Source organism: Candidatus Yanofskybacteria bacterium (assembly GCA_016181175.1).
GTDB lineage: Bacteria > Patescibacteriota > Minisyncoccia > 2-02-FULL-40-12 > IGHO2-01-FULL-4-A > 2-01-FULL-44-17.
Genome location: JACOZV010000001.1, coordinates 115343 through 173013, shown reverse-complemented (window position 1 = coordinate 173013; position 57671 = coordinate 115343). Strand labels below are relative to the sequence as shown.

Below are 57671 nucleotides of genomic sequence, written 5' to 3'. Positions count from 1 at the left end.
TCGGGGGATCAATTTTTCTTTTTTCAAAAAACTGATAAAATAAAATTATGAATGTGAAAAATTGCGCCATTTATACTCGCGTCTCAACCGATAACCAAGCGGAAAAAGAATTTTCGTCTTGCGAGGCACAGGAACAAAAGATACGCTCTTATGTTTCGAGCCAAGATAATTGGAAAGTTTTCAAAGTATATAACGATGGTGGATTTTCAGGGGCATGTGGTTTTGGTCTACAAAATTGATCGGCTCACTCGTTCGCCGAAAGATTTTTACCAACTGATTGAATTTTTTGAGCAAGCAAAAATTGATTTTATTTCTATAACAGAAAGATTTGATACTTCAACTCCAGCCGGAAGATTATTGAGAAATATCATGCTAACTTTTTCTCAATTTGAGCGAGAGCTAACAAGTGAGAGAACGAAGGATAAAATGTTAGAGCGAGCGAGAAAAGGTTTGTGCAATGGCGGATATACTCCTTATGGATATTCGCGACAAGAGAAAAAGTTAGTTATAAATCCAAAAGAATCGGAGGAAATAAAATCAATTTTTGAAACTTACATTGAAACTGGCTCATTGGCTGAAACTTACCGAATTTTGAAAAATAGGAATGTAAAAAGTAAGTTCGGCAAAAATTTCTCAAAAACAATTATCGCCTATCTTTTACGAAATCCGGTTTATACTGGAAAGATAAAGCACAATAACCAACTTTATGATGGCATCCATAAACCGATAATTTCAGAAGAAATTTTTGCCCTTGCTCAAAAGATTCATAAGGAAAAATTGAAAAATTTTAGAGTGTACAAGAATTTTCTGTTCGGCGGATTGATAAAGTGTGAGGAGTGCGGCTCAAATATGAGTTCCAGTTTTAGTAACAAGCATACAAACGGAGAATTTGACCGTCGCTATTACTATTATCGCTGTACTTCCACCACAAAATTTGACTGGAACACTTGCTCAGTGCGACAAGTATCCGCCGAACGATTAGAAAATTATTGTCTGGAAAATTTAGAGAGGATTTTAGTGGACAAAAGTTATCTCGAAAACCTTGTTTTTCGACTAAATCACAATATTGAAGCCGGATACCGAGATGGACACGAACTAACCGATTCATGCTCTAAATTTTCCACCGAAACCATTTCGGACACTCTAAAATTTTTTCTTGCCGATCTCAAAACCACAAAAGGAATTGAAAGAAATCTTTTAGCAAAAAGGTTTCTTTCAAACATTTCTTATTCCCCCGAAAGCATTAAAATCCGCTTCAATTTGGCGAATACCGGCGGCGAAGCCGCCGCCCAAGCGAGACCAGCCCCGCCGAAGGCGGGGCTGGTTGAGCGAACCCTCTCATCTTCAAATTCAGAGTTCGTTTCGTCAGAAGCTGCTGCGGGACAGGGATTCGAACCCCAATTTTTTGGTTCAGAGCCAAACGTCCTACCTTTAGACGATCCCGCAAAATAAATTAAATTATACAACAAAAATGGCGTTTTTACAACGCCCCAATTACCACCGAACCATCGCCTCCTGCGAGCTACGGGACAAGTCGGCGAGCTACGGGGCAAGCAGTTACCAGTTACTAGTTACTAAATCTTGAGATGTTTCCTGATCGCAATGTAACTTGAGGCCACGCCGAGAAGCACGCCAAGCGCGGTGACCATCAACACGACTTGCGGAACTCCAACAAGAAAATAGCCGAAAATGTTTACAGTAGGCGCAAAAGCGGTAATCTTATCGGAAACAAAATAAACAGACGGATAAAAAATCGATAACGCGATTACCGACGCGAATAGTCCATATAGACCACCCTCGGCCAGGTATGGCCCGCGAATATGCCAATTGGAAGCACCGACAAGGCGCATTATTTCTATCTCCTGTTTCTGGTTAAAAATAGTGAGACGTACAGTATTAAATGTCACCAATATTGCAATAAAGGCTAGCACCAGAGTTATTACAAGACCCCAACCCTTGATCCCGCCGGAAATGTTTTCAACTCTCTCAATTACACCCTTATTTTCATAAAAATTAATCTTATCAATTACGCTGCGAAGGCTGTTATTTTCTAAAAATTGCGCAATTGAAGCATACTGCGACGAATCTCTGGTCTTAATATTCAGAGATGCGGCCAAAGGATTGGAGTCCAGCTGTTCCAAAGATTCCTGGATCAGGTCATCCTCTATGTGGCGCGCCTTGAAATCACTGAGTGCTTGATCACGTGAGGTATAGATTACATTGACTACTTCAGGCAATACCGAAAGATCTGACTTAATCTTGAGCATCTGTTCTTCCGTAGCATCAGTCTTAAAATAAGCACTTATGTCAATCTTTTCCTGCAAAGAAGACACGACTTGCGAAGTCAGAAACTGCAACGACAAAAGGCCTAAAAATAAAATCAAAGCCAACGCCATAATACCGGTGGCGGCAAAACTCAAATAACTATTCCTGCGAAAGTTAGTCCATCCCGATTCAATAATTTTTTTGAGGTTTACTCCCATTTAAATAACATAACGACCATTATGCGACTGGTCGCGCACTATCTTTCCCTTATCCATACTCACTACCCTGCGCCCGATGGTATTTACTATATTGGTATCGTGCGAAGCCAAAACCACCGTTGTTCCAAGCTCGTTTATCTTTAATAACAATTTTACCACGTCATAACTGTTTACCAAATCAAGATTACCGGTCGGCTCATCGGCCAGCAGTATTTTGGGTCTGTGTATCATTGACCGGGCAATGGCTAGCCGTTGTTTCTCGCCGCCGGACAGTTGCTCAGGAAAACTCTCAAGTTTGTCTCCCAGTCCGACAATTCCCAGAATTTGGGGCGCGTCTTTTTCTATTTCTTCTGGCGCCGTTCCCGATACCTCCATAGCAAAGGCAACATTTTCATAAGCGGTTTTCTTGGATAATAACTTAAAATCCTGATAAACTGTGCCTATCTTGCGCCTTAAGTAAGGAACGTCGCCATCTTTTATTTCAGCCAAGTCAACGCCCTCAACAAAAACCTTGCCAGACGTCGGCCGCTCTTCCTTGGTCAGCATCTTGAGCAATGTTGACTTTCCCGCACCCGACAGCCCCACCAAACACACAAACTCACCCGGCTTAATCTCCAGGTCAATATCATTCAATACGACATTGTGCGGTTCATAAACTTTTTTTACTTTGTGGAATTTTATCATACTTGAGCAACTTCGGCTTCAATAAATTCTTCCAGCTCCCCTTCCAACACTTTATCCGGCTGGCTGGACTCAATTCCGGTACGATGGTCTTTGACTTGTTTATAGGGGTTTAGGACATATGATCTTATCTGACTTCCCCATTCTATTTCTTTGCCTTGAGTCTCGGCTCTAATTTTTGAAAGCTCACTGACTTGCGCTTCTTCCATCAGTTTGACCAACCGCGACTTAAGAATCTGCATTGCTTTCTCTTTGTTCTGGGCCTGTGAACGTTCTGACTGCACAGCTACGGCGATATTGCTCGGGATGTGCGTAATGCGTACCGCGGTTTCCAATTTATTGACGTTCTGACCGCCGGGACCGGATGAACGAAAAGTATCCACGCGCAAATCTTTTGGATCAATCTCAACTTTTGTATCCTCAATTTCCGGTAAAATGTCCGCCAAAACAAATGACGTGTGCCTCAAACCCTTTGCGGAAAAAGGCGATATGCGCACCAAACGATGCACGCCAGACTCGCCCTTTAAAAATCCGAAAGCGTATCGCCCGCTAATTTCAGCCACTGCACTTTTAATACCTCCCTGCTCGCCCAATGTTTGGTCTAACAGTTTAAATTCAAGATTATTTTTCTCGGCATATTTTTGATACATACGCAACAACATTGATGCCCAATCCTGCGCGTCCACCCCTCCGGCCCCGGAATAAATATATAGCAAGGCGCTACCGCTATCGTATTTGTCTGAGAGGAAAGCCCTAACGTACTGCCCGTCAAATCCTTTTTTGAGTTTTCTTATTTCGTTTTCTTTGGTACCAAGTTCTTCTTCATTGGTTCTCAAATACTCTTCAAGTTTTTTATCAAAATTATCCCAAAAAGCTATCTCCTCTTTGAAAGCATTCAGTTCCTTTGACAATCGGCCGGCACGCTCATGATCTTTCCAAAAATCCGGCGACTGCATCTGAAATTCAATATCGCTAATTTTTAGCCTTGCTCCGTCTAAGTCAAAGCCGCCCCCGAATAGCGGGGAGTTTGTTTTGCATGTCCAGAAGTAATTCTTGGGAATTATGCATGGTTTAATTGTATCAAAAATTACTCGCGATTAAAACAGAGCCGGAGGTGAGACTCGAACTCACGGCCTGAGCTTTACGAAAGCCCTGCTCTGCCTCTGAGCTACTCCGGCCTTATAAAATATGGGTTTATATTAACCTATTTTTTGCGATTTTGAAAGAACGGCAGAAAAAATAAAAACCGTGAATTTAACACGGTTACTAATCTTCAAGTCGGAACAAGCCGGCCGCGCCCATACCGCCGCCAATACACATTGCCTCAAGACCGTATTCCACACCGCGCCGCCTCATTTCATAGATGAGCGTAGCGGCAATCCTGGCTCCGGAACATCCCAACGGATGACCCAACGCAATTGCTCCACCATTTACATTGAGAATATCGCGACTAAGAGGTAAATCTCGCAACACCGCGAGAGCCTGCACGGCAAACGCTTCATTGAGTTCGATGAGGCCAACATCATTAAGTTTAAGCCAACTTCTCTGCAATAAATATCTAATTGCATAAACAGGACCAATGCCAAAAAATTCTGGCCTTACCCCAGTAACAACATAGTCAACCAAACAGGCCATTGGTTTTATGCCTAACCTTTTTGCAAATCTGCGCGACATAATAACAACCGCCGCCGCTCCATCACTCATTTGTGAAGCATTTCCAGCTGTCACCGTAGAGTCAGAATCTTTGTCCTTTTCTATCGGCTCAAGTTTGGCCAGTTTCTCCAAAGAAGTATTTCGCCTAGGTCCCTCGTCATTTTCAAATAAAATTTCTTTAATTCCCTTGCTCCCAATAATTACTTCTTCAGATGTAATTTTTACGGGCTCAATTCCCAATCTAATCTTCACGGGAAGAATTTCTTCCACAAATTTTCTAGCATCTTGGGCTTGAACGGCTTTCTGATGGCTCTCTAGGGCAAACTGATCCTGTTCCTGACGCGAAATGCTATATTTTTTTCTTAAAACTTCTGCACCGCCAATGGTTGTAATATACGCCCCGGGATCAATTTTAAGAAGCGTGGGGTTGGGTGGAACTTTTTCAAGAATCTGCATGGGCACCATGCTCATGCTCTCTACGCCTCCGGCTATGATTACTTCGGCTTTGTTAGCATTAATCCTATCGGCGGCAAGCGAAATGGCCTGAAGCCCGGATGAACAAAAACGGTTTATGGTCTGGGCCGGAACAGTAACCGGCAAATCAGCCAAAAGCGAGATAATTCTGGCAACGTTCATTCCTTGCACGTCTTGAGGCATGGCACAACCAAATATGACATCGTCAACCCAATGCGGGTCCAGTTGCGGCACTCTTTGCAAAAGATTCTTTATTACTGCGGCACCAAGATCGTCAGGCCTAGTTTGGCTTAATGCTCCGCCAATCCTGCCCACGGGTGTACGGCAGGCCGCCACAATAACCGCATCAGTATCTGATTTTTGAAACATAAGTCCTCCACTTTTTACCTATTTAAAAGATCCTTTTTTACTAACTCCGAAAAAATATTACCACAAATCACAAAACAAAGTCAACCAAATTTTTTATGTGCGTTACGGTTGGAGCGAGTGAGGAGGATCGAACTCCCGTCCCTAGCTTGGGAAGCTAGTGTACTACCACTGTACTACACTCGCCTTCAATTACTCACCAAATACTTCCACCACTCTTTTAAATTAGTTAAAAAAAATAAATCTGAAATAGAACCTGCTTGAGCGTCATTACTTTGCATATTTGTCTTTGGATTTTGATATACAAAAACAACTTTTTCATCGGGTTTTTTGTAATTAAGCTTTAGCCGCGCTTGCCGTTCCAAATAGGCATCGCTTTTCAGATAATCGCCTAATTTTTTTAATTCTAAACCGACTTTTTCAGCTTCATCAATTTTTTTGTTGATATTACTAAGCTCTCTGTTAACGGCAACAAGCGACGGTTCAAATTTGATAATTGAAAACAAAAAAAATACAATTATTAATAAAATCACTCCGGAAAACCATCTGGATTGAAGAATATACCTAAACATTTATTTCTTCGTCTAAGATTACTCGCTCATCTTTCCTCCTAATCCTATTTATCAGCTCAACTGTTTCGTCAGGCTTAGCAATTTTATCAAAAATAATTTCGTTATTAGCGGCTGTACGTATCTTGATATTGCCGTAATCATAAAGGGACGCTGAAAGCCCTTCCTTAGAATAAGAAGTTTCCAAAATATCTTGAAACAAAAGTTCGGTTACAGTTTTGGAGAAAAACCCACGCTGTTCATTTTCAACTATTCTCTGGTTGGTTATTATCAGGGCATCTGTCTTCCAAAGAAAATACCTATACAAAATTACCAAGACAACAATTAAAAATACGACGATGAGCAATAACCACCAATAACCAAAAAAATCAAAATTAAGTGCATATCTGATTAATATCATTCCGGCTATCAGAAATGGCCAAGTAAAAAATACCGGCAGCAGAAACATAATATGCTTGCGCGCAACCTTGATTAACTCTTCGTTTTGGCGTAAAATTATACTCATATGTTTTCTAAAAAAACCATAAAATATATCTCTATTGTAGTTGCTTTCCTCACAATCATTTCAATGGTCGCATTTTTACTAGTCCCGCTACTATAAATTATAGCTTGGCGGTTAAAAAATAGAAACCGGCGAACGCCGGTTTCTATTTTTTAAGCATTTCCAAAAATACTTTTTGCGGTATCTCTACTCTGCCCCTTTCTTTCATTTTGGCCTTGCCGCGCTTCTGTTTTTCCAACAATTTCTTTTTGCGGGTTACATCACCACCGTAAAGATAGCCCGTAACGTCCTTGCGCATCGCCCGAATATCTTCGCGGGCAATAATTTTACCGCCAATAGCGGCCTGCAACGTTACTGCAAATAGTTGCGGCGGTATTGTTGTCTTCAGTTTCTCAACTATTCTTTTGCCTTCACGATGTGCCTGCTCTCGCGGCACAATTTTAGAAAACGGCTCAACCATATCCCCTGCCACCAAAATATCCAGCCGTACCAAATCTGATATATCATATCCGGCCGGTTCGTAACTCATAGAGGCATAACCGGAACTGACGCTTTTTAATCGATCATAAAAATCGGTAATTATTTCCGCCAACGGCACGCGATATTTTAATACCACTATCTCTTTGGATAAATAATCGGTAGCCTCATATTGACTGCGCGTCTCCGCAGTCAGTTTCATCAACTGTCCCATATAAATTACGGGGCTTAATATTTCCAAACCAACCATCGGTTCTTCAATTTTTTTAATAATACCCTGATCTGGCAAGGCGCTGGCTGATCGGACCATCACAGTTTCTTCTCTACCGGTTGTAACTCTGTACTCAACGGATGGGGTGGAAATAATAAGTTTGAGTCCGAATTCACGCTTAAGCCGTTCACTGATTATCTCTATGTGCAGCATGCCCAAAAACCCCAGTCTGAAACCTCGCCCCAAAGCCGGCGACGACTCCAATTCGTATATTAAGGAGGCATCCGTAAGCTTCAATTTGCCAAGCGCGTCCTTGAGAACATCATAATCCTCGCTATTTTCGGGGAAAAAACTGGCAAATACCACCGGCCTCGGTTCTTGATAACCATGTAGTGGCTCAATTAACCCGCCGTCGTCAAATTTAAAAATTGTATCTCCGACTCTGACCTGACCGGGATTTTTAAGGCCCGTTGCAATATAGCCAACATCTCCAGACAATAACTGATTCTCTTTTTTCAGTTGCGGCATAAAATATCCGACCTCAACAACGTCAGAAACGACCTTTGACGCGAATAGTTTAATTTTCTCTCCATTTTTTATTGAACCGCCAAAAACCCTAACGTAAGCGATTACGCCTTTATACGTGTCAAAAGCAGAATCAAAAATCAAGGCACGCAACAAGTCGTGATTCTGCGGTTTGTCACCGGTGGTTGGGGATGGAACTTTTTCAATTATTTTTTGCAAAACCGCTGACACTCCCTCGCCGGTTTTGGCGGAAATTTTTAAAATTTCCATGCTGTTTTCTGGCAGTAAGTTCTTGATTTCTTCTTCAACCTCAACAACACGCGCGTTGGGCAAATCAATTTTATTAATGACCGGGATTATGGTCAAACCCTGCTTTTGAGCCAAGTGCAAATTGGCAAGTGTCTGCGCCTGCACACCCTTGGTAGCGTCAATCAACAAAATCGCCCCCTCAACAGCGGCAAGCGAACGGGAAACTTCATAGGAAAAATCTACGTGGCCAGGAGTATCTATGAGATTTAATACGTAACTCGTATTAAGTAGTACATAATTCATGCGAACAGGTTGGAGTTTAATTGTTATCCCGCGTTCGCGTTCCAATTCCATTTGGTCAAGGTATTGTTCCTGCATCTTGCGCCTCTCCACTGTTCCGGTTAACTCCAAAAACCTATCAGCTAGAGTCGACTTCCCGTGGTCTATGTGCGCAATAATACAAAAATTTCTGATATTTTGCATATAAATAAGCTAACACGGACTCCAAAAACAAAAAAGCCGCCTAGCGCGACTGTGTTGTTTTATGTTTTCATGACTCACTACCTAAAATTGATGTTGATTTCGCGATCAATTGACAAGTCGGAATTCAAAACCAAATTATCTCCGATGGTTTGCAGTCCGGCACTTTGGTTTAATACATTTTCCCCTTCTGGCAATTTAAAACTGAAACTAATCTGATCCTGTCCAGTACCAGATTGTTTTTGCCATAAAAGATTGTATTTCCCGTCGGCAACCATAAACGGTGTTGAATATTTAAGGACAACGGATTTAGTTTGTTGTGGTTTTGTAATCAGCCAAAAACCGAATACTGTCTTGCCAGACTCTTCAAAGGCGTCTACCCCAGCAAAGGGTCTGGTTGTGCCATCCTCAACACGCGCAAGATCTTGGTCTCTCTTGAATCCAATGTTGTCATAGTTAATAAGAGACTTGAAATCGGTTATTGAATGGCCCTGTATGCTCTCTAAACTAGATCCTTTGGGAACATAAACCTTTATATACGCTGGATTGTCGCGATTATAAAATCCGTATTTGGATCCCCCGCCATTGTGGGCACGATTTATTTTGAGCGTATGCTCTAATGCGCCGTCAACACCAATTTCAGTTTTCAAATTCATTGAGTTTTCTGTCACGAAATCAGTTTTAGAACCCTTAACATTGGCAAAAACGACTTGCAAGTAATCACCGCCGACGTGTTTGATTTCTCCACTTAATTCGTTTTTAAGGGCCATGTTTTCTAGGTCTGAATTTTGAAAATACGCCAAAACGTGCTTTTGTTTCACGGCTTCGGAAATTATGTTAAAAATCGCCAGCCACTGATCCTTATCCTGTTGAGCAAGACGTTCAAAAAACTTGGGTTGCAAATCGGTAAGTATTTGCTTGGGCGCGGAACGGTCCGCAACATATTCAACTTCATTTTGTATTTCAGTCAGAAAGTTGTCAGCACCAAGCGTTAACCCGTATTCCGACATTTCAATCGGGCCGACGATTTCAAAAATTTTGGCAATTACGTCCGGGGTAATCGTAAGCACGCCGTCAACCTCCGTCCCACCGTCAAGTTTATAAAATTCCATCACTTTGCGCGCTGAAGTCGGAAAGTCAGCGAACCAAGCGGCATCTCGCATTCCCCAACTGGGCGTAATGTGCTGAAGCGGAATGGGCGGAATTATATTTTCCTTTAAATTGGCATCGGCTCTATAAATGTCTTCAACAAAAATTTTCTTAAGTGTTCCGTTCTCAAAAGTTATCAAACCATAAGTACCTGGAAATCCACCGGTTGGTCTTAATTCGCTGTTATTTTGCAGTAAAATTAAATAAGTTTTAGGGCTATCACTGCCAACCAGCTTAAGCAAAAAATCGGAATAATCAGCGGCTTCACCGATATACCTTTGGAACTCCGGAATTTTGTTCTTGAAACTAATGAAAAGTTCCTGCTTGTCGGACGGAATCGTGGCGGCATCAATATCGGCAAGCAAACGATCTGCCCTATTTATATTTTTATCGGCAAAGTTGAGGATGTCTTTGAACTCTGTAAGCAACTTGGAAATTGATACGCTACTTTTCTGACTACCACTTAGTCCTCGTCCTGAGCTACCAACAGAAGGATCTAAAAAAGCCAACAGATTTGTTTTATAAAGAGTTCCAAATGCCAGCGATAAATTTTCTCCTGCCTTAGAAAGACTCTGGCCGGCCTCAACCAAATTATTGGCTGTTTTTATTTTATTCAGGCCCGGCAATTCACCAAAAACAGATAGAAACGAAGCCCCCAATTGGTTGAGCGTCCCCGATGCCCTGTTAAGATCGTCGTATGCTAAAGCAAAACTGTCAGCGGCCCCAATAAAACTTAAATCTTCCAGTTTGCGTTTGGCTTCTTCCAGATTAGCCATGGCGTTGTTGCCGTTTTGAATAATATTATTACGAGCCCAGATACCGCGATGCCTTACCAAACCCAATATTAAAAGTCCCGGTAATGCGATACTTGCAACAAAAACCATGGCTTTGCGGTTGAATCTGAACCAAGATGACCACTTTGCCCCACCCTTGAAAAAGGCTTTTTTGGATTTTGCGGCTGAAAGCCGCTTGCCCTTTTCAAGGGCGGGGTTGTGCGATAACAGTTCACGGTTTTTTTGGAGATTTTCAAGCCATATTTCTATCTCACGAGAAGCGGGTGAATGCTGATGGACATCGGCAGCATGAATAGTTTGAGTTTGCTCGTCAGACCCCATTTCTGGCACGATGCTCTTCGCTTCAGAACCAACAGCAAACACTGACTCAACAGCAACGGAATTCCAAAAATTCTTGAGGTTTTCATTGTTTGATACGATATTAGTTGGCTCTATATCATCAACACCTTGATGCCCAACAAATTTCACTCGTGATCCTGACGAAATCTGCTGATGAATCCTGCCTCCAACACTTGCCAATTCGGCATTCACATCAATAGATTCCGACATGGTCCTCTCTAGTTCTTTTAATATGGCACCCTTACTGAATGTTGTTAACTCATATTTTTTAGGAAAATCAGGACGTTGTGGCAATTTCATCATCAATTCTTCCCAATAATTTTCCTCAGGCAAGGTTCCTGTTTTCTCAATGACTGTTTTGGTTTTTTTACTTTCTAAATTTTGCGTCTTTTGGGCTTGTAAGTTGAGTTCTCGCTTGATTTGAGAAAAAATAAAACCTGCCGATTTTATTGTCGGCCGTATATCAAACATGGCCAAAAGAATGTTTTTCTTTGGCATCTACTTTTATTATACAACTAATCCAGATTTACCAGCTGTGGATTGTGTGTCCGTCTAACTAAAAACCGCGAATACGCGGTGCTTTTGGTCTGTCTGTTATACGATCCTCCTCTTGTGAACATCGGCAAACAATGGACCTAGAATCTTGAAAATCCAAACAACTAAAAAAGCGGTGAAAATCTTACTTAATAAGTTCATGCCAGACCATTGGAAAGTTAAAAGAAAAACGCCGGCAAATAAAATTACTCCCCCAAAAATAACAAGAACAATACCAGATCCCGGAACGTCTGGATGTCGGCCGGTTAAACTATTCTCATAATACCAACACCACAACCAAGCATAGCCCAGCACTAACAATAAATATTGATTCGCAAAATATCCGATCAAAAATCCGATTAACAACAGGGCGACGTAAGGAATCATAATCAACATACTAGCTCCGATTTTAAAAAAACATCAGTTCAATCGTATGGCTTGCCTTTAATAATGTCAACGATCTTGGCTTTAAAGACATCTTTATCAAACTTCAACGCGTGCTCGCGGATTACTTTTGAATTCCAGTCGGTTTGATAATATTGGCCTATCGCTTGGGCAAGAGAAATCTCGGTTTGGTCATTAAAAAATATGCCGGTTTGATTTTCTATAATAGTTTCCAAAGCGCCGCCGCCTCTATAGGCAATCACTGGGCGGCCAGAAGCCATTGCTTCAAGCGGCACGATACCAAAATCTTCTTCCTGTGGAAATATCAACGCCTGCGCGCGAGCATAGAGCTCCGGTATTTTATAATCCGAAACTAAACCCAGGAACTCAACATTGGGTTTGACTCGGCCCGAATTCACCGAACGGACTATTTTTTCAAGATGTTTGCGTTCAGGCCCGTCACCGACAATCTTGAGTGGTTTGTCGATAGCGTTAAACACCTTCACGGCAAGGTCAAAACGTTTATACGGTACGAGTCGGCCCACCATCAAAAAATAATCGTCAACCTCACTGCTTATGTGATATTTGTGCGCGTCAACCGGCGGATAAATAACTTCCGCATCATGATTATAATATTTTTTAATCCTAGATTTTACAAAACCCGATGTCGCTATGAACCGATCAACACGTAACGCCGCTTCTTTGTCCCAAAGACGAAGATAGGTTATAAAAAACGGCACAAGTTTTTTAATTGGCCAGAAATAGCGAAATTCTTCAATGTAACGATGACTACCGTCCCACAGAAATCTAGTCGGAGTAAGGCAATAATTAATATGGCGGGTATGCGGTTTTGTAATTATGCCTTTTATAAATGAGGCCGACACCGACAAAACTACATCATAGTAAGACAAATCAAACTGCTCCACCGCAAGCGGCATTAGAAGCGGGAAAATGCGGTGATGTCCACGAACAAGAGGCAATTTTTGTAAAAAAGAGGTATGAATTTCACGTTCCTTGAATACTCCTCCGGTCATCCGCTCATCATAAATTAAAGTGTAAATAGGCGCCTCCGGAAAAATCTCGCAGAGCACCTCTAACACTCTTTCCGCTCCTCCATATTGATTCAGATAATCGTGAACAAGCGCAATTTTCATGTTTGAAAGCCTATCACGGCCGAAAATAAAAAACAAAGATCCTTAAATAAAAAACGGGAATCTTATGATAATTTAATACGGATAAATATTTTACTTTCAATATTATACGATCGTGTTGGAATGAAAGTAAATAAAAAAATAAGGTGAGGTAGAAATATGCCCGATAAATAGTCTGTAACAATCCTTGCATTTTAATACGATCGTGATAATAAGAAAGGATGAATAAATCTAAAAACAAAGGTACCAAAACACTAAAGAACGTCAGGGCATTCGGGGTGGTCAAAACAATTTTGGCGGTATTGCAGGAAACTGTCGGAATTACAATAAAGTCATTCTTTCCCCATCCCTACTCGCATATCTTCTGTAATCACAAAAATAAACAAGATTTTTATTTGGCAATTCACCGCTTAAATAAACGGGGGTTAATTAAAAAAATTGACGGTACTTTTCGATTAACACGCAGGGGCGAGAAAGAAGCATTCTTTGCTCACTTGGACGCGCAAGCGTTACTCTATAAACCTAAAAAACTAAAATGGGATGGTTACTGGCGGATGATTATATTTGATGTGCCAGAGAAAAAAAGAAAATACCGCGATTACCTCCGACAAATGTTAAAAACTCTTGGCTTCAAGGAATTGCAAAAAAGCACTTGGGTTACGCCCTACCCCATTCCCGATTTTCTTAAAGAATTATTATGGGAAGAGCGCATCAAGCGCTTCACGAGATTTATTAATATAAAAGAAATTGATTATGACCAAGATCTTAAAAAATCATTCGGCCTAGTAAAAAACTAAAAAAACAAAACCGGCTCATTGGCCGGTTATTGAACAAGGGATATTTGGGGTTTTATTTGTCCTGTAAGAATTTTCATATCAATATCATCTACGAATTCTAGTTCGAACCATGTATCGGGATCAATTATAGAAAACCTCCCATCTGAGTAATATATTGCTCGGACTGGATATTCTGGAGGATTTCCACCCAATTCGTGAATTTGCAAAATATTTTTTTGCATTAATTTTGCAAGTTCTATCCAGCCCTCATCGTCAATTGCACGACAAGTTCCCAATTCGCTGTAGCTTGGTGCCGTCTGTTGCACAAATCTTTTTGCTCGAGGTTTAGTATAATAATTCCATGGCTCTTTGACAAATATTTGAGACAACTTTTGCAAATCAAGTTGTAATATCTCAAAAAGGCGATCCATTCTCATAAAAAGAGCTTTATCTAAACCAAAGCCATCTTTTTCCCCAGGAACTATAACTTTGAAACAAGGTGAACGACCGCCAGGTTTTGTAAAGTTTCTTACAAAAAGAGTAACGCCCGGGAGTCGATTATATAATTCCATGAATTGATTTTCTTCTTTATTTGTTACCTTGCCTACTCCTCTAATCCACATGTCTGCCTCCAACTCCAATTGTGAAAAAACGAAAATTCCCCTTTGAAATGCAACTCGATAAAATGAGTGTATGAAGAGGAAAAAAACATTTCGGCATTTGGATCGATCTGACCGAGATCGGCTAGAGATTCTTTTGCGGGAAGGCTATAGCCAGGTCGAGATCGCCCAGGTCTTAAAAGTAAACAGAAGTACCATCTCTAGAGAGATCAGGAAGCGAAAAAGAAAAAACGGTATCTATGATTCAGATACCGCCCAGCATAAGGCCAGAGTCAAAAGAGGTAATAGTAAGTATCAGGGCATGAAAGTGGAGGATAATCCTGAGTTGAAGCAATATGTCATTAAAAATCTACAGAAGCACCGTTCCCCAGACGAAATTGCTGGTAGAATGAAACTAGAACGACAACCCTTCTATGCCAGCAAGAAAGCCATCTATCACTGGCTATACAGTTCTTGTGGTGACGGCCACTGCAAGTATCTTTGTACCAAGAGACAGCGTATGGAAAAAAGAGTCACAATTCCCAATAAAATCAGTATTTTTAAGCGGCCGAAGTATAAATGGATGCAACATGCCGAAGGCGATCTGTTTGTATCACCTAGGAGTGCAGAGACTCCGGCCTCAGTGGCCATGGTCTGCCTGCCCAAGAGCCAGTACTTAGTGGCTGAAAAAATCATAAATCGAAAACCAACAACAATGATTGAGGCCGTTAGCAAAATCGATAAGCAAGTAAAGATGCACACACTAACCCTAGATCGGAGAATCGAAAACCGCTATCATGAGCGGTTTGCGATTGCTGCCTACTTCTGTGATTCGCACAGTCCCTGGCAGAAGCCACATGTCGAGAACAATATCGGCTTACTGCGAAGATGGTTCATTCCCAAGAAGACCAATCTGTCTAAATTAGAAAATGCAGAGTTACAAAAATATATTTCAATTTTAAATCACAAGTATCGAAAATCTCTAGGCTACCACAGTGCCTATGAGGTGGCCAAGGAGTCTGGTATATTAAAAGAAAGTAACCCTTAAGAGTTGCAGTTCACTGGTGAATTTAAGAGAACTTTGCTATAATATATTAGCACAGCTAGTTTTACATGTCAAGCCGCCGATTTATCGCGGAGAATTTTTAGAACAGTGAGAATTAGGATTTTGATATCCTGCCACAAAGACCAGTTTTCAATATAAAACGTGTCCAGCGCCACCTCTTCTTCAAACGGCAAATCGGAACTGCCGGATATCTGGGCAAGTCCAGTTATACCGGCCTTGATGGCCAATACGCGCCTGTGATGCTTTTCGTATTGGGAAATCTCATCCGGCTGGTGAGGTCTGGGGCCAACTAGAGAAATCTTGCCCCCCAACACATTCCAAAGCTGCGGAAACTCATCCAAACGAAAGTGACGTAAAAACCTCCCAACCCCAGTTATGCGAGGATCATCTTTAATTTTGAAAAGCGGACTATCGGTACGCTCGTTGAGCGGTGCTAAATATATCTTGTACTTTTCGGCGTCTTTAATCATAGAGCGAAACTTGTGTAGTTTGAAATGCTTATTCCTGCTCACCCTATCAAGATGGACAAAGACGGAACCCTCTGTCTCCCATTTGATTGCTAAAGCGATTAATGTAAAAAGTGGCAACAAAATTATGAGACCCAAAAGGGAACCAAAAATATCAATAATTCTTTTTGTAACCTTATTCCAACCTTCCAAAGCGGTTCGACGCAACTCTACCAACGGCACACCCGCCAATGCGTCAAAAGCAAAATTCGCCGTCATTGTCTGATAAATATTTGGTACAAACCTAAAAGTCAGATGATTTTCGTGGCAAAATTCAACAATCTCTATTACTTTATCTGCTGGATAGTTGGGATTGGCTAATAAAACTTCGTCAATACCGGGATTGCCTATTGCTGACTTGACCTCAACCACTTCTGGATTACTCAGGTGTTTGACCACACGATAACCCAAGGCAGGATTATCCATGATATGGTGGACAATTTTTTGAGAAGTTTTATCTTCGCCGATTATCATTACTTTGTGAATGCCGAAATCATGCCGGGAAACAAGGTATCTTTGGATGTAGCGCATCAGCAACCGTCCAAGCGAAACGAAAACAATTGCAAAGAACCAAGCGCCCAAAACCAAAAACCTGGAATCAAACAATTCCTGCCTCAAAAAAATATATATAATGATCGCCATTATGCCAGCCGAAGAAGCAATCGCAACCTTAGAAAATTCTTCAAGAGTCTTCCTGGTACTTATAAGCTGGTAAAGACCGGAGATAGCATAAAAAACTATAAACACAGACGACATAACAAATATTAAAATAAGATACCTATCAAACGGCAAATTTAATTCAAAAAACACCGGCCTAAATGACGACAGTATGCGGGTACGCAAAAAATAAGTGACAACACCAGCCGCCATAAGCATTATAAAATCAAGCGGCAGAAGTAATACACTAAATATTAATTCCGATTTTTTCATCCCGTACGAAGTAGCTGCTGCGCAGTTATTAACATGAATTACAGGCGCAGAACTATTGTTGTTATACATTCAAACCCCGTTCGTTTAACCCGTTAGGGCTACTTCGTACGGGATTCATTGCACTCAAACTACTCCGAAATTAGTCTTTATTCAAGCCACCTAAAATCCGCCTCATTGGCGGATTTTAGGTGGCTTGGCAAATCTATAAGCCGAATTCTGTATTTGTGTGATTATTTATCTGGGCCGATTATTACTAACCGGCTCTAGCGTACGAACTTTTCGAATTCTTCGACAAGCTCAGGACAAGCCGTCACCCATCAAAGAAAACGCTGTACTTGCACCAGGCAGGGTTTGGCACGCACCCGTGTCACCACGAGGCGATCCCGTTCGGGAACTTTTCACCCGTAGTCCCAGCGTAAGCCGCCGGGAGCTCGGAATAGTTTCTGTGCCACTTTCCCTAGATTTTATTTCGCCGCTCTTCTCTTAAGAGGAAGAATGGCGAAACTTATATCTGGTGGCCATTAACCACTGCCCTTGGCTTCACCGCGCTACACACTGTGCGGCTTCGGCGAAGTAGTGTTCGGACTTTCCTCCATGAAGTCCTCAACCGACGCCTAAAGGGCGAAGGCGAGCTACTCCACAGCAATCACCCGATTTACCAAACCAATTTAATTATATCATAAAGCAACGAAAACACAAATTTAAAAGGGGCTAGGCCCCCATAATTTGTTTATGTAAAAATTCAATATTTTCTGGCTCACTTTTCAAGAATCGCCGGATTGCAGACAGTCGCATCCGCAAATCATCACCCATAACACAGCCAGCAACAACATTTTTCAATCTTTCCCCTATTTCAGGCAACATTTGTGAAAAAAGCAATCTGGTTAAATATGACCTACAATCATTAACCCCGCTATTTTTTGCCAAAACGGCCAAAACACTTTCCAAAACATATATACTAATAATGGAATCACATAGCTGGCTTAAAATAAACTGATGAGACTCCAGTTCTTCGGGCTTATGAAATGTTTGCGCAACTGTCCCGCTGGCCAATAGTGTAGCTTTTTTAGCACTATTTAGTTGCAATAATAATTTGCCAATCAAATCGCTCGGCCCAACCGATTGGCTTGGCGCGATAGCCTCGCCTAGAACCTGACTGATAGCGGCAGGCAAAGAAAGTTCACCGGCGCGTTTCAAAAAAACAGAAATAGCGAATAGTCTATTTATTTCATTCGTTCCCTCAAAAATTCTATTAATTCTAGCATCCCTGTAGCGTCTTGCCACGGGCAATTCCTCACAAAAACCGGAACCACCGTGAATTTGCACGTTTTCGTCGGTAATGTAATCCAAAGCCTCACTACAAAAAACTTTTACCAACGAACACTCAATCGCGTATTCACCGATCGCCTTTAAAACCGCGTTCGAATCTTCGGCATTTATCTGACTGCATGCTTCCTCCAAAAGTCCGGCAAGTCTGTACATGACAGATTCCATGGCAAATATTTTTGCGGACATTTCGGCAAGTTTTTGTCTGATCAAACCAAATTCTATGATGGGTCTGCCAAACTGTTTACGCTCTTTTGCATACTTAGTTGCTTCTTCAAGGCATAGTCTTCCCGAACCCAAACAAGCAACACCTAAAATGAATCTGCCGAGATTTAAAACGTTCATGGCAATCTTAAAACCCTTGCCCGATTCACCAAGCAAATTGGAATCGGGAACAAACACATCATTCAAAATAAGCGTAGTTGTGGACGAACCGCAGATACCCATTTTGTGCTCTTCTCTGCCAATAACTACACCGCTGAAGTTCTTCTCAACAATAAAGGCAGTTAATTTACCATCAAGTTTTACGAAAACAGTGAATATGTCTGCAAAACCGCCATTGGTTACAAAAATTTTCTCGCCGTTTAACATGTAACCGCCATTTATTTTAACCGCAGTAGACCTGGCGGCATTTGCGTCAGAACCAGATCCGCCTTCGGTAAGCGAATATGCCCCGATCCATTCGCCGCTTGCAAGTTTCGGCAAATATTTTTCTTTTTGCTCGCGAGTACCGAAAAGCACGATGGGCCATGTGCCGATGCCTTTGTGGGCAAGCACGGAAACTGCCATTGAACCGAGCGGGGCAATCTCCTCGGTAACAATCATGGAAGATATTTTATCCAAACCGCCGCCGCCGAATTCTTCCGGAATCTCAACGCCCAGAAGACCAGTTTCAGCAAGTTCAATCATGACCTTGCGAGTTAAAACAAAGTCCTTAGATTCCAATGCCGCATAAACTTCTTTTTTTCCGATAGTATCGGCCACAAACTCTTGAACTGTTTGACGGATTAATTTTTGTTCTACGCTCAAGTCGTCAATACTGAAAATATCAGGCAATTTATCAACCGGTAATATGAACTCGCCACCTCGCATCATGTTTTTCTCCCGTTTTAAAAGAGCAACTATGCAAGTAGGGTTTATCACAAAACCCCGCCCTTGAAAAGGGCGGGGTAAATTAAGTTACAAAAGTTTATTTAGTTCTTTATCCAGTACCGCATTCACTAAACGGTCAGCACCACTGTTGTCTTCCCGTGGGATATGCTTAAAGGTTACGCTAGCAAAATCCATTTTCATATTCCATATCTCTATGAAATGCTGCTGGATATTACGGTCCATGATTTTATAATGGCCGCTAAGCTGACGCTCGACAAGTTCACTGTCAACGTGTACCTTGATTTCTGCTTCACTGGCAGTTTGCTTGCCAATTAAAAGTTTTATTTTCTTCAAAGCAAAAATTACCGCCTGATATTCGGCATCGTTATTTGTGGTTTTACCGATATATTCGCCGTATTCTTTCTTCAATGATCCGTCTGCTGATTCAATGACCACGCCGATAGCTGCAGGCCCCGGGTTGCCACGCGACCCACCGTCGGTATGAATTAAGTATTTACTCATGATTATCTAAATATTCTATAACTTTTTCGGCAATTTTAACAATTTCTTTTTTGGAACTACTCTGTGTGGCACCTACATTTTTATGACCGCCCCCACAGTATCTCAACATGAGATTACCGACATCGACCTTGCCCAACGATTTGACCCACGGATTCTTGCCCACTCCGAGATGATAACTGTTACCCGTCTTTTCAAGAATAACGGAATACTTTATATTCGGATATGCCAAGTAAATCATAAAGTGATTGTAGTCAGAGTCTGCATTGGTGGCATCTAAAAATGCTGCGCGCTTATAAAGTTTTGATGATTTTTTTGAATTTTGTAGGGCCTTATTCTGCCCGGATATAAGTTGGCTAATTTTTGTTTTGATGGACTTTTCACTGACAATTTCTTCCAACGACTTTTCGGCAAGTTTTTTCAATAAGCTTGGCCTATTTTTCAAATTATTATCATTGCTTAAAAACAAACTAAACTGCATGGCTGGCTTACTGTAATCTAGAGCATCACGAGCTGATTTATAGCCGGCGGAATCTATGATATCAGCCCATTTGGCTAATTCTTTAATGTAACTCGGAGCGTTAAAACTAAAATATTTTTTCAGATGAAAAAGTATCATACCGCAACAAGATTTACATTTGGGATCACGATAATGGGTCACGCTGTTTCTATACTTCTTTTTCCAACTTGATAAAGATGGGCTATCAAAAGATGTGCCATGGTGATCAAACCACCAGCTTGCGGCGCTATGATAACGAAAATCAAGCAGGATAAATGGTTTTTTGAATCTATAATTTACCCACCCTTTATAAATCTCGGGTGCGTAATCAATCGGATTGAAAGAAATGATATTATCTCCGCGGCTACGTAAAAAATTAAGCATCACCGCACCGGATGCCATGCCGTCTAGATCGTTATGGAAATATAAGTGGTAGTTCATTATTTTAGTAATATACCAGAACTTCAAGCCCAGGCAATTTATTGCCGGCAAGAAACTCAAGCATGGCTCCGCCGCCGGTAGAGACAAATGAATAACGGCCGAGTAAGTCAATTTTATCAACTGCCGCAATGGTATCACCGCCGCCGATTATAGACTTGGATGCCGATGCTGTTGCTTCGGCAATCTTGCGGGTACCACCGGCAAAAGCGTCAATCTCTGATAGTCCCATCGGTCCGTTCCAAATAACAATCTTGGCCGCTTTTATAATTTCAGTATAATGTTTGGCGGTCTCTGGCCCAATATCAAGAATCAGGTGACCGGGATCAATGTTTTTAACTTGCTGTATTTCTCCTCCGGATTGGCCGCTTTTATCATCAGAAATCAATAAATCTTCCGGCAATATTATCTTCTCACTTTCTATGTTAAGTAAAAAATCGTCATCAACCACTGATGCACCGACGTCTATCCCCCGAACTTTAAAAAAATTGTTTGCTAGTGCTCCGCCAATTAAAATTTTCTCTGCTTTATCTAGAAAATTTTTGATAACAGGTAATTTAGTTGAAATTTTTGCTCCGCCAAATACCAAAATTTTACCCTCCACCGGAGATTCCATGGCTTGTTTAAAGTTTTCTGTTTCTTTTTTTATTAAAAATCCCGCGTATGACGGCAAGCATTTTGTTATAGCAACAACTGATGCGTGATTGCGATGCGTCACTGCGAAAGCATCGTTGATAAAATAATCAAAACCTTTCGACAAGCTGACGGCAAGCCCTTCATCGTTTTTAATCTCACGTGGATCTTGGCGGATATTATCCAAAAGCAAAGTCTGGCCTGCCGCAAAAAGCACATCAATATTTGGCAACTCTGAATGGGGCACAAGCGTAAGGGTGTACCCCAAAATCTCACCCAATCCCTCAACAATCGGACCGAAACTCGCATTCGAAGTGTCGTGACCCAAATGGCCGATCAACAAAACTTTGGCTCCGTAATTTATCAAATAATCCAGGCTTTCTTTTGAAGATTTGATTCTAAAATCTTCAACAATCTTACCGTTTAAAATTGGCACATCAAAATCAACCCTCAATAGGACCCTCTTGCCGTTTAATTCTTGTTTTTTTAAGTCTGACAGATACTTCATAACAAGTTAGAAACTTTTTCCAAAATTTCGGCAAATTCCTCTTTGCGTAAACTCGCACCGCCGATGACGGCACCAGAGATCTCTTGATGTTTCAAAAAATCAACTATGTTTTTATCGTTAATGCTTCCACCATACAAAAATCCGGGCATTTGACCTGTCCGAAAATCATATCCAGAAATTAGGTAATTAGAAATTAGGCCAATTGCTTTGAGAATATTATCGGGTGTATCTGATTCAGCACCGGGAGTCGTACTAATTGCCCAAACCGGTTCGTAAGCAATCAAAATTTTTGTAACTTGCTCTGCCGTTAGTCCTGCCAAACCTGCCGACAACTGTTGTTCTAAAACAGCCGCTAAATCGTCGCCACAATTTTTTTCACCCACCAAAAGTACGGGAGTAATGTCTGCCGCAAGCGCTGCTTTTGCTTTTCTATTTATTATCTCGTCTGACTCGCCAATCTTGTATCGCCTGTCTGAATGGCCAACCAGTGCGTGAGAAATATTAAATTCTTTCAACATATCTATGGACACTTCGCCTGTATAAGGGCCGGATTTTTCCCAAAAAATATCCTGCACTCCCAATCCAATTGCCAACTGTCGGTTGTCGGCTATTAATTTTTTAGACAACTCCTCAAGATATACAGACGGTGGACAAATAATAAGCTGTATATTTTGATATTTCGAAATTTCACCTAAACAAAAATCAAAAATCTCCATGGCTTCATCCAGTGTGGTAGGATTAGCTTTCCAATTCGCGATTATTATTTTATTTTGCATTTTTATAAAATATATAAACTAAAAACTAATAATTATTCAATGAGTGGCATGCTTGCGTTTAAGATGGCGATAAATATACCAAAAAACAAAAACTGCCGAGATTAGCATGGCAACCCGTTCTAAGACATCAAAATACGGTTTAATTAAAGAAAGGTTTTCTCCTGTTTTTTTACCCAAAAATAACAGGAAAAGATTATACGGCAGCATACCCAGGAAACTGTAAACGGCGAACTTTTTGAAATTCAATCTTGATACGCCAGCCGGAATAGCTACAATTGAGCGAGCAAACGGCAAGAAACGCCCGTAAAAAACTAATTTCGCGCCGTGTTTGGCAACTAACCTATCAAGGTGATCTAAGTCGTGCTTATAAATCAGAAAATATCTGCCATACTTTTCTAAAAATGGTCGGCCGCCTCTGGCAAAAATCATATAAAGAACTAACTCGCCGATCAGGGCGCCGATACTGACAATTATAAAAATTACCCAGAGTGAAAAAACGCCACGTCCGCTTAGGAAACCATACAGAGGCAACAAAACTTCCGTCGGAATTAAAGATATGCTAACTCTATCCAAAATTGACAATAAAAAAGCTCCACCGTAACCACACCGCTCCATGAGCTCCAGCGACCAGACACCAATTGTGCCAAAAAATAAATTCATCCCGTTAGAAGTAACCCGCCCAAGGTCCTTCGGACCGCGCGTAGCGCGCGGGCGCGACCTCTAACGGGATTTATTAAATTTCGGTTTCGCGAAGTAATCTGGCAGTTTCGTCAGGATCAACAATATTCACTTCTACACCGCTACCCAATTCAAAAGCTCCGATCGTAGATATCTTGGGTATAATCTCGACATGCCACGTATAAAATTCATGGACATCCGTAACTGTATTTTCAAGCGGTGCGGTGTGAATAAAAAAATTATAATCCGGATCCTTGAGGGCTACCTGTATTTTTTTGAATATTAATTGCATTACCTCGCCAAGATAGATAAATTGTTCTTCTGGCATTTTCTCAAAGTGGGCATGGCTTTCTCTGGGAAATATCCTAACCTCGTATGGAGTTTTGGAAACAAATGGACAAAAAGCAATAAAATACTTATTTTCATAAATGATTCTTTTTTTCTCGCTCTTCTCCCATTCAATCATCACATCGTATATCCTTTTTTTATTCTCGCTGTAAAATTTTTCCGAACCGTTGATACTCCTTCTGACATCTGGCGGCAAAACCGGAATAGACATAATCTGAGAATGCGGGTGTACCATGCTGGCCCCGGCGCGGAGACCGTGATTATGGAAAATTAAAATATATTTGCTTGAACCATGATCCAACATGGATAAATACCTATCCCTATAAATTTTAAATGTTTCAGCTAATTCTTCTTTGGAAAAATCATCCAGAAATTTGTCGTGTTCTTTGAATATAACGACTTCGTGTCTGCCTGTAGCTTCTTGGGTTCTGAACGGACCGGCGGACTTCAGCGGACTAGCTACTCCCTCTAAAACTGCCGAATATTTATTTTTTACTACTTTAACAAACCAGTCGGTTTGTTCTTTGTTATTATATGTCGCCACGACAGTATTATCGTATTTTTCGGGATCTTCAAAAGGACACTTGTTTTTAGACAGTGTTTTTACTCTATATGTTAGTTTTGTCAGTTCCGGCCTCCGGGTGCGGCCGGTCGCAAACAAAACCCACTCGCCAGAAACCAGGTCTTCCCTAAATTCGTTAAGCATATTTGTTGGTTAATAAATTCCACCTAATACGCAATACTTCAAATAGCATTTTAATCATACCCGAAAATTTAACTTTGCTTTCCGCGTCGTTTACCCACCGTATCGGAGCTTCTTTTATTTTAAAACTAAGTTTTCGGGCAATCGCCAAAATCTCAACATCAAACGCCCACCGAAAAATAGTCTGTTTGGCAAAAACCGAGTCAGTGGCATTACGAGAAAATGCTTTAAATCCTGCCTGCGAATCCTTGACCCCAAGGGGTACAAGAGTGTGTACGATCAGCCGAAAAACTCCTCCTAAAAAATCTCTTGTCCATGACTGTTTAACCGCTATATTTGCCCCCGTAATTCTCCTGGAACCGATTACAATATCGTAACCCATGGTAAAAAATGGTAAAAATCCTTCAACTTGTTCAATGGATGTTGAATTATCGGCATCCATAAACAACCTATAATCTCCTTGGGCCTCCAACATACCTTTCTGCACCGCCCAGCCCTTACCGTGATTTTCTTCATTATCAATTATTTTGAGACTTGTAATTTGCGATTTTAGGTTTGAGACAACACCAACAGTGTTGTCCTTTGAACCGTCACTTACCACAATTATTTCGTACTCATAAGATTGCCGCGCCAAATACTCATAGACGCCTAAAAGCGTTCTCTCAATTCTTTTTTCCTCGTTATAGGCTGGAATAATAACAGAAAGAAACATGAATAAATTATAGCAAAAAATATCGCTTCGCCACAAATCTATGGTCTTGCGATGACCATAGATTTGTGGGCAGAATTTATAAAAAAGAAAAACCGCTTAGCTAGCGGCAAATGGAAAAATGTTTTATTTTGTTTGTAATTTTAAGTGGAATTAGAATGCACAATTTTTAATAATAACTTTTTAGGAATAATTTTCCTAAATCTAAACAAAATCTCCATAACTAAATATACGACTATGAGATTAGACGCAAAATGAACCAAAACGGAAGGTAAAAAATAAACAAATCGGTCATACAAAACTCCCAATACTATTTGCAGAGTTTCAAACATTGAACCTCCTATGAGTTATAAAGGGGCTTTTATCTTAAAGTACTACTTATTTAATTTGTTGTCAATACCATCGGCCCATCCTTAGTTATAGCAACCGTGTGTTCAAAGTGGGCGGCAGGAGAGCTATCGACGGTGTTGTAGGAGAAGCCGTCTTTGCCTTTGATAAGTTTCCAACTACCCGCAACTACCATCGGCTCAATAGCTATCACCATTCCTGACTCTAGTTTGGGTCCAGCGTCAGCAGGACCGTAATTCGGCACTTGTGGCTCCTCGTGAAGTTCACGTCCGATACCATGACCGACAAGATCGCGAACAACATTAAAACCGTTTTTCTCAACTACAGTTTTGACGGCATGGCCGATTTTGCCAACACGATTACCAATTTTTGCCTGTTTGATTCCGGCGTTAAGCGCTTCCCTTGTTACCTCAATTAACTTATGGAGTTTTGGGTTAGACTTTGCCCACTCCATATAACTAAGTTTGCCCAATACCGGTATTGTCAATGCGGCATCTGAATTAAAATCGTTATAAACTACGCCCATATCCAAACTGATAATTTCACCCTCTTTTAATTCGCGCTCTGACGGGACACAATGCACAACCTCATCATTAACCGACGTGCATACTGCGGCCGGATAACCTCCATAATCCAAAAATGCGGGTTTAACTTTGTAAAACAAAACGAGCTCGCGCGCGAGCTTATCAAGATCTTTGGTGGTAATCCCCGGCTTCACTGCTTCTGATAATTTTTTCAAAATCTTGGCCAGGATTCTGCCACCTTCACGCATTATTTGAATTTGTTCAGCTGATTTGATTTCAATCACATTAGTAATTAGGGGTTAGAAATTTTTGAGTATATCCTCCTGTACCATTCCTATGGGTTGTTCACCTTCAATAGTTATAACATCATAACCATTGTTTTTGAGATAATCTAATACCGGCTTGGTCTCTTCCAAAAATACGCGATATCTTTCTTTTATAATCTCCGGCTTATCAAGACTTCTAGTTATAATTAGCGAACCGTCTTCGGGACAGGTAACAAGGTCGCGGTATTGCGGAAAACCTGGAATAGGATGCCTGTTTTTTTCACAAATCCTGCGACTGGTATTACGCCTGATTGATTCCTCTTCGCTTAGGGTTATATAAAAAATTTTAATATTTTCACGACCATATAATTTTTCGAATTCAGGTATCTCGTTTTCAGCTTCATATAAAGTTCGAGGCGATCCGCTAAAAACCATCCCCCTTCCAGCAGAAGCTGATTCTCTGGCCTTTCCTATAACTAATTTCGCTGTCCAAGGCGGTGGAAAAAGGTCCCCAGAATCATATCTTCTTTTGGCTTCGGCAACTTCGGAATCGGTTTTAACAAGTTCGGGATTGTTAATCTGGTCTTCTCCGAGCTTGGATGTCTCTACGTGTTCCAAATCAAATTTTTTAGCAATCAGTTCTGCTTGCGTACCCTTGCCTGCTCCCGGAGGCGCGATAAAGATTATTACTTTTAACATATATCAATCCTAACAACTTTATGCACTTGCGCCAAGAAGATAAAAAAATAGGCCTGAGCCTATTTTTTTATCTTCTTGTTAGATTTTATAATTTCTAATACTCGTACATTGAAAGTTGCGCGTCTACTGATTTCATAATTTCTAAAATGACACTGACGACAATCAGAATCGAAGTACCACCAACAGTAAATGTGGTTATACCCGTAAAACCCCTGACGACCTGGGGCAAGACCGCGATTATCCCAAGAAATATAGCTCCAACAAGCGTTACGCGATTTAGCAGGTGTAGCAGGAACTGCGATGTTGGCTGGCCCGGGCGAATACCCGGTATATAACCGCCTTGTTTCTGTATATTCTCGGAAATTGATTTGGGATCAAAGGTAACAGCAGTGTAAAAGTAAGTAAACAGAACTACCAGCAAAAAATAAGATATTCCGTAAATAACCTGGTCCTGAACGAATTTATTGAAAAAAGCTGCAATACCAGATACAAAAGCAATCTTGGAACCGCTCAAAAAAGTTGCGATCATGCCGGGAAAAAGAAGGATAGAAAGTGCAAAAATAATAGGCATCACACCGGCATTATTAACCCGCATCGGCAGATAAGTTGAAACGCCTCCAAAAACCCGTGATCCACGAATTCGCCTGGCATAATTGATGGGAATATTCCTTTGGGCTTCCGTTAGGTAAACTACACCAGCAATAACGGCAAGCGCTATTATGACAAATCCGATGTAAGTAAATAACTGCTGTGAGCTATAAATTAAGAGTGATTGCCTGACTGTGGTTGGAAAACCGGCGACAATACCAGCAAAAATCAGAAGCGAAACTCCGTTGCCAAGATTTTTTTCTGAAATAAGTTCCCCCAACCACATTAGAAAAACGGAGCCGGCAGCAATCACCAAAAGTGAACTAGCCCATGTAAAAAGATTCATCTGCCCAAGTACGCCCTGACGCGAAAGCAACACCATGAAACCATAGCCTTGAAGCATGGCAAGCGGCACGGTTAAGAGCCTGGAATACTGATTAAATTTTTGCCTACCGGCTTCACCCTCATATTTGTACATCTGTTCCAACGATGGAAAAATCATCGTCAAAAGCTGCATAATTATGGATCCGGTTATGTAGGGACCAAGTCCTAACATTGCAATTGAGAAGTTGTCCAATCCTCCACCGGTAAAAGCACTGATCAGGCCGAAAAGCTGATTATTCTGCAAAAAATTCTTAAGCTGACTTGCGTCAACTCCAGGAATTGGAATGGCCGCAGTAACCCTAAAAACAACCAGCAGAGCTAGAATAAACAAAACCTTATTACGCAGGTCTGGTATCTTGAAAAGTTTTATAACGCGATTTGAAATCATGGCTTATTTTATTGTTCCTCCGGCTTTCAGAATTTTTTCTTTTGCTGATTTTGAAAACTTCAATCCGGAAAAATTTAGTTTTTTAAGAATCTCGCCGTCGCCCAAAATCTTTAATCTTTTTTTAGCATTATCAACAATGCCTTTCTCAATCATGGTTCTGGGTGTAACGACTTCATTTTCTTTAAAGCTTGAGTTTAAAATATCCAAATTGACAATTACGGGTTTGCTTCTTTTGACCTGAAACCTCGCATGTTTTATATCCACTTTCTTGGTGGCACCACGTTGTTTGGGGAAAAGCTTCCAAATTGGGTTATCGCCACCCCGAAAACCGGGTCTAATACGAGCTCCGGCACGAGATTTTTGACCTTTACTGCCATGACCAGAAAAAGTGCCACGTTTCCCACCGCGACCCACTCTTTTTCTCTTTTTATTTTTAGTTGTAGATTTAAGTTGATGTAACTGCATAAAATTATATCTTAAGTTTAGATAAAGCTCCGATTGTGGCTCTCGCTATATTTATTTTGTTGCCCGTTCTTTCTATTAATTTTGCTGTAATATTTTCAATACCGGCAAGTTTGGCCACAACGCGCACCGGACCACCAGCTTTTACACCACTACCCAAGGGAGCCGGCTTCAGTAAAACTACGGCGCTCTTGTATTTGAATTGGATACTATGGGGAATTGTTCCCTTTTTCGTGGGTACCGTTACTACATTTTTGCGCGCCTGATGTGTTGCTTTTTGCATAGATTGAACCACGTCATGACCCTGGGCAACACCAACTCCCACCCTGCCCTTGCCATCTCCTATTGCTATTGTCGCACGAAAACTAAAACGCTTGCCGCCCTTGGTTACCCTTGTAACACGCGCAATATCCAAAACCTTGGAATCAAATTCCGATTTTTCTTTTGGCATTTCTCTGCCCCTGCCAAAACCACGCCTACCCCCTTGCCTTTGGTTATTTTTTTGTTCTTCCATCCCGTACGAAGCTACTGTTTCACAGCCTATAATAGTATAAGTTATGACTGCTTAAAATAGCTTAAAAAAAATAATAAATATTCTTATGCCCCGAACCCGCTAGGGTAGCTTCGTTCGGGATCCATTTTTAAAATTTTAACCCGCCTTTTCTTAACCCTTCTGCCAAAGCTTTAATTCTTCCGTGATATTTATAACCACCTCTGTCAAACACCACCTTGTTAATTCCGGTCTCCTGTGCCTTCTTTGCAAGCATTTCACCAATTGCAGAAGCAACTTCGGTTTTATTTCCTTTCGCTTGTGTTTTTTTCTTTGATTTGACGACACTGCTTACCAACGTCCTACCCTTAGTGTCATCAACAACTTGAACGAAAATGTGCCGATTACTTCTGAAAACCGAAATGCGCGGAGTCTCTGTTGTCCCTTTGATTTTGGCACGCACGCGTTTATGTCGTTTTGTTCTATGCTGTCTTTTTGTATTATTCATAGTAATTTTATCCAGCTGTTGCTACTGCTTTCTTTCCAGCCTTTCTTATTATTATCTCGTTTCTATATTTAATTCCTGTCCCTTTGTAGGGTTCAGGTGGCCTAGCCGCTCTGATTAAAGCTGCCGTCTGACCAACTTTTTCCTTATCTATTCCCCTAACTTTTATAGTGTTTTTTTCAACTTGCAATGTAACGCCAGCAGGCGCTTGGATAATTACCGGGTTATTATAGCCTAAGTTTAATTCAATAGAGTCGCCCTTAACTTGCGCCTTAAAACCAATCCCGCTAAATTCTAAAGCCGTCTCAAAACCGCTAGAAACTCCAATCACTATGGTCGCCACCAAAGCCCTGCCCAAACCCCATAATCTTGAGCTATCTTTGTTGTAAATGGTGCCGTCTTTGAGTTTTATATCAATAAATCCGTCTTTAACTTGCGCATCTAAAATATCTGGGATTACTCTTTCCAGTTCACCCTTAGCACCCTTGGCCTTCACTGACTGACCGTCAATCTTTATTTCAACACCTTGGGGAATTTTAATTGATTTTTTACCGATTCGTGACATATATTTAAAACCACTAAAATTAAAATTATTTTACCAAATCTCAAACAACACCTCTCCGCCAAGTCCCGCTTTCTTTGCATCTTCACCGCTCATCACGCCTTTTGATGTTGAAACAATTAAAATGCCATAGCCATCTTTGACCTTTTTCATTCCCTTTTTTCCTGAATATATTCTTCGCGAAGGTTTGGATACCATTTTTATTTCGTTTATGACACCGACACCATTATCGTATTTTAATCCAATCGCAAGAACATCAAATTCTGTTTTTTTTGTCTTTTTTTTCTTTTTCTCAACCGTGCTGATAAAATTCTTGTTTTTCAAAATTTGGGCAATATCAAATTTAATTTTTGAAAAAGGTAAAACCGCTTCGGCGTAACCGCGCGCTTGAGCATTTTTAAGTTGTATTAGCATATTAGCAATTGGACTCATGTTTAAATTTTAAATTACCAGCTACTTTTGTGAACTCCCGGCAACAAGCCTTGGCTGGCAAGCTCTCTGAAGTGCACACGGCATAAACCAAACTTCCTCATGTAACCATGCTTACGACCGCACATAAAACAGCGATTTACGGTTCTGCTTGAAAACTTCGGCTTTTTATTTGATCTTGCTATTGTGGATTTTTTTGGCAAATTAAAGTTTCTGATTTCCAACTTCTAGTTTCATGGTATTCACCGTAAACTAAAAGTCAGAAGCTTAAAACTAAAACTTTATAGGAAAGCCTATCAAATGTAATAACTCAACTCCTTCTTCTTTATTCTTGGCCGTTGTTACAACTGTCACCTGCAAGCTAAATATGTCTTTCAGCGATTCATAAGAAACCTCAGGGAAAATGGTCTGTTCTTTTATGCCCAGATTTAAATTGCCGTGCAAATCAAATTTACTTTGGTCTAAACCGTGAAAATCACGTGAGCGCGGCAATGCTATAGAAATTAATCTATCTATAAAATCATACATGCGCTTTCCACGCAAGGTCACCATCGCACCAACATACAACCCTTGTCGTACCTTAAAGCCAGCGATTGATTTCTTGGCTTTCCTAACCGCAGGTTTCTGGCCGGTTATTTTGACAAGATCCTGGTCAATTTTTTCAATAGCCTTTGTCTCTTTTGCTACAGCCTTGCGTCCAAATCCAACACCCACTGTTACTTTTTCGATTTTGGGTATTTCCATCACATTCTTATAGCCAAACTTCGCCCGCATTGCTGGTATTACTTCTTTACGATATTTAATTAAAAGCCTTGGTGCGTTTGTCATGGTTAGTTTTCAGCTCCACATTTTTTACAAATTCTAATTTTTTTATCTCCTACGGTCTTATGCCCCAACCTGGTTGGCTTGCCACAATTTTTACAAACCAGCATTACCTTCGCGACATCTATCGCTCTTTCTTTGTGCACGATTTGACCTTTCTGTCCCTGCTTTTTGGGTCTCAAGTGCCTGGCTACTTTATTTAATCCCTCTATTACAACCTTGCCTTCGGCTGGAAAAGCAAACAAAACCTTCCCAGTTTTGCCACGGTCTTTACCAGATAGCATTATTACATTGTCGTTTTTCTTTATATTCATGCTTAGCTAATAATGATTGACAATATGCCTTTTGGGACTTCTGGGGTTGCCGCCAGCATGGTTTTGTCATAGGTCGAGTGACATCTCGCACCTTGACAAATGGCGGCAATCACAAAAGATGAAAAAATCTCGCTGGGATTTTTGAAGTTCCCAAAGGGCATATTGTCAATCAGACAATTTCCTGGGCCAAACTAGCAATTGTATCAAATCCTTTCTCTTTAATTTCTCTCGGTATCGGCCCAAACATTCTACCGCCCTTGGGTTCTTTACTGCTTCCTTCGAGTATGATCACTGCGTTATCATCAAACCTGACATAACTACCGTCTTTTCTGCGAAAATTATTTCTTTGGCGTACAATTACAGCCTTAAGAACATCTTTCTTTTTTACCGTCTTGCGCGGTTCTGCCTCTTTCACGGATATAACGATGATATCGCCGATTTGTCCGTATCTGCGTTTAGATCCGCCTAAAACCTTAATTACGCCAACTTTTTTGGCTCCACTATTATCAGCAACATTTAACATTGAACGTAGTTGAATCATATTCTCTAAAAGTTAAATTCTATATTTTCCCAACAACAACCCAGCATTTTTCTTTAGACATTGGCCTTGTCTCTTGTATCATAACCTTGTCGCCGACATGATATTCACCCTTCTCATCATGGGCCTTAAATCGGTTAGTAACTTTGTAATATTTCTTGTATTTTGGGTGTTTTTTCAATCGCACAACAGAAACCACCACAGTTTTGGTCATTTTGTCTGAAACAACCTCTCCCCTAAGCGTTTTTATTTTTTTACTTATTTTATCCATCCCGTACGAAGTAGCTGCTACGTCCTGAACGAAGTAAGAAACCTCCGGTTTCTGCCGAAATAACATTTCGGACTTCGTACGGGACTACGCAGTTATACTTATAAGTTACGTGCGCGGAACTACTGTTGTTATTTATTAAATACCCCGTTCGTTTAACCCGTTAGGGCTACGTCGTACGGGATCCATTTTTTATTTATTTATAATAGTTAAAATTCTAGCTATATCTTTTTTTGTTTTTTTGATTTGGCTAACATCTTTAAGGGCCTTATCTGCCAATTCAAACCTAAATTTTCCAAGCTTAATCCTAAACTCTTTGAGCATTTCATCTAATTCATTTTTAGATTTTGATTCTATATCTGAAAATTTCATAATTGCAGTTATTTTTTAATAAATCTGGTTTTAATAGGCAATTTGTGCGCAGCCAATCGCAGCGCTTCGGCTGCCGCTTTTTCGGTTATACCATCCATTTCAAAAATAATTCTGCCGGCCTCCACCGGCGCAACGAAATGCGAAAGTGATCCTGCGCCACCACCCATTCCCACTTCAGCGCCCTTTTGAGTTCGTGGTTTGTCTGGAAATACTCTTATCCAAATTTTGCCACCACGTTGGATGAAATGAGCGATTGCACGCCTTGCCGACTCTAGTTGATTAGCCTTCAGCCAACTTGACTCCATGGCTTTCAATCCAAAACTACCAAAACTTAAATAATGACCGCGCGTTGCGACTTTTTTCAATTTTCCCTTATGAACCTTGCGGTGCTTTATGCGTTTTGGTTGTAACATAAATTAAAATTTTAGTCCTTTATAAATCCAAACCTTGATACCCACAGTCCCATAAGTCGTGTGGGCCGTAAATTTAGCAAAATCAATATCTGCTCTTAGTGTCTGCAATGGCAAACTTCCCTGCTCAAGATGTTCTGTTCTGGCTATATCGTTACCGTCCAAACGTCCACCGAGAGCAACTTTGGCACCTTTTACATCACGATTAGACAAAATTCTGGCAAGCGATTGTTTGAGCACGCGCCTATACGGGATTCTTTTTTCTATTTGTTCAGCCATCTGTTCAGCAACAATTTTGGCTGAAGTTTCCGGATTTTTAAATTCTTGGATATCCAAACGAATTGCCGTCTTGCGCTTAACTATTTTTACAAGTTCACGCTTCAAATCCTCGATACCCGTTCCGCCACGACCAATGATTAATCCTGGACGTGCAGTATGCACGGTAATCGCTAAAACATCTGGGCTACGTTCAATCCCCACCCTATCAACGCTCATATTTTTTAACTTTTTTGATAAAAATTCTCTGATAGCAACATCTTCCTTTAAAAATTCAGGATATTTTTTAACATTAAACCAGCGGGATAGCCAATCCTTATTTACCGAAATTCTCATTGATGTTGGAGAAATTTTCTGTCCCACGTCATCGAAGGTTCCAATGTGATGGCGGGGACCCACGAAGTGGGACGTCATCATTGCATTGGAATCGCTGTTATCTATATCGTTTTTCTTCTGAAAAACTTTTTAATTTTACCGGACTGTCCGAATATCCCGCCCTTTTTGCCAATTTCTTTTTTAATATCCGGCTTTAATTTGATCTGCATTTTTCCTTCTTTCGTTCCACCCGACTCAGCTTGGATTTCCTGCTCCGCAACTTTTAACTCTTGTTTTTTAACCACTGTCTCTTCTCTTTTTAACCCGGGAACTTTTTCTTCCAATATTATTTTTATATGCGAAGTTTTCTTTTCGATTGGTGAAGCCATACCAAATCCCTTTGGTATAATTCTTTTTAATTTTGGTCCTTCGTTAACCACAATATCTTTAATAAAAAGATTTTCTTTAACAAGACCGAGACCATTGTGTCCGTTAGCCATTGCCGAACTAAGCAATTTTGAAATCGGATTGCTTGATTTTTTTATAATATAATCGAGGTGATGCTTCGCCGACATTGCATCCATCCCCTTAATCGCCTTGGCAACAAGTCTTACTTTTCTAGGCGAAATTCGTAAATTATTAAGTTTTGCGATTACTTCCATATCCTTAAATTTTTAATTTCCAATTTTTAATTTTTAAATAAATATTAATGTTTAAAAATTAAGAAATTATTTATAAAATTATAAAATTAAAAAATTACTTCTTGGCTTCGGGTTCCACCTTTGCCGCCTGCGCCGCTTCTATTTCTTTTTGTCTGGCCGCAGCTTCTATCTCACGCTGCATTCTGCCACCGTGACGGCTAAACTTGCGCGTCGGTGAAAACTCGCCAAGTTTGTGTCCAACCATATCTTCTGTAACCAAAACCGGTAAATGTGTCTTGCCATTATGCACGCCGAAAGTAAAACCCACCATTTCAGGCACAATCGTTGAAGCCCTTGCCCACGTCTTGATTACTGTTTTATCACCAACTCTAAGTTTGCTGACCTTTTTCATCAGTTTCTCATCCACATATACGCCTTTTTTGATACTTCGACTCATAAATTTATTTCTTTCTACGTCTAACTATAAATTTACTTGATTTCTTTTTTTTGTTCCTTGTTTTAACACCCAGTGCTGGTTTGCCCCACGGAGTCTTGGGATGCGGCATACCAATAGGTTGTCTGCCCTCTCCGCCACCATGCGGATGATCCACTGGATTCATTGCCGTACCCCGCACCTTTGGCCGCCTTCCGAGATATCTTGACCTGCCTGCCTTGCCAATCACTATAGAGCTATGCTCGGAATTGGATAACTGGCCGATTGATGCCATAACCTCACCATGAAATCTTCGCACTTCAGATGATGGTAAAACCACTTGCACATATTCACCTTCGTGGGCCAATACAGTCGCGCCAGATCCAGCTGAACGTATTAATTGACCTCCCTTGCCTGGATGTAATTCTATATTATGGATCATCGTGCCCTGCGGAATATTTTTGAGTTTCATTCTGTTTCCCGGTTCAAGTGCAGTCTTTTCGGCAGTAACAACTTGCTTGCCAGCAGCTAAACCACCCGGAGCTAATATATAACGTTTTTCTCCGTCAATATAGTGTAATCGCGCTATTCTTACCGTACGATTGGGGTCATATTCTATTGAAAAAACTTTCGCCGGTACGTTTAATTTATTCTGCTTAAAATCTATAACTCGATATAACCGCTTGACCCCTGCTCCACGGTGACGCGATGTTACTCTTCCCTGGTTATTCCTGCCGACCGCACGCCTAAAACCAGCCGTCAACGGCTTGAGTGATTCTACGCGCGACAAATTTGAGAAATCATATCCCAGCATTTGTCGCCGTCCCGGGGTTGTGGGTTTGTATTTTTTAGACATTTTAGAAATTTATGCCGCTATATCTATTTTGCTCCCTTCTTTTAATGTTACTATTGCCTTTTTAAATCCTGGTTTATGTCCTTCGTGTCTTCCAACTCGCCTGAGCTTAGAATGCGCATAAAGAACATTAATTTTTTGAACTGCAACTTTGTACAAACTTTCAATTGCCTTTTTTATTTCCGTTTTGTCGGCACCAACAGCAACCTTAAACAAATATTTATTGTCCTGGCCCAATAATGCTCCCTTCTCGGTTATGTGCGGATATAGTATGACGCTGTAAGAATGGGCATTTTCACCCTTAGGCAAAGACGGGCTAACAGGCAAGACTTGCTCAACATTTTTTTGACCTTCTTCTTTGCGGCTTTCTTTTTTTTCTTTTTTATTTTTACTAAATAATGCCATAAATATATTTCTAATTATTAATTGCTCTAATTACTAAATAACAACAAATGACTAATTAGATTTTGGGTATTGCGATTTGTTTAGATCAATTAGTAATTGGGTTAATTAGAAATTCTGAATGTTTTCTCAATTACCGGCACCGCATTTTGTAACAAAATCAGATACTTCTTACTCAAGACATCTCTAACGTTCAAACTTTTGGCTGGTAATATGCCAACAAACGGTAAATTATTAAAAGTGCGGACAATGGTTTGATTTTGATCAGAAGTTATCAATAAAATCGAATCCATCTTTTGCTTGGATGCCCGATATCCTTCCATCTTGGAAGATAAGGTTTTGATTACATTGGCTCCTAGTTTGGTTTTTGGAGTTTCTAATTTAAGGTCATCTAATAATAATAATGCTTTGTCTTTGGCCTTGCTTGATAAAGCCATAAACAATGCCCTGCGTTTCATTTTTTTATTTATTTTTTTCTCGAAATTCCTTTCTTTGGTGGGACCGAACGCAACACCCCCGCCCTTCCAAATCGGCGATCTGATAGAAGCATGCCTGGCTCGGCCTGTTCCCTTTTGCCGCCACGGCTTGCGACCGCCACCTCGCACTTCACTGCGGTCTTTTGTATGAGCAATCACTTGTCTTGAATTGGCTACCTGCGCATCAACAACTTGCTTTACCAACTCCCCATTCATAGTTAAACCAAAAACCTTATCGGACAGATCAACCGTACCAACAACTTCACCAGCTTGATTGTATAATTCTATTTTCATCCCGTACGAGACAGGATTAGGTTATAAACCTAATCCATATCTTTTAAGTTATCCCGCCAAAACAGTTAGTGCTAATTTTATTATTTTTACCTTTAACTTTAGACCTAGCTGTCTCGTACGGGATTCATATTTTTGTTATTTCTAATAATGTTCCTCGGCGGCCGGGAATTGCTCCCTTTATTGCCAAAAGATTATTTTCTTTATCAATATTTAAAATTTTTAATCCTCTCGTTGTTATTCTCTTGCCGCCCATGCGTCCGGCCATGCGCATACCCTTGAGAGTATGCTGGGGAAAACGTTGGCCGATGGAACCGCCATGGCGTAAAACGTGATGATGGCCATGACTGGCAGGCATTCCATGGAAACCGTGTCTCTTGACCACACCCTGAAATCCTCTGGCCTTAGAGAAACCGCTTACCTTTACTTTGTCACCAATACCAAATGCGGAAACATCTATTTCGTCACCTCTTTTTTTATCATTCAGTACTTTTGTTTCCCTTAATACTTTGAGCGGTTTGAGATCTTTTAAGTGTCCGCCCTTGGGTTTATTAAGTTTTTTGTCATTACCGTAACCGACCTGCACCGCTTCGTAGCCATCTTTGTCTTTAACCCTTACCTGCGTAACAGTAACTGGACCGGCTTCAACCAAAGTTACGGGAGTTACGGTTCCATCTTCCTGAAAAATTTGGGTCATTCCAATTTTTTTACCAAGGATAAATGACATAAAACAAAAACCCAGATCTAGCTGGGCAAAATAACCAAAAGCTAAATCAGTTTGTGCGAATTAGGTTTTATTAAAAATTAAAACCATTAAGTTATATTGTTACTTCACAGAAAGTAACAAATGTCGGCATCGATAAACGATAACGACATCTGGCACCATTGAATCCGATTATGTCTTAACTACATCTTAAGTTCAATATCTATTCCATCGTGGGCCCCTCCACCGCTCGCTTCGCTCGCTAGGGCACCGCTCCCACTCTTGGAAACCAAGCGGTTTCCAACTTCCTCATCGGGAAACCATCATTGTTTCCCGACCCCTTCGTTGCGGTGTAGATATTGAATTGAAAATTACATTTTCAATTCAATATCTACACCGGCTGGTAGGTTAAGATTCATTAGGGAATCTATAATTTTGGAATTGGGACCGAAAATATCTATTAATCTTTTGTGAACACGCATTTCAAATTGTTCACGGGAATTTTTATCTATAAAAGCGGAGCGATTGACTGTATACTTGCGGATCTCTGTCGGTAATGGCACTGGGCCAATAACCTTGCCACCGTTTCTTTCAATCGTTTCAACGATCTGCTTGGCAGACTTATCAATAATCTTATTATCATAAGCCCTCAATTTGATTCTAATTCGTTGTTGGGCTACTTCTGGTGTTTTGTCTTTTTTGCTTGGCATTTTAATGGTACAAAAAGAACTTCAAATAACCACGCCCTTGAGCCATAAGCTCAAGGGCGTGGTTATTTTTATACTATAACTCTTGTGACAACGCCTGCACCTACTGTCTTTCCCCCTTCTCTAATAGCAAAGCGTTGCTTTTCTTCCATAGCAATCGGGGCAATAAGTTTAATTTTCAAGTTAACTGTATCTCCAGGCATAACCATTTCTGTTCCCTCAGGCAAAGTAACATCCCCTGTAACATCGGTTGTTCTAAAGTAAAATTGCGGTTTGTAACCCTTGAAAAACGGCGTATGCCTGCCACCTTCTTCTTTAGACAAAACATAAACCTCCGCATCAAATTCTGTATGCGGGGTTATTGAACCTGGTTTAGAGAGTACCTGGCCACGGGACACATCTTCTTTTTTAAGACCCCTTAACAGTATGCCAGCATTATCCCCTGCCATTCCTTCATCTAACTGTTTGTTGAACATTTCTATACCAGTTACTACGGTTTTCTGAGTAGGAGTAATACCAACCACTTCAATTTCTTCGTTAACCTTAACTTTTCCACGCTCAATACGACCAGTAACAACAGTGCCACGACCTTCTATAGAAAAGATGTCTTCCACAGGCATCAGGAACGGTTTTTCTATTTCTCTAACTGGATCAGGAATATATGAATCAAGCGTATCAATAAGTTCCTTGATTGATTTGAGAGACGGATCGTCTTTGCTCTTGGCATCAAGAGCCTTCAGAGCCGAACCCCTGACTATGGGCGTTTTATCTCCGGGAAATTGATATTTGTTCAGAAGCTCACGTATTTCAGCTTCAACCAGATCAAGCATTTCTGGATCGTCAACCTGATCTACCTTATTTAAAAAGACCATTACGTAAGGCACGCCAACTTGTCTAGCAAGCAAAATGTGTTCACGGGTTTGCGGCATCGGACCGTCTGTTGCAGCCACAACTAAAACCGCACCGTCCATTTGGGCAGCGCCCGTAATCATGTTCTTGATATAATCCTGGTGACCAGGAGCATCAACGTGAGCATAGTGACGTTTCGGTGTTTCATACTCTGAATGATGCAATGCGATAGTAATACCGCGAGCTTTTTCTTCAGGGGCATTATCAATCTGATCAACTTTTTCAACGCGAGCACCATAGCCCTCATCTTTAAAAAGATCTAGCGTGTGTAAAATAGCCGCCGTCAAGGTGGTTTTACCATGGTCAACGTGACCAATTGTGCCGACATTCAAGTGCGGCTTTGATCTCTCAAATTTTCCTGCCATTTGCGTTCTTTAGTTTACAGAGAAGAGTTTGCAGTTTTCAGTCAATTAACTTTACTGACACCTGGAACCGCTACCTGTAACCTTCTTATTATTAAAAAAAGACAAGTAAAACCATTATAGAACAAGGCCTAATCAAAGTCAACCCCGCACCTTTTGTGGACAACTTTTTTAAATTTTGGCGCGGAGCGCTAGTCCAAAAAAGGTGCGGGGTCAACAATTTCGGCTATCGGTTCCGTCACTTGTCCATTTCCAATCAATTCAGCCTCCTCTTTTTGTCTTATCTCTTCTTTTAATGCAAGTATCTCTTGGTTTAACTGATCAAGAGTTTTTCTGTCGTCGTCACTACCATCTTCGCCGCCTTCGCCGCTCAAAATACTTCCTTCGTCTGCTCCATTCCGATTAGGATTAGAAATGGCCACTTCCTCTCCGGTTTCAATTTCTTGATATTTTTTGTATGTCAATACCACCAACTCAGGCTTATCACCGTCCAACACCAAAAGCCCGCCCAATTTACCAACTAATTCTTTTAATCGATTAAAATTCATCCCGTACGAGACAGGAAATGTTTTATCTGAGTAAATCATTTCCGTGTCTATTTAAATTAACTTTATAAATCACCAATTAGATAGCCGCCGCAACCTTTCCATGCCGTTGACAAGGGCTGTCTCGTTCGGGATTCATTACTTTTATTTATATCAAACCAGCAAAACTAATTCAACCCCCGCAAAAATTTGACTCTAACGATAAATTCTGCTAACCTTTTTCCCAAGATGACGGAAGCTGATATACAACCGAAAACCTATGAGCTTGCTTATCACTTAGGTCCTGATCTCGAAGAGATTGATATTAAGGCGCAAACACAGGAACTTTCTGCCTTAGTAACACAGGCCGGCGGTTCAATTTTAACTTCTAAAGTTCCCCAACGCGTGCATCTGTCATATATGATAAAAAACAAACAATATGCCAACTTTGGCATATTGGATTTTTCAGCACCGACTGAAACAATAGAAAAAATAAATTCTCAAATAAAATTGCAGGGCGGCATATTGAGATATCTGCTTCTTAAAAAGCCGGACGAGGGTAAGGAATTAAGAATTTTGGGACAATACCGATCCAGGCCAAGAATAAAAACACATGAACCGGCCACAGCGGAAATAGCCAAAAAACCAGCCAAAGAAAAAACCGAAGCGGAAAAACAGCAACTTGAACAAGAAATGGTTACGATGGTTATCTAGGCGGGATTAATAAAGTAGATTAAATGGGCACGGAAATGATTTACTCAGATAAATCATTTCCTGTCTCGTACGGGATGAATCTGAACAAAGTATTTTTAATCGGCAGGTTAGCGGCTGACCCGGAATCAAGGACAACACAATCGGGACAAATGGTTGTCACTGTTAGATTGGCTACAAATCGTGTCTGGAACAACCGCGCAACAGGTGAAAAACAAGAACAGGTTGAATTTCACACCGTAACAGCTTGGGGTGGACTTGCCGACGTAATTTCAAAATACTTGCGCAAGGGACAGTTGGCGCTTTTTGAGGGGCGTCTCCAAACAAGAACTTGGCAAGGCCAAGATGGAGTAAAAAGATATCGAACGGAGATTGTTGCTGATGGCATGCAGTTGGGACCCAAGGCAATGGGAACGGGCTCATATAACAATGAGGTGAACCCCGTTAGAAATAGCCCGCCCAAAGGCCCTTCGGGCGCGCAAAGCGCGGGCGCAATTTCTAATGGAGTGAAAGAAGAAGACATACCTGTTATAAATGAGGATGCACCCATTACCAGTGACCCGATAATTTCTGATAGCGATATTGAAGAAAAAGAGATTTTATAATTTTTAATTTTATAATTTTATAAATAATTTCTAATGTTTAAAAATTAAAACATTAAGATTTATTTAAAAATTAAAAATTGGAAATTAAAAATTCACCCAAGCATGGTTTGTTCCGCTTGTCAGGAAAAAATTAATTATGTTGATTATAAAAACACGGATATACTCCGCAAATTTGTTTCGGGCCAGTTTAAGATTTCTTCTTCGGTCCGCACCGGCTTGTGCCAGAAGCACCAGCGCATGGTAGCCAACGCAGTTAAAAATGCCAGATATATGGGACTCATGCCATATACAAAATTACAAACTCTTAAAAAATAAAATCTCCACCGATCGGTGGAGATTTTATTTTGTTGATGGAACTACGCTTCTTTGACCGCCGCGGCCTTTTTAACGGCTCCGAGAATTTCCTTTTCTACTTTGGGGTTTTCCTTCAGGAACAGTCGGGCGCCATCAATGCCCTGGCCAAGACGTTGTTCGCCGAAGTTGTACCACGCACCACTTTTTGCAACCACGCCAAGCACTACGCCGGTATTTACCAGATCCGCATGGCGGGAGATACCTTCATTATAAAGTATGTCGAACTCGGCAACCCTGAACGGCGCGGCAACTTTGTTTTTTACAATTTTAACCTTAACGCGATTGCCAATAATTTTCTCGGCTGACTGTATTTGCGCCGCGCGGCGGATTTCAACTCTTACAGAAGAATAGAATTTCAACGCCAAACCACCTGGCGTTGTCTCGGGATTGCCAAACATAATTCCGATCTTTTGTCTGATTTGATTTATAAATAAAACCGCCGTATTGGTTTTAGATACTATGCCCGTCAGTTTACGCAAAGCGTGAGACATCAACCGCGCCTGCAAACCCATATGCTGTTGGTCCATTTCGCCTTCAATCTCGGCCCGCGGCGTAAGCGCTGCGACTGAATCCACCACGACAAGCTGTATACCACCCGAACGCACCAATGTTTCGACTATTTCAAGAGCCTGTTCACCGGTATCGGGCTGGGAAATCAAAAGATCATTAACCCTAACACCAATTTTTTTGGCATAGTCCGGGTCCAGCGCGTGCTCGGCATCAACATAAGCGGCCACACCACCCATTTTCTGAACTTCAGAAACAAGATGTAGGGCCAGTGTAGTTTTTCCGCTTGATTCGGGCCCGTAGACCTCAGTAACGCGGCCTCGCGGTATACCACCGACACCAAGCGCAAGATCAAGCGAAATCGAACCTGTAGGTATCACATCCACATCAACCTTGCGTGCATCACCCAACTTCATAATTGAGCCATCGCCGTATTTTTCCTGTATCTCTTTAATGGCTAAATCAACACCGCGATTCGCAACATCTGTCCTTGCTGTTTTTTCCTCCTTTTTACCTTTTTCTTTTACCATAACTACAAATACTATCGCCTCCCAACGATGTATTTATTTAACGCTATTCTTCAACCGCAATTTTATCGTCTAGCTTTGAATCAGACGATACGACTTCGGCCACCGAACCATCATCTACAAAGTTGTCTTGTGTCGGAGGCACGCCGCCGCCCTTTCCTAGTCCTGAGCCCACCGAAGGGCCAATATATACTTCCCTTGGTTTGGCGCCTTCGCCCGGACCAATAATTCCTTTTTCTTCAAGCAGATCCAAAAGTCGGGCCGCTCGTGCGTACCCTACGCGAAGCCGACGCTGGAGTAAAGATGCCGAGGCCTTACCGGCTTGAGCCACCACTTCTTTGGCGTCATTAAACAGATCATCGCCCATATTGCCGCCATCAACGCCAGCCGTGCTTGTCACGACCTCATCGGGATCAAGTTTCAGTTCTTCCTCTTTTTCTTCCCCGATTTCCTCGTCAAGTTGTTCCGCTTGTTGCTTGATAAACTTAACCACGTCCTTTACTTCTTTCTCGCTCACAAATGAACCCTGAATTCGACGCGGTTTTGACACGTCGCCGGCAAGATATAGCATATCGCCGTTACCCAACAATTTTTCCGCGCCAGACATGTCCAAAATAGTACGTGAGTCTACTTGTGAAGCAACTTGCAAACCGATGCGGGACGTAATATTGGCCTTGATTAAACCGGTTATTACCTCAACCGAAGGCCGTTGAGTTGAGACGATCAAATGTATGCCAACAGCACGAGCCATTTGGGCAAGTCGGACAATCGCCGCTTCAACATCGCGACCATGAGCCGCCATCAAATCAGCCAATTCATCAATGACTATAACAATAACCGGCATTAGATCTTCTTTAGCCGCGGCTTGTCTTATGTTGAAAGAAAATATATCGCGCGAACCAGACATGGACAGCCGCTCATAGCGCTTTTCCATTTCTCTGACAGCCCAGCGTAAAGCGTTTACAACTTTTTTAGAATCGACAATAACGGGTGTAATAAGATGAGGAATACCATTATAAAGGGAGAGTTCAACGCGTTTAGGGTCAACCATTATGAATTTCAAAGTGTCCGGCGAATGTTTGTATAAAAGCGAGAGCAAAAGGGTGTTAATGGAAACGGACTTGCCGGTACCCGTGGCTCCCGCAATCAACAGGTGTGGCATCTTCTCGAGTCCCGCAAAAACAGGAAAACCGGCAACATCACGCCCAACCGCAATCGGTAAAAAATATTTGCTTTTCTTGAATTCTTCCGACTCAAACATGTCGCGCAGCCCCACTATTGCCGATTTTTTATTCGGCACCTCAACCCCGACTAACGCCTTGCCCGGAATCGGCGCTTCAATACGAATCGGATGCGCCGCTAAAGCAAGCTCGAGGTCATTTCTCAAGGTGGTAATCTTGGCAAGTTTAACACCAACTGCCGGACGCAAGGTAAACTGGGTCACCGCCGGACCGATAGAAACTTCGCCCATCTCAACATCAATACCGAAGTTGGCAAGAGTGCGTTTAATAATGGAAACGTTGGCGTTTATGTCACCGGAACGCGGCTGGTCTTTGTCCGAATTCAAAATTTCAATAGGCGGTAGGATCCACTTGCCTGATCGCGATGTTTTGATGATAAATTCCCTTTCTTCCTCGTCGTGCTTGGCTACTGTTTGCGCCTTGGGGGCAGATGCTTGAGCCTTGGCCTTTGCGACTGCGGCCGCTTCTTCCGCTTTTATATCTACAATTTGAGTTCCTCTTTTTATTACCACATTATCTTTCAAAACTTGTTCCTCTTCGTTTTCTTCTGTGCCCTCGTTCTTGCGCAATATTAGTTTATGGACGGGAATGTTGAGTGCTATTAAAACCGAAACAAAAAGCAAAATCAGCAATACCACGAATGAAGAAGTAAAGCCGACTGCTTTTAATATGGGAAAACCGATAATTAAACCAAGATATCCGCCTTGATGCATGCGAACCGCCAAATCTCCATTGCCTAAAACATGAAAGACTGCCAAAAACCCCAAGACAAAAAGCACTGTGCCAATAATAGCGCTTGAATATATCTTGCGCGAAATTGATTTAAGAAATGCCACGCCAAGCATGGCCAGACCAAGCGGCACCAAAAATATGCCCCAACCAAACAACGACTTGGCGGCTGACGCAAAAAGTTCACCCGCACTGCCTGCCTTATGAAAAAAGGCCAAAGTGCTAACTATGGCCAGCCCCAAAGATGCCACGCCCCAGATGCCATTCTTGGTCTCCTGCGACAACCCCAAAACCTCCTGGGCTTCTACCGACTTTTTTAAAACTCTTTTCGGGCTTTTGAGTTTGCGCTTCACAATCTAATTGTATAAAAACTAAAAATAAAAAGCAAAATCTTGTAAACACGGGAATTTTTTGATAAAGTCTTACCAATGAAATTAGACCTAATCATAGTTTTACGTGCCGAGGATTTTAGATTAGAACTTCAGCAAGACGGTCGCATGCTTGACTTACAAACTGCAAAGTATTATCATGATCTTAGTGATGTGTTGATAACTAATCTTGACAAGCTTCTGAAAAGGAATAACATTGACGTCAAGTCATTAAAAAGCTATAAAATACATAGCGATCTCGGCCAAGACAGCACTTCTTACAAAATAATCGCCGCTTTCGTTGCGGGTATACAAATCTAGTCGCCAGTTGCTAATTGCTAGTTACCAGATTTGTATATCTAAGGGTGGAAACTGATATCTCGCAAAATTAAAGAGAGCAGGTTTTTAATTCGTCCCCGCTAAGCGGGGTTGAGGTGTTTTTGTGTTCTTATGCGTCCCGAACGAGACAGCAAGAACTTTTTTGGATAACCTGGCGGATAAATAAAATCAAAGCTGTTTCTAAGGGATAAATTATAATCAACGGAAATGCTTAAGCATTTCCTGTCTCGTACGGGATGCGCAAAATACTATCAAAATACGCCCCGGATACTTTTGAGCCACCGAACCTGGTTCAGGTTCAACTTGATTCTTATCAATGGTTTTTAAATGTTGGCTTAAAAGAACTTCTCAATGATATTTCTCCTATTGAAGACTGGACCAACAAAGATTTAGAACTAAGATTTTTGGATTTTAAATTGGAAGAACCGAAATTCAGCGAACAAGTTGCCAGAGAAAAAAATATCACCTATGAAGCCCCTCTGCGAGTAAAAATATCTCTAAAAAACAAAAAAACCGGCAAGTTGGATGAGCAGGAAATTTATTTGGCTGATTTTCCAATCATGACTCCGCGCGGCACTTTTGTAATTAACGGGGTTGAAAGAGTTGTGATTTCACAGCTTATTCGAAGCCCTGGCGCATTCTTTTCGTTATCACGCCTAAGCCGTTTCAAACGGTTTTTTAGTGCAAAAATCATACCCTCTCGGGGAGCCTGGCTTGAATTTGAAACAGAATCAAGCGGTGTAATATCTGTACGTATCGACCGCAAAAGAAAAATTCCGGCAACTTCTATTTTGAGAGCTTTTGGTATAGGTAAAGATGAAGAAATTAAAAAACTTTTTGAAGATGTAGATACCGATCCAGAAATGAAATACATCGTTTCTACTATAGTTGCCGACGCCGCCTCAAATCAGGATGAGGGTTTAATAGAAATGTATAAGCGTATTCGGCCGGGTGATCCTGCAACCGTTGACAACGCCAGGCAGATGATCAACAACATGTTTTTCAACTTTTCCAGATATGACCTTTCGCGTGTGGGACGTTACCGAATGAACCAACGTTTTCAAAAGAACTATCCACTAGACGAGAAGAATAGGGTGCTAAAGGTGGAAGATATCATAGATATAATGAGGGAGCTGATACACTTGAACAATGATCCCACTGCCCAACCTGATAACATTGACCACCTTGGCAACCGTCGAGTAAAAACTCTCGGGGAATTATTACAAGATAAATTAAGGCTGTCCTTTGCCAGAATGGAAAGAATCATAAAAGACCGCATGAGCACTTTGGATATAGCGACTATTGTTCCGGGCCAACTTATAAATTCGCGACCATTTGTTGCTGCAGTCAAAGAATTTTTTTCATCTGGTCAGCTCTCTCAATTCATGGACCAGGTTAACCCGCTTGCAGAGCTGGAACACAAACGTAGGTTGTCGGCACTCGGTCCCGGCGGACTCACTCGTGAAAGAGCAAGTTTTGAAGTACGCGACGTTCACCCTTCACATTATGGAAGAATTTGCCCAATTCAAACTCCAGAAGGTCCGAACATCGGATTGGTTGGTCATCTATCATTACATGCCAAAGTATCACCACTGGGTTTCATACTCTCGCCATATCGCAAGGTGTCTAAGGGCAAAGTTACAGAACAAATTGATTACTTTGATGCTACCGAAGAAGAACGGTTTATCATTGCTCATGCTGGCGCCAAATTAGACTCTAACGGCAAATTTACAGAAGCCAAAATACCGTCAAGGGTTAAAGGTGAACCTGACTTGGTTACACCCGACAGAATTGATTACATCGATGTTTCAACCAAACAGCCATTTTCTGTTGCCACGTCTCTTATTCCGTTTCTCGAGAACGATGATGCTAACCGCGCCCTAATGGGTTCCAACATGCAACGACAAGCAGTACCAATTGTATCTCCTGAAGAACCGATCGTTGGTACTGGACTTGAAGAAAGAGTTGCCAGAGATTCGGGCATGATGATAATCGCAGATGACGCGGGCACTATTGAAAAAATAGATAGCTCCAAAATTATATTGCGCACCAATAAAGGAGGGGAATTAAATTATAATTTATTGAAATTTAATAAATCAAACAGCTTCACTGCAATTAACCAGCGCCCGATTGTAAAACCAGGCCAGAAGGTAAAAAAGGGGGATGTTTTAGCAGATGGCCCAGCAACTAGAAATGGGGAATTAGCTTTGGGACGCAATTTAGTCGTTGCTTTCATGTCATTTGAAGGATCCAACTTTGAAGACGCTGTAGTACTTTCGGAAAAGCTGGTCAAGGAGGACATGTTCACTTCTATCCACATTGAAGATTACTCCATAGATGTACGAGAAACCAAGCTGGGACCAGAAGTTACTACCTATGATATTCCTAACCGTTCTGAAGAAAAACTTAAAAACCTTGATCCGGATGGTGTTGTGCGCATCGGAGCCGAAGTACGTTCTCAAGATATTTTAGTCGGTAAAATTTCACCAAAAGGTGAAAGCGATTTGACCGCCGAAGAAAGACTGCTGCGAGCAATATTCGGAGAAAAATCACAAGACGTAAAAGACACCTCTTTAACTCTAGATTATGGAAAGGTTGGGCGCGTCGTTGGAGTAAGAATATTTTCCAGAGACCAGGGCGACAAACTTCAGGCGGGAGTTATTAAAACTGTCCAGGTTTCAGTCGCACAAATGAGAAAAGTCCAAGTCGGAGATAAGTTGGCCGGAAGACATGGAAATAAAGGCGTTATATCCACCATACTACCAGAAGAGGACATGCCTTATCTACCAGATGGACATCCAGTCGATATGATCTTATCCCCCCTTGGTATAATCTCGCGTATGAATATCGGCCAAGTTTTAGAAACCCATCTTGGTTGGGCGGCATCTAAATTAGACTACAAAGCCGCGGTTCCAGCGATGGGCGGTGCAACAGAAAGCATGATAAAGGAAGAGCTAAGATTAGCCGGATTGCCCGAAGATGGCAAAATATACGTTTATGATGGCCGCACTGGAGAAAAATTCCACCAGAAAACCACTGTCGGGGTTATCTACTTCATGAAACTGATGCACATGGTAGAAGACAAGATGCACATGCGTTCTATCGGCCCGTATTCATTGATCACACAGCAGCCATTGGGCGGCAAAGCTCAATTTGGCGGTCAAAGATTTGGAGAAATGGAGGTCTGGGCACTTGAAGGTTATGGAGCAGCTCACACATTGCAAGAAATGCTAACCATCAAATCCGATGATGTTCAAGGACGTGCAAAAACATACGAAGCAATAGTTGAGGGAGAAGAAATCAGGGCTCCGCACCTACCAGAATCATTTAAGGTGCTGCTGTCAGAAATAAAAGGATTGGGGTTGAATATAGAGTTAAAAGAGATTTAAAATATGGACTTTTCTGCCTTAAAACTCCGAGTCGCTTCGCCTGAAGAAATACTTCAGTGGTCTTATGGCGAAGTAACTAAACCGGAAACGATAAATTACCGCACACAAAAACCTGAAAAAGAAGGTCTATTTTCAGAGTCTATTTTCGGACCGACAAAAGACTGGGAATGTTATTGTGGAAAATATAGAAGGATACGCTACAAAGGAATTATCTGCGATCGTTGCGGCGTTGAGGTGACAAGATCTATCGTCAGGCGCGAACGTATGGGTCACATTAAGTTAGCTAGCCCTGTTGCGCATATTTGGTTTTTACGCGGAATGCCTTCGCGCATTGCCACAGTATTGGATGTTTCATTGCCAGACCTTGAAAGGGTAATATATTTTGCGGCTTACATTGTAACGAGGGTAAACGAAGACCTAAAAACCGAGGCCATGAAAAAAATGGAAACCGGTTTCCGATCTCTTATTAAAAACGCTCCGCAGAAAAGCGAACAGGAAAGAATTAAAGAACGGCGTGAAGAAGAAAAAGGTAATCTCAAAAGCTTAAAAAAATACCAGATACTCTCGGAACTCGAATTCAGAGATTTATCACTCAAATATGGTGAAGTTTTTGAAGCAAGCATAGGCGCTGAAGCAATAAGAAAACTTATGGAAGAGATGGATCTGCAAGAAGAAATAACGAAAGCAGAAAATGGTTTAAAAGAAATTGATAATCCAACTATACAAAAAAAGTGGATGCGCCGCCTTAAAATACTCAAGAAAATGCTAAGAAATAATATACGCCCGGAGTGGATGATTCTTGAAGTCCTGCCAATTATTCCACCGCTACTTCGCCCAATGGTTCAATTAGACGGCGGCCGTTATGCCACATCGGATCTAAATGATCTTTACCGACGCGTCATAAATAGAAATAACCGCTTGAAACATTTGGTTGAGCTTAAAGCACCAGAGGTTATCACAAAAAATGAAAAAAGGATGCTCCAGGAAGCCGTTGATGCACTTATAGATAATTCTATGAGGCGGGGGCAAACGCTTGTTTCAGCTTCCACTGGCCAAAAAAGAGCCCTCAAGTCTCTTGCGGATATGCTTAAGGGAAAGCAGGGTAGATTCAGGCAAAACCTACTCGGCAAACGCGTAGATTATTCCGGCAGAAGCGTAATTGTTATCGGCCCAAATTTAAAGATCAGCGAGTGCGGTTTACCTAAATTTATGGCTCTAGAATTATTTAAGCCATTTATAATAAATTATCTTAAAACCAAAGGGTTGGCTCACAATATTCGCTCTGCGAGTCATCTTATAGAACAAGAGGTTCCTGAAGTTTGGGAAGCATTGGAATTTGCCATTAAAGACAGGCTGGTTTTGTTAAACCGCGCCCCCACTCTGCACAGATTGTCAGTGCAGGCTTTTAAACCAGTATTAATTGAGGGTAAGGCAATAAAAATTCCCGCCCTACCAACGCGTGCTTTCAATGCTGACTTTGATGGTGACCAAATGGCCGTTCATTTACCCTTAACAGCAGAGGCTCAAAAAGAAGCGCGCGACTTGATGCTCTCAACACACGGAATATTAAAACCAGCAACGGGTGAACCGGTCGCGATTGCAACCAGAGATATCACTTTTGGCTGTTACTACCTCACAAGCATTGGCACTAGTTTAATCGGCGAGGGAAAGATTTTTTCGTCAGAGTCAGAGGCAATGTTAGCTCTTGAGCACGGGATAATAGATCTAAGAAGTAAAATAAAAGTCTACTTGCCAAAAGATGTTTTAGATTCTTCGCCAAAGTTGATTGAAACCTCAATTGGCCGAATAATATTCCACCATGCATTACCAAAAGATCATGCCTTTGTGAATAAAACATTCAACCAAACCGACCTTCGCAATCTTGAAGCCGAAATTCTGCATGATTATGGAGAAGACATAGTTGTTGAGTTTATGGACGCAGTGCGAGAATATGGTTTTCACTATGCAACAGTTTCCGGTGTCTCTTGGGGCATGGACGACCTTAGAGTACCCAAGGAAAAAACAGAAATAATGACCGAAGCAGAAAATACTATAGAAGAAAATCAGTCTCTTTATGCACAGGGGTTACTGACCGAATATGAACGCAAATCAAAAGCTATTGAAATCTGGACAGTCACCAAGTCAAAACTAGAAAAAATGGTCAGCAATCAATTTAAAGAAGATGATGCCGTTTTCATGATGGTTGACTCAAAAGCCAGAGGTAACTGGGGTACTGTCAACCAGCTCGCTGGTATGCGTGGCTTAATGGTCAAACCAGACGGAGAATTAATTGAGTTGCCAGTAAAAAGCTCATTCAAGCAAGGATTAAATGTTTTGGAATACTTTATTTCTACCCATGGCGCAAGAAAGGGACTGGTTGACACCGCCCTACGTACTGCCACGGCTGGTTATCTGACACGACGCTTGGTTGATGTGGCGCAAGACGTTGTTGTACAACAAGAAGATTGTAAGGACAAGGAGGGTTATACCCTACATACGTCTGATGGCAAATCGATAGGTGGAGATAGCATAGGAAAACGTTTGCTGGGTCGCGCTGTTATGGAAGAAATAAAAGACACTGAGGGCAATATTATTGCTAAAAAAAACCAATTGATAGACAAGGAAACATCCGTTAAAATTGACCAAGCTAAACCAGAAAAAGTGAAAATCAGATCACTTATAACCTGCAAAGCCAAAGATGGCATTTGCCGTGTTTGCTATGGTTACGACTTATCTAAAAATAAATTAGTAGCAATAGGCGAAGCGGTGGGTATAGTTACCGCACAAGCAATCGGAGAACCGGGCACTCAGCTTACAATGAGAACTTTTCATACTGGAGGTGTCGCCAGTGTTGGTGACATTACCATGGGTCTGCCGCGTGTCCAAGAAATTTTTGAGGTCAGGCCACCATCTGGAAAAGCACTGATATCTGAAATTGACGGCAAAGTAATAAGCGTTGAAGAAAAAGGCAATCAAACATTTATTAAAATAATGTCTGATAAGGGCGAGGAGCGTGAATACCTAACAATGCCGGGAGTGACATCATCGGTTAGAGCTGGCGACTTGGTAACGGCCGGCCAACAACTTTCAGATGGTCACATTGACTTGAGAGAACTTTTACACACAACAGGAAATGTTCAAGATGTTGCTCGTTATGTAATCCGCGAAGTACAAAGTATCTATTTTGCCACTGGTGAAGGCATTAATGATAAACACGTTGAGTTGGTAGTCAGACAAATGTTCTCTAGGGTCAAGATTCTTGATCAGGGTGATACAGAGTTATTGCCAGGCGATGTTGTGGAAAAACGTACAGTTTTGGAAGCAAATGAAGACGTGCAAAATCACAATGGCAAACCAGCTACTTTTGAACAATTGCTATTGGGTATTACAAAGGTTTCGCTTTCAACCGAAAGCTTCTTATCGGCAGCATCATTCCAAGAAACAGCACGTATATTGATTGATGCAGCTGTTGCCGGCAAAGAAGATACTTTGCGCGGGCTAAAAGAAAACGTCATCATCGGCCGTCTCATACCAGCCGGTACCGGTTACCAATATGTGGCTAAGCCAGCACCCGAAGAAGAGTAAAAGAAAAAAGAGTACATGTCTTTCCTATCTCATATAAGGAAAATGGATTTGTGGTTAGTTGTAATTGTCGTACTGACTGTAGGGCTTGGTATCGCCAGTTTTTATAATATCGGACCAAGATCTCCTGATTTTATAAAAAGGCAAGCTGTATTTTTGATAATCGGCATGGCCATCATGTTAGCGGTATCTTTTTTTGATTATCGGATTTTCAAAAATATGTCCTCGGCATCAATCGTGCTTTATCTGGTCGCAATCGTCCTTTTACTTATTGCCCTGACTTCCCGGGAAATACGAGGCGTTAGTTCCTGGATTATTTTTAAAAATTTCACTTTTGAGCCGTCCGAACTGGCCAAACTTTCTCTTGTGGTATTGCTGGCTAAATATTTTTCACAAAAACATGTGGAAATTTATCATGCACGCCACATACTGGCTTCGGCCGTATATGCATTTATTCCAGCCGCTCTTATGTTCAGCCAGCCAGATTTAGGTTCGGTAATAGTACTGGCCCTTATTTGGTTGGCCATGCTCCTTTTTTCTGGAATAAAAAGAAATCATCTTTTAACAATTTTGATGATTGGAGTAATAATCGCAACCATAGGTTGGTTCGCAATTCTTAAACCATACCAAAAAGATCGGCTCGCTTCTTTTATCAATCCTTACCTTGACCCGCAAGGAAGCGGCTACAATATTTTACAGGCCAAAACAACCTTAGGATCGGGGCAATGGTTTGGCACAGCTTTTGACAAAAAAGCGACCCAGCGGGCGCTTGTTCCAGAACCATATAATGACTTTGCTTTTGCAAATTATGCCAGAAAATTCGGTTTTGCAGGAATAATTGTACTAGTTATATTTTTCTTATCTTTAATGTTCCGCATTGGCTCTATCGCATCCAGGACTGATAATAATTTTGCCAAGCTTTTCTCTTTAGGGTTTTTAACTTTAATTTTTGCCCACGTTTCCATCAACGCCGGTTTTAATCTAGGTCTACTGCCTATTACTGGTATTCCTTTTTCTTTTTTGAGTTACGGCGGCAGTCATCTGGTTACGCTCATGATCGGACTGGGGATAATACAGAATATCCGTATCAGTACCAGAAACTAGTTCCTATTTTTTGTTTTCTGATAGTTCAATAGAATTGCTTAAATCTTTCCTGTCCGCCATAGGTACGCAAGAAGTTTGAGTTCTCAAAAACATTCGCATTAGCCTCGGCATCTACGCGATTCATTTGCCCGATAAACGGCGTAAACCATTGGACTTCAAATCCTCTAGTAGTACGGGCAAGGAACGTAAATATGTTTGTTCTATTAATGGCAATCGGCTCTTGGCTTGCATCTAAAACAACAACAACAACATCAATCGTATTAAGATCTAAGTCGGAATTATTTAAAATCTCCCCACCTACTTTTGCAAAAACACCAGCCTGTGAATTCTGCAGATACGAAACATTTTTAACTAGCAAAGTAGCGCCCGCGGTAGCTAGAGTTTGAAGTTTCTGCCAATCTACGCTTGTGATTTTAATATCAGCTCGACTGATCGGTGTTTGAAATTTAAGCAAAGGCTCAATAATGTATTTCGTCTGCCCTGGTAGAATGTAAAATCGTCCGATTTTATTTGAAATCTGTTGTCCAGCATAATTATAAAATTTAATTTCATATTCAACATTAGGTGAACCGTATTCCGTGTTGCTATTGTTCACTTTAGCTAAAAAATCATAGTCATTATTTTCAATATTCAAAAATTTAGAATCCAGAACCCGAATCGGTGCCAAGTTAATTGTCGGATTAGGTGTGGGGGTTGGAGAAACTGGCGCAACGCCACGATAAATTCCGAAACCAATACCACCCACAACCAAAAAGAAAATTATAGCAACCATTATCTGTTTTTGCAGTCGTTGAGAGTCGTTCATTAGATTAATTATAGCTGGATCACTACTAAAATAAAAGTAAACTAAAAACCATTTGTCTGGCGGTGACCCACTTTCGTATCATGCTAAGCACGATACTATCATAGGCCCTGGAAGATTTCACTACCGAGTCCCCGCACCAAAATTAAAACCAGCAAGCTGGCGACTACCTACTTTCGCACAATGCTAAGCACTGTACTATCATGGGCCTTGCGAGATTTCACTTCTGTGTTCGGAATGGGAACAGGTGGAGCACTCACAGTATAGTCACCAACTTGCTGGCTTTAATTTTTAATTTTGGTGCGGGGCAAGTCTGAATGTTACCGATTTGCTTGCGCACAGTGTAACGAGCACAACTGCAAATCGCAATCCCGCCTATGTGTACATGGGCGGGAGGATCGGGTGGGACACTTCCGGTATAACCACCAAGCAAATGGTTTTTAGTTTTTATAGTTAAAGGGGTGTTTTTGCATTTTTGACCTTCGCGTTTGGCCAAGTTCGAGGCAAGCACGAGGAGTGAACCGAGCCATACTAGAGGTATGGCGAGGGAGCACCGGAGTGCTTAACGAAGAAATTGGGCAAATCCTTGCGGCTTAACTGCGGCCAGCCCCTTAGATTTTGGGGGCTCCGCAGTTTAAGCGCGAAGGTCATAAGGACTTAATCTTGTAAGGAATTGATGATTTATTAGTAGCGCTCGGCTGAACGCGTTACCGCGCTTACACCTGCGCCCTATCAACGTGATAATCTCTCACGAATCTTTGTGCCTCCGACTTAATAATCATTTCTGCTGCAATTTATATATTTGAGCTGCGGCTTCACAAAAACTCCTTGACATGGCACAAGCCATGCCTCGTTGTTTTTGCTTCGCCTCGCCTCAAATCTCTTTCAGCGCTTATCGGAACCGAACATAGCTACCCAACGCTGCTTTTGGCAAAACAATTGGTAGACCAGAGGTTCGTTCATCCCGGTCCTCTCGTCACAAAATCTTATATCACTATAAGTGTAGACTATATCTTTTCCCTCCCGCAAAAAGCGGATTCAGGGAATCGGCATGTTATGATTAACCATTGATGCAATCTCATCGCTAATCATCCGTCGAGCTAAACTCGACAAGTCGTTACGGGGTCAAATCTAATAATTGAATGAGTTCTTTTTTGGTTTTCTTGCTTCTAGATTTATAATTATGCTTTTGAATTATAAGCATTAAATCTACGATTTTTAACAATTCCTGCTTGGTTAAACGGCTTAGAATCTTACTGCTCATCATGCTAGTTGCTTCATAAATAGCATTGGCTTGATTTTTCTTGAATTTAATAAATGGCAATAAGTTTTTTATTATATCTTTAACTTGTTTAAATCCATTAATTCTTAGTTCACTCATGCCATCATCTCTTTGAGTCAAATAACCAATTCCAAGAATATTTTTTATCCAATGCAGAAATTCTTCGTGGTTACTATCCTGATAAAAACAAATTGTAGACATAAAGCGAAACTTTTTGGTTCCATCTTTGCGTCTCTTGATTTGTAACATCAAGCTTCCGTCACCATCAAGAAAACCTGCAATATATGCTAAATCAATTTTAGATTGACTTCCCACGGTATCGTCTTAATTATTTCTGGTCCTCAAGTAAATTGTACTATAATTGTCGGACCGCGACAATTGTAGTTATCAACGAACACAAAAATAATAAGATTTCACCGTTATTAGCCGAGTTGTCATCACGCATTACTGCGTGAAGTAGCAATTTCTTACTAGGGACAACCCCCCTCAAACTTCAACGCCCGCACCAGATAAGGACCAACCTGTCTCACGCATGTTTCCACATATTACTATGTGCATTGGACCATAACTTCATCCTCCACTGATTGGCAGATTGGATGGCTAACATTTAGTCTCTACGAGTGTTATTTGTTCAAATTTTTGGAGTCAAATTAATTGGGTATTGACAATAATTTAATAATCAATTATATTTAATTTAGGAGGCAATAATGAACTCCCAACAACTGCTAATATCTCTGGTTTTAATGCTTATTTTCTGGATTTTTAACTCTCTTATAGCCCTTGGATCTTTCAAAAAAATCTATACTGATGGTCTCTGTCGCTTTCAATTTGTTTTAGCCATTACCTTACCATTTGCCATATTTTACATGACCCAATAGGGTCTTTTTTATTTTTCCAAAAATTTGAACAAATAACTTCTCTCGGTATTACCCCGAGTTTACCGAATGGGTTTTACCGATATAAGTTAGCAGTCAATAATATATTCCTATATTATTGCGCCGTGATTTATATTTTGATGTCTTTTCCTCGGGCTCAAACAGTTAAAAAGTCGATTAAAAGCCGAGCCGACATCGAGGTGCCGAACACTGCCGTCGCTAGGGACGCTCGGGCAGTACCAGCCTGTTATCCCCGGAGTAGCTTTTGTCTGATGATCTTCCGCGGTCCTACGACCAACGGTCGGTTCACTAAGTCCTGCTTTCGCACCTGCTCGACACATCCGTCTCGCAGTTAAGCCGGCTTTTGCCTTTACACTATCGCTGCGATTTCCATCCGCAGCTAGCCGACCTTAATGAACGCCTCCGTTACTCTTTAGGCAATTGTGTTACTTTGCAGGTTTAGCGAATAATACCTTCTATCACCGCTTGCAACCCCAGCGAGGTTGCTACGCTCCGTTGAATCTGTGGATTTTACTCGCAGTGAAAAATTATACTGCTCGCAAACCGTGCAATCGCACAGCTTCAACGGTGCTATAAGGCATTATTCGCTAAACCCTTCCCATAAAACATGGCCTTAAAAAACCAAATTTTATAGGCGGCCGGGTCATTTCTGCCCAGCTCTGCATGTCGCCATGCAGTTCAGACTGTATCATTGCCGCTTCGCGGCACTCGACGTACAGTCGTTGAGGGGTCCTGAATTTAATTGAAGAACTTCCCTGCTGATTGTCCGCATCGATCCAAAATTTTCACTTACTTAGTAGCTCAGCTACTAAGTAGAGTATTCAGATATGCGCGGGGGTTCCAGCAT

General features: G+C 41.2%; 60 protein-coding genes, 3 tRNA genes, 1 rRNA gene, 1 other RNA gene, 2 pseudogenes and 2 other annotated features (1 of these 69 cut by a window edge). Of the genes and pseudogenes, 12 read left to right on the top strand and 55 right to left on the bottom strand.

Annotation, left to right across the window (positions count from 1 at the left end; genetic code table 11):
- Positions 1–53 precede the first annotated feature (53 nt).
- The 3 genes and pseudogenes from HYT61_00940 (at position 54) to HYT61_00930 (ending at position 1002) form a co-directional block, all read left to right on the top strand.
- On the top strand, positions 54–239 hold the full coding sequence (locus HYT61_00940) for a recombinase family protein (GenBank protein MBI2062788.1): 186 nt from the start codon (positions 54–56) through the stop codon (positions 237–239).
- Between the two features lie 130 nt (positions 240–369).
- Positions 370–774 (top strand): annotated as a pseudogene (locus tag HYT61_00935) (recombinase family protein).
- Positions 775–849: 75 nt separating this feature from the next.
- Positions 850–1002, top strand: a pseudogene (locus HYT61_00930) (hypothetical protein).
- Between the two features lie 56 nt (positions 1003–1058).
- Here the strand turns inward: HYT61_00930 and HYT61_00925 are convergent.
- From HYT61_00925 to HYT61_00860, 14 genes are all read right to left on the bottom strand, one after another.
- Positions 1059–1223 (bottom strand): hypothetical protein, encoded by a 165-nt coding sequence (locus tag HYT61_00925; GenBank protein MBI2062787.1) that lies wholly within the window; start codon positions 1221–1223, stop codon positions 1059–1061.
- Positions 1224–1375: 152 nt separating this feature from the next.
- Positions 1376–1446 (bottom strand) — tRNA-Gln (locus tag HYT61_00920).
- 128 nt (positions 1447–1574) lie between these two features.
- Entirely contained in the window at positions 1575–2483 is a 909-nt protein-coding gene (locus HYT61_00915) for an FtsX-like permease family protein (protein MBI2062786.1), read from the bottom strand.
- Entirely contained in the window at positions 2484–3167 is a 684-nt protein-coding gene (ftsE, locus tag HYT61_00910) for a cell division ATP-binding protein FtsE (protein MBI2062785.1), read from the bottom strand.
- Positions 3164–4252 (bottom strand): peptide chain release factor 2, encoded by a 1089-nt coding sequence (gene prfB, locus HYT61_00905; protein ID MBI2062784.1) that lies wholly within the window; start codon positions 4250–4252, stop codon positions 3164–3166. Before prfB ends, ftsE begins: the two co-directional genes overlap by 4 nt.
- An 18-nt stretch (positions 4253–4270) precedes the next feature.
- Positions 4271–4342 (bottom strand) — tRNA-Thr (locus HYT61_00900).
- Positions 4343–4430: 88 nt separating this feature from the next.
- Positions 4431–5660, bottom strand: a complete 1230-nt coding sequence (locus HYT61_00895) for a thiolase family protein (protein ID MBI2062783.1) — start codon at positions 5658–5660, stop codon at positions 4431–4433.
- Positions 5661–5769: 109 nt separating this feature from the next.
- Positions 5770–5843, bottom strand: a tRNA-Gly gene (locus HYT61_00890).
- A 2-nt stretch (positions 5844–5845) separates the two neighbouring features.
- Positions 5846–6229, bottom strand: coding sequence for a septum formation initiator family protein (locus tag HYT61_00885; protein MBI2062782.1), 384 nt, complete (start codon positions 6227–6229; stop codon positions 5846–5848).
- Positions 6222–6731, bottom strand: coding sequence for a PH domain-containing protein (locus HYT61_00880; protein ID MBI2062781.1), 510 nt, complete (start codon positions 6729–6731; stop codon positions 6222–6224). Before HYT61_00880 ends, HYT61_00885 begins: the two co-directional genes overlap by 8 nt.
- Before the next feature lie 142 nt (positions 6732–6873).
- Positions 6874–8673: an elongation factor 4 gene (gene lepA / locus HYT61_00875; GenBank protein MBI2062780.1), complete on the bottom strand. Its 1800-nt coding sequence runs from the start codon at positions 8671–8673 to the stop codon at positions 6874–6876.
- A 77-nt stretch (positions 8674–8750) separates the two neighbouring features.
- On the bottom strand, positions 8751–11450 hold the full coding sequence (locus tag HYT61_00870; GenBank protein MBI2062779.1) for a DUF4012 domain-containing protein: 2700 nt from the start codon (positions 11448–11450) through the stop codon (positions 8751–8753).
- A gap of 96 nt (positions 11451–11546) precedes the next feature.
- Positions 11547–11873, bottom strand: coding sequence for a hypothetical protein (locus HYT61_00865; GenBank protein ID MBI2062778.1), 327 nt, complete (start codon positions 11871–11873; stop codon positions 11547–11549).
- 38 nt (positions 11874–11911) lie between these two features.
- On the bottom strand, positions 11912–13024 hold the full coding sequence (locus HYT61_00860) for a glycosyltransferase (protein ID MBI2062777.1): 1113 nt from the start codon (positions 13022–13024) through the stop codon (positions 11912–11914).
- 218 nt (positions 13025–13242) lie between these two features.
- On the opposite strand from HYT61_00860, the gene HYT61_00855 reads away from it, so the two are divergent.
- Positions 13243–13818 (top strand): hypothetical protein, encoded by a 576-nt coding sequence (locus HYT61_00855; GenBank protein MBI2062776.1) that lies wholly within the window; start codon positions 13243–13245, stop codon positions 13816–13818.
- A 26-nt stretch (positions 13819–13844) separates the two neighbouring features.
- On the opposite strand, the gene HYT61_00850 is transcribed toward HYT61_00855, so the two are convergent.
- On the bottom strand, positions 13845–14420 hold the full coding sequence (locus HYT61_00850) for a hypothetical protein (protein MBI2062775.1): 576 nt from the start codon (positions 14418–14420) through the stop codon (positions 13845–13847).
- A 70-nt stretch (positions 14421–14490) separates the two neighbouring features.
- Between HYT61_00850 and HYT61_00845 the strand changes: the two genes are divergently transcribed.
- The gene (locus HYT61_00845) at positions 14491–15444 is read left to right on the top strand and encodes an IS30 family transposase (GenBank protein MBI2062774.1); all 954 of its coding nucleotides are present in this window, start codon (positions 14491–14493) and stop codon (positions 15442–15444) included.
- 68 nt (positions 15445–15512) lie between these two features.
- On the opposite strand, the gene HYT61_00840 is transcribed toward HYT61_00845, so the two are convergent.
- The 35 genes from HYT61_00840 to HYT61_00670 form a co-directional block, all read right to left on the bottom strand.
- The gene (locus tag HYT61_00840; GenBank protein MBI2062773.1) at positions 15513–16967 is read right to left on the bottom strand and encodes a sugar transferase; all 1455 of its coding nucleotides are present in this window, start codon (positions 16965–16967) and stop codon (positions 15513–15515) included.
- Positions 16968–17087: 120 nt separating this feature from the next.
- Positions 17088–17560: RNase P RNA component class A (rnpB, locus tag HYT61_00835), an RNA gene on the bottom strand.
- A 49-nt stretch (positions 17561–17609) separates the two neighbouring features.
- Entirely contained in the window at positions 17610–19319 is a 1710-nt protein-coding gene (locus HYT61_00830) for an acyl-CoA dehydrogenase family protein (GenBank protein ID MBI2062772.1), read from the bottom strand.
- A gap of 84 nt (positions 19320–19403) precedes the next feature.
- On the bottom strand, positions 19404–19838 hold the full coding sequence (locus tag HYT61_00825; protein MBI2062771.1) for a ribonuclease HI family protein: 435 nt from the start codon (positions 19836–19838) through the stop codon (positions 19404–19406).
- A complete protein-coding gene (locus HYT61_00820; protein MBI2062770.1) occupies positions 19831–20775 on the bottom strand; it encodes a hypothetical protein in 945 nt (314 codons plus the stop codon). Before HYT61_00820 ends, HYT61_00825 begins: the two co-directional genes overlap by 8 nt.
- Before the next feature lie 4 nt (positions 20776–20779).
- Positions 20780–21913, bottom strand: a complete 1134-nt coding sequence (locus HYT61_00815) for a phosphoglycerate kinase (protein MBI2062769.1) — start codon at positions 21911–21913, stop codon at positions 20780–20782.
- Entirely contained in the window at positions 21910–22689 is a 780-nt protein-coding gene (locus HYT61_00810) for a triosephosphate isomerase (protein ID MBI2062768.1), read from the bottom strand. The genes HYT61_00815 and HYT61_00810 overlap by 4 nt, the downstream gene beginning before the upstream one ends.
- Positions 22690–22725: 36 nt before the next feature.
- Positions 22726–23349 (bottom strand): DedA family protein, encoded by a 624-nt coding sequence (locus HYT61_00805; protein MBI2062767.1) that lies wholly within the window; start codon positions 23347–23349, stop codon positions 22726–22728.
- A 73-nt stretch (positions 23350–23422) separates the two neighbouring features.
- Positions 23423–24421, bottom strand: coding sequence for an HIT domain-containing protein (locus tag HYT61_00800; protein ID MBI2062766.1), 999 nt, complete (start codon positions 24419–24421; stop codon positions 23423–23425).
- Positions 24414–25130 carry a glycosyltransferase family 2 protein gene (locus HYT61_00795; protein ID MBI2062765.1) on the bottom strand — a complete coding sequence of 239 codons (717 nt, stop codon included), beginning with the start codon at positions 25128–25130 and terminating at the stop codon, positions 24414–24416. Before HYT61_00795 ends, HYT61_00800 begins: the two co-directional genes overlap by 8 nt.
- A gap of 379 nt (positions 25131–25509) precedes the next feature.
- Positions 25510–26283 (bottom strand): type I methionyl aminopeptidase, encoded by a 774-nt coding sequence (gene map / locus HYT61_00790; GenBank protein MBI2062764.1) that lies wholly within the window; start codon positions 26281–26283, stop codon positions 25510–25512.
- A 15-nt stretch (positions 26284–26298) separates the two neighbouring features.
- On the bottom strand, positions 26299–26964 hold the full coding sequence (locus HYT61_00785; GenBank protein MBI2062763.1) for a nucleoside monophosphate kinase: 666 nt from the start codon (positions 26962–26964) through the stop codon (positions 26299–26301).
- Between the two features lie 94 nt (positions 26965–27058).
- Positions 27059–28324 (bottom strand): preprotein translocase subunit SecY, encoded by a 1266-nt coding sequence (secY, locus tag HYT61_00780; GenBank protein MBI2062762.1) that lies wholly within the window; start codon positions 28322–28324, stop codon positions 27059–27061.
- Positions 28325–28327: 3 nt separating this feature from the next.
- A complete protein-coding gene (gene rplO, locus HYT61_00775; protein MBI2062761.1) occupies positions 28328–28789 on the bottom strand; it encodes a 50S ribosomal protein L15 in 462 nt (153 codons plus the stop codon).
- A 4-nt stretch (positions 28790–28793) separates the two neighbouring features.
- Positions 28794–29237: a 30S ribosomal protein S5 gene (locus HYT61_00770; protein MBI2062760.1), complete on the bottom strand. Its 444-nt coding sequence runs from the start codon at positions 29235–29237 to the stop codon at positions 28794–28796.
- A gap of 190 nt (positions 29238–29427) precedes the next feature.
- Complete coding sequence (locus HYT61_00765; protein MBI2062759.1) at positions 29428–29784, bottom strand: 50S ribosomal protein L18; 357 nt, start codon at positions 29782–29784, stop codon at positions 29428–29430.
- A gap of 7 nt (positions 29785–29791) precedes the next feature.
- The gene (gene rplF, locus HYT61_00760) at positions 29792–30346 is read right to left on the bottom strand and encodes a 50S ribosomal protein L6 (GenBank protein ID MBI2062758.1); all 555 of its coding nucleotides are present in this window, start codon (positions 30344–30346) and stop codon (positions 29792–29794) included.
- A 30-nt stretch (positions 30347–30376) separates the two neighbouring features.
- Positions 30377–30775: a 30S ribosomal protein S8 gene (gene rpsH / locus HYT61_00755; GenBank protein ID MBI2062757.1), complete on the bottom strand. Its 399-nt coding sequence runs from the start codon at positions 30773–30775 to the stop codon at positions 30377–30379.
- Positions 30776–30789: 14 nt separating this feature from the next.
- Positions 30790–30975, bottom strand: coding sequence for a type Z 30S ribosomal protein S14 (locus tag HYT61_00750; protein MBI2062756.1), 186 nt, complete (start codon positions 30973–30975; stop codon positions 30790–30792).
- Positions 30976–31045: 70 nt separating this feature from the next.
- Complete coding sequence (gene rplE / locus HYT61_00745) at positions 31046–31600, bottom strand: 50S ribosomal protein L5 (protein ID MBI2062755.1); 555 nt, start codon at positions 31598–31600, stop codon at positions 31046–31048.
- A gap of 2 nt (positions 31601–31602) precedes the next feature.
- Positions 31603–31908 carry a 50S ribosomal protein L24 gene (locus HYT61_00740; protein ID MBI2062754.1) on the bottom strand — a complete coding sequence of 102 codons (306 nt, stop codon included), beginning with the start codon at positions 31906–31908 and terminating at the stop codon, positions 31603–31605.
- 169 nt (positions 31909–32077) lie between these two features.
- The gene (gene rplN / locus HYT61_00735; protein ID MBI2062753.1) at positions 32078–32449 is read right to left on the bottom strand and encodes a 50S ribosomal protein L14; all 372 of its coding nucleotides are present in this window, start codon (positions 32447–32449) and stop codon (positions 32078–32080) included.
- A 19-nt stretch (positions 32450–32468) separates the two neighbouring features.
- Entirely contained in the window at positions 32469–32717 is a 249-nt protein-coding gene (gene rpsQ / locus HYT61_00730; protein MBI2062752.1) for a 30S ribosomal protein S17, read from the bottom strand.
- A 189-nt stretch (positions 32718–32906) separates the two neighbouring features.
- Positions 32907–33086: a 50S ribosomal protein L29 gene (gene rpmC / locus HYT61_00725; GenBank protein ID MBI2062751.1), complete on the bottom strand. Its 180-nt coding sequence runs from the start codon at positions 33084–33086 to the stop codon at positions 32907–32909.
- Positions 33087–33094: 8 nt separating this feature from the next.
- Positions 33095–33499 (bottom strand): 50S ribosomal protein L16, encoded by a 405-nt coding sequence (gene rplP / locus HYT61_00720; GenBank protein MBI2062750.1) that lies wholly within the window; start codon positions 33497–33499, stop codon positions 33095–33097.
- Positions 33500–33502: 3 nt separating this feature from the next.
- The gene (rpsC, locus tag HYT61_00715) at positions 33503–34108 is read right to left on the bottom strand and encodes a 30S ribosomal protein S3 (protein ID MBI2062749.1); all 606 of its coding nucleotides are present in this window, start codon (positions 34106–34108) and stop codon (positions 33503–33505) included.
- A 101-nt stretch (positions 34109–34209) separates the two neighbouring features.
- Positions 34210–34749: a 50S ribosomal protein L22 gene (gene rplV, locus HYT61_00710; GenBank protein MBI2062748.1), complete on the bottom strand. Its 540-nt coding sequence runs from the start codon at positions 34747–34749 to the stop codon at positions 34210–34212.
- Between the two features lie 94 nt (positions 34750–34843).
- Entirely contained in the window at positions 34844–35185 is a 342-nt protein-coding gene (gene rpsS / locus HYT61_00705; protein MBI2062747.1) for a 30S ribosomal protein S19, read from the bottom strand.
- Between the two features lie 4 nt (positions 35186–35189).
- Entirely contained in the window at positions 35190–36017 is an 828-nt protein-coding gene (gene rplB / locus HYT61_00700) for a 50S ribosomal protein L2 (protein ID MBI2062746.1), read from the bottom strand.
- Between the two features lie 9 nt (positions 36018–36026).
- The gene (gene rplW / locus HYT61_00695; GenBank protein ID MBI2062745.1) at positions 36027–36419 is read right to left on the bottom strand and encodes a 50S ribosomal protein L23; all 393 of its coding nucleotides are present in this window, start codon (positions 36417–36419) and stop codon (positions 36027–36029) included.
- Positions 36420–36520: 101 nt separating this feature from the next.
- Positions 36521–37186 (bottom strand): 50S ribosomal protein L4, encoded by a 666-nt coding sequence (rplD, locus tag HYT61_00690; GenBank protein MBI2062744.1) that lies wholly within the window; start codon positions 37184–37186, stop codon positions 36521–36523.
- 124 nt (positions 37187–37310) lie between these two features.
- Positions 37311–37910 carry a 50S ribosomal protein L3 gene (rplC, locus tag HYT61_00685; protein MBI2062743.1) on the bottom strand — a complete coding sequence of 200 codons (600 nt, stop codon included), beginning with the start codon at positions 37908–37910 and terminating at the stop codon, positions 37311–37313.
- 347 nt (positions 37911–38257) lie between these two features.
- Positions 38258–38596 carry a 30S ribosomal protein S10 gene (gene rpsJ / locus HYT61_00680; GenBank protein MBI2062742.1) on the bottom strand — a complete coding sequence of 113 codons (339 nt, stop codon included), beginning with the start codon at positions 38594–38596 and terminating at the stop codon, positions 38258–38260.
- 68 nt (positions 38597–38664) lie between these two features.
- Positions 38665–39867 (bottom strand): elongation factor Tu, encoded by a 1203-nt coding sequence (gene tuf, locus HYT61_00675; protein MBI2062741.1) that lies wholly within the window; start codon positions 39865–39867, stop codon positions 38665–38667.
- 188 nt (positions 39868–40055) lie between these two features.
- Positions 40056–40451 (bottom strand): hypothetical protein, encoded by a 396-nt coding sequence (locus HYT61_00670; GenBank protein MBI2062740.1) that lies wholly within the window; start codon positions 40449–40451, stop codon positions 40056–40058.
- A gap of 186 nt (positions 40452–40637) precedes the next feature.
- Here HYT61_00670 and HYT61_00665 point away from each other — a divergent pair, with 186 nt between their 5' ends.
- The 3 genes from HYT61_00665 (at position 40638) to HYT61_00655 (ending at position 42019) form a co-directional block, all read left to right on the top strand.
- Positions 40638–41102: a 30S ribosomal protein S6 gene (locus tag HYT61_00665; GenBank protein ID MBI2062739.1), complete on the top strand. Its 465-nt coding sequence runs from the start codon at positions 40638–40640 to the stop codon at positions 41100–41102.
- Positions 41103–41176: 74 nt separating this feature from the next.
- Positions 41177–41704: a single-stranded DNA-binding protein gene (locus HYT61_00660; GenBank protein ID MBI2062738.1), complete on the top strand. Its 528-nt coding sequence runs from the start codon at positions 41177–41179 to the stop codon at positions 41702–41704.
- A 102-nt stretch (positions 41705–41806) separates the two neighbouring features.
- The gene (locus HYT61_00655; GenBank protein ID MBI2062737.1) at positions 41807–42019 is read left to right on the top strand and encodes a 30S ribosomal protein S18; all 213 of its coding nucleotides are present in this window, start codon (positions 41807–41809) and stop codon (positions 42017–42019) included.
- 41 nt (positions 42020–42060) lie between these two features.
- Here HYT61_00655 and recA read toward each other — a convergent pair whose 3' ends face one another.
- Positions 42061–43095 carry a recombinase RecA gene (gene recA / locus HYT61_00650; GenBank protein MBI2062736.1) on the bottom strand — a complete coding sequence of 345 codons (1035 nt, stop codon included), beginning with the start codon at positions 43093–43095 and terminating at the stop codon, positions 42061–42063.
- Between the two features lie 43 nt (positions 43096–43138).
- Positions 43139–45415, bottom strand: coding sequence for a DNA translocase FtsK 4TM domain-containing protein (locus HYT61_00645; protein ID MBI2062735.1), 2277 nt, complete (start codon positions 45413–45415; stop codon positions 43139–43141).
- Positions 45416–45490: 75 nt separating this feature from the next.
- On the opposite strand from HYT61_00645, the gene HYT61_00640 reads away from it, so the two are divergent.
- From HYT61_00640 to HYT61_00625, 4 genes are all read left to right on the top strand, one after another.
- Entirely contained in the window at positions 45491–45751 is a 261-nt protein-coding gene (locus HYT61_00640) for a hypothetical protein (protein ID MBI2062734.1), read from the top strand.
- Between the two features lie 254 nt (positions 45752–46005).
- Positions 46006–49158: a DNA-directed RNA polymerase subunit beta gene (rpoB, locus tag HYT61_00635; protein MBI2062733.1), complete on the top strand. Its 3153-nt coding sequence runs from the start codon at positions 46006–46008 to the stop codon at positions 49156–49158.
- A 3-nt stretch (positions 49159–49161) separates the two neighbouring features.
- A complete protein-coding gene (gene rpoC / locus HYT61_00630; protein ID MBI2062732.1) occupies positions 49162–52743 on the top strand; it encodes a DNA-directed RNA polymerase subunit beta' in 3582 nt (1193 codons plus the stop codon).
- Positions 52744–52785: 42 nt separating this feature from the next.
- The gene (locus HYT61_00625; GenBank protein MBI2062731.1) at positions 52786–53844 is read left to right on the top strand and encodes a rod shape-determining protein RodA; all 1059 of its coding nucleotides are present in this window, start codon (positions 52786–52788) and stop codon (positions 53842–53844) included.
- Positions 53845–53869: 25 nt separating this feature from the next.
- Here HYT61_00625 and HYT61_00620 read toward each other — a convergent pair whose 3' ends face one another.
- The 3 genes from HYT61_00620 to HYT61_00610 form a co-directional block, all read right to left on the bottom strand.
- A complete protein-coding gene (locus tag HYT61_00620) occupies positions 53870–54649 on the bottom strand; it encodes a hypothetical protein (GenBank protein ID MBI2062730.1) in 780 nt (259 codons plus the stop codon).
- Positions 54650–54803: 154 nt separating this feature from the next.
- A 5S ribosomal RNA gene (gene rrf, locus HYT61_00615) occupies positions 54804–54921 on the bottom strand.
- A 406-nt stretch (positions 54922–55327) separates the two neighbouring features.
- Positions 55328–55400, bottom strand: a sequence feature (possible 23S ribosomal RNA but 16S or 23S rRNA prediction is too short).
- A 128-nt stretch (positions 55401–55528) separates the two neighbouring features.
- Positions 55529–57671, bottom strand: a sequence feature (possible 23S ribosomal RNA but does not have good blast hits on one or both of the ends) (it continues 616 nt past the right edge of the window).
- Complete coding sequence (locus HYT61_00610) at positions 55764–56243, bottom strand: LAGLIDADG family homing endonuclease (protein MBI2062729.1); 480 nt, start codon at positions 56241–56243, stop codon at positions 55764–55766. (Overlaps the previous feature by 480 nt.)

Coding starts and splice junctions, on each gene's coding strand:
- rpoC (MBI2062732.1), top strand. CDS start 49,162: ATGGACTTTTCTGCCTTAAAACTCCGAGTCGCTTCGCCTGAAGAAATA.
- HYT61_00810 (MBI2062768.1), bottom strand. CDS start 22,689: ATGCAAAATAAAATAATAATCGCGAATTGGAAAGCTAATCCTACCACA.
- HYT61_00785 (MBI2062763.1), bottom strand. CDS start 26,964: ATGTTAAAAGTAATAATCTTTATCGCGCCTCCGGGAGCAGGCAAGGGT.
- lepA (MBI2062780.1), bottom strand. CDS start 8,673: ATGCAAAATATCAGAAATTTTTGTATTATTGCGCACATAGACCACGGG.
- HYT61_00740 (MBI2062754.1), bottom strand. CDS start 31,908: ATGAATATAAAGAAAAACGACAATGTAATAATGCTATCTGGTAAAGAC.
- HYT61_00765 (MBI2062759.1), bottom strand. CDS start 29,784: ATGAATAATACAAAAAGACAGCATAGAACAAAACGACATAAACGCGTG.
- rplP (MBI2062750.1), bottom strand. CDS start 33,499: ATGTTACAACCAAAACGCATAAAGCACCGCAAGGTTCATAAGGGAAAA.
- HYT61_00825 (MBI2062771.1), bottom strand. CDS start 19,838: ATGAGTAAATACTTAATTCATACCGACGGTGGGTCGCGTGGCAACCCG.
- HYT61_00795 (MBI2062765.1), bottom strand. CDS start 25,130: ATGTTTCTTTCTGTTATTATTCCAGCCTATAACGAGGAAAAAAGAATT.
- HYT61_00840 (MBI2062773.1), bottom strand. CDS start 16,967: ATGTATAACAACAATAGTTCTGCGCCTGTAATTCATGTTAATAACTGC.
- rpsC (MBI2062749.1), bottom strand. CDS start 34,108: ATGAGAATTTCGGTAAATAAGGATTGGCTATCCCGCTGGTTTAATGTT.
- HYT61_00855 (MBI2062776.1), top strand. CDS start 13,243: ATGAATAAATCTAAAAACAAAGGTACCAAAACACTAAAGAACGTCAGG.
- HYT61_00660 (MBI2062738.1), top strand. CDS start 41,177: ATGAATCTGAACAAAGTATTTTTAATCGGCAGGTTAGCGGCTGACCCG.
- rplE (MBI2062755.1), bottom strand. CDS start 31,600: ATGACAAACGCACCAAGGCTTTTAATTAAATATCGTAAAGAAGTAATA.
- HYT61_00625 (MBI2062731.1), top strand. CDS start 52,786: ATGGATTTGTGGTTAGTTGTAATTGTCGTACTGACTGTAGGGCTTGGT.
- HYT61_00860 (MBI2062777.1), bottom strand. CDS start 13,024: ATGAAAATTGCGCTTGTTCACGATTATCTGAATCAATATGGAGGAGCG.
- rplF (MBI2062758.1), bottom strand. CDS start 30,346: ATGTCACGAATCGGTAAAAAATCAATTAAAATTCCCCAAGGTGTTGAA.
- HYT61_00885 (MBI2062782.1), bottom strand. CDS start 6,229: ATGTTTAGGTATATTCTTCAATCCAGATGGTTTTCCGGAGTGATTTTA.
- rpsQ (MBI2062752.1), bottom strand. CDS start 32,717: ATGGATAAAATAAGTAAAAAAATAAAAACGCTTAGGGGAGAGGTTGTT.
- rplN (MBI2062753.1), bottom strand. CDS start 32,449: ATGATTCAACTACGTTCAATGTTAAATGTTGCTGATAATAGTGGAGCC.
- HYT61_00880 (MBI2062781.1), bottom strand. CDS start 6,731: ATGAGTATAATTTTACGCCAAAACGAAGAGTTAATCAAGGTTGCGCGC.
- rpsS (MBI2062747.1), bottom strand. CDS start 35,185: ATGAGTCGAAGTATCAAAAAAGGCGTATATGTGGATGAGAAACTGATG.
- HYT61_00655 (MBI2062737.1), top strand. CDS start 41,807: ATGGTTTGTTCCGCTTGTCAGGAAAAAATTAATTATGTTGATTATAAA.
- HYT61_00670 (MBI2062740.1), bottom strand. CDS start 40,451: ATGATTTACTCAGATAAAACATTTCCTGTCTCGTACGGGATGAATTTT.
- rplW (MBI2062745.1), bottom strand. CDS start 36,419: ATGGCATTATTTAGTAAAAATAAAAAAGAAAAAAAAGAAAGCCGCAAA.
- HYT61_00805 (MBI2062767.1), bottom strand. CDS start 23,349: ATGAATTTATTTTTTGGCACAATTGGTGTCTGGTCGCTGGAGCTCATG.
- secY (MBI2062762.1), bottom strand. CDS start 28,324: ATGATTTCAAATCGCGTTATAAAACTTTTCAAGATACCAGACCTGCGT.
- recA (MBI2062736.1), bottom strand. CDS start 43,095: ATGGTAAAAGAAAAAGGTAAAAAGGAGGAAAAAACAGCAAGGACAGAT.
- rpoB (MBI2062733.1), top strand. CDS start 46,006: ATGCGCAAAATACTATCAAAATACGCCCCGGATACTTTTGAGCCACCG.
- HYT61_00915 (MBI2062786.1), bottom strand. CDS start 2,483: ATGGGAGTAAACCTCAAAAAAATTATTGAATCGGGATGGACTAACTTT.
- rpmC (MBI2062751.1), bottom strand. CDS start 33,086: ATGAAATTTTCAGATATAGAATCAAAATCTAAAAATGAATTAGATGAA.
- HYT61_00665 (MBI2062739.1), top strand. CDS start 40,638: ATGACGGAAGCTGATATACAACCGAAAACCTATGAGCTTGCTTATCAC.
- rplO (MBI2062761.1), bottom strand. CDS start 28,789: ATGCAGTTACATCAACTTAAATCTACAACTAAAAATAAAAAGAGAAAA.
- HYT61_00640 (MBI2062734.1), top strand. CDS start 45,491: ATGAAATTAGACCTAATCATAGTTTTACGTGCCGAGGATTTTAGATTA.
- HYT61_00770 (MBI2062760.1), bottom strand. CDS start 29,237: ATGCCAAAAGAAAAATCGGAATTTGATTCCAAGGTTTTGGATATTGCG.
- ftsE (MBI2062785.1), bottom strand. CDS start 3,167: ATGATAAAATTCCACAAAGTAAAAAAAGTTTATGAACCGCACAATGTC.
- rplD (MBI2062744.1), bottom strand. CDS start 37,186: ATGAAAATAGAATTATACAATCAAGCTGGTGAAGTTGTTGGTACGGTT.
- HYT61_00800 (MBI2062766.1), bottom strand. CDS start 24,421: ATGCTTAACGAATTTAGGGAAGACCTGGTTTCTGGCGAGTGGGTTTTG.
- HYT61_00895 (MBI2062783.1), bottom strand. CDS start 5,660: ATGTTTCAAAAATCAGATACTGATGCGGTTATTGTGGCGGCCTGCCGT.
- HYT61_00925 (MBI2062787.1), bottom strand. CDS start 1,223: ATGTTTGAAAGAAACCTTTTTGCTAAAAGATTTCTTTCAATTCCTTTT.
- HYT61_00820 (MBI2062770.1), bottom strand. CDS start 20,775: ATGAACTACCACTTATATTTCCATAACGATCTAGACGGCATGGCATCC.
- HYT61_00830 (MBI2062772.1), bottom strand. CDS start 19,319: ATGATGCGAGGTGGCGAGTTCATATTACCGGTTGATAAATTGCCTGAT.
- rplB (MBI2062746.1), bottom strand. CDS start 36,017: ATGTCTAAAAAATACAAACCCACAACCCCGGGACGGCGACAAATGCTG.
- rplC (MBI2062743.1), bottom strand. CDS start 37,910: ATGTCATTTATCCTTGGTAAAAAAATTGGAATGACCCAAATTTTTCAG.
- HYT61_00620 (MBI2062730.1), bottom strand. CDS start 54,649: ATGAACGACTCTCAACGACTGCAAAAACAGATAATGGTTGCTATAATT.
- rpsJ (MBI2062742.1), bottom strand. CDS start 38,596: ATGCCAAGCAAAAAAGACAAAACACCAGAAGTAGCCCAACAACGAATT.
- rplV (MBI2062748.1), bottom strand. CDS start 34,749: ATGGAAGTAATCGCAAAACTTAATAATTTACGAATTTCGCCTAGAAAA.
- tuf (MBI2062741.1), bottom strand. CDS start 39,867: ATGGCAGGAAAATTTGAGAGATCAAAGCCGCACTTGAATGTCGGCACA.
- HYT61_00850 (MBI2062775.1), bottom strand. CDS start 14,420: ATGTGGATTAGAGGAGTAGGCAAGGTAACAAATAAAGAAGAAAATCAA.
- HYT61_00865 (MBI2062778.1), bottom strand. CDS start 11,873: ATGATTCCTTACGTCGCCCTGTTGTTAATCGGATTTTTGATCGGATAT.
- HYT61_00815 (MBI2062769.1), bottom strand. CDS start 21,913: ATGAAGTATCTGTCAGACTTAAAAAAACAAGAATTAAACGGCAAGAGG.
- HYT61_00870 (MBI2062779.1), bottom strand. CDS start 11,450: ATGCCAAAGAAAAACATTCTTTTGGCCATGTTTGATATACGGCCGACA.
- HYT61_00845 (MBI2062774.1), top strand. CDS start 14,491: ATGAAGAGGAAAAAAACATTTCGGCATTTGGATCGATCTGACCGAGAT.
- rpsH (MBI2062757.1), bottom strand. CDS start 30,775: ATGAGTCCAATTGCTAATATGCTAATACAACTTAAAAATGCTCAAGCG.